The organism is Saccharothrix sp. NRRL B-16314 (assembly GCF_000716595.1).
Classification (GTDB): Bacteria; Actinomycetota; Actinomycetes; order Mycobacteriales; family Pseudonocardiaceae; genus Actinosynnema.
Genome location: NZ_JNXC01000012.1, coordinates 1 through 57671, shown reverse-complemented (window position 1 = coordinate 57671; position 57671 = coordinate 1). Strand labels below are relative to the sequence as shown.

General features: G+C 71.1%; 49 protein-coding genes and 2 tRNA genes. 26 read left to right on the top strand and 25 right to left on the bottom strand.

The genetic code is table 11. The features are described 5' to 3' along the window. Nucleotides 1-78 precede the first annotated feature (78 nt). Both OQ02_RS18965 and OQ02_RS18960 read right to left on the bottom strand, forming a co-directional pair. Complete coding sequence (locus tag OQ02_RS18965) at nucleotides 79-705, bottom strand: response regulator (RefSeq protein ID WP_197043404.1); 627 nt, start codon at nucleotides 703-705, stop codon at nucleotides 79-81. A gap of 5 nt (nucleotides 706-710) precedes the next feature. Further along, nucleotides 711-1916: a sensor histidine kinase gene (locus OQ02_RS18960; RefSeq protein WP_033439812.1), complete on the bottom strand. Its 1206-nt coding sequence runs from the start codon at nucleotides 1914-1916 to the stop codon at nucleotides 711-713. A gap of 183 nt (nucleotides 1917-2099) precedes the next feature. Between OQ02_RS18960 and OQ02_RS18955 the strand changes: the two genes are divergently transcribed. Both OQ02_RS18955 and OQ02_RS18950 read left to right on the top strand, forming a co-directional pair. Continuing rightward, nucleotides 2100-3191 (top strand): ABC transporter permease, encoded by a 1092-nt coding sequence (locus OQ02_RS18955; protein WP_033439983.1) that lies wholly within the window; start codon nucleotides 2100-2102, stop codon nucleotides 3189-3191. Between the two features lie 31 nt (nucleotides 3192-3222). Then, nucleotides 3223-3903: an ABC transporter ATP-binding protein gene (locus OQ02_RS18950; protein WP_033439811.1), complete on the top strand. Its 681-nt coding sequence runs from the start codon at nucleotides 3223-3225 to the stop codon at nucleotides 3901-3903. Nucleotides 3904-3922: 19 nt separating this feature from the next. Here OQ02_RS18950 and OQ02_RS18945 read toward each other — a convergent pair whose 3' ends face one another. Together OQ02_RS18945 and OQ02_RS18940 are read right to left on the bottom strand one after the other, a co-directional pair. Next, complete coding sequence (locus OQ02_RS18945; protein ID WP_033439810.1) at nucleotides 3923-4330, bottom strand: VOC family protein; 408 nt, start codon at nucleotides 4328-4330, stop codon at nucleotides 3923-3925. Nucleotides 4331-4429: 99 nt separating this feature from the next. Beyond that, nucleotides 4430-5242: a GntR family transcriptional regulator gene (locus tag OQ02_RS18940; RefSeq protein WP_033439809.1), complete on the bottom strand. Its 813-nt coding sequence runs from the start codon at nucleotides 5240-5242 to the stop codon at nucleotides 4430-4432. A gap of 181 nt (nucleotides 5243-5423) precedes the next feature. Between OQ02_RS18940 and OQ02_RS18935 the strand changes: the two genes are divergently transcribed. The 5 genes from OQ02_RS18935 to OQ02_RS18915 are packed head-to-tail and all read left to right on the top strand — an operon-like array spanning nucleotide 5424 to nucleotide 11343. Then, nucleotides 5424-6668 (top strand): extracellular solute-binding protein, encoded by a 1245-nt coding sequence (locus OQ02_RS18935; RefSeq protein WP_033439808.1) that lies wholly within the window; start codon nucleotides 5424-5426, stop codon nucleotides 6666-6668. Between the two features lie 2 nt (nucleotides 6669-6670). Beyond that, on the top strand, nucleotides 6671-7624 hold the full coding sequence (locus OQ02_RS18930; RefSeq protein WP_033439807.1) for a carbohydrate ABC transporter permease: 954 nt from the start codon (nucleotides 6671-6673) through the stop codon (nucleotides 7622-7624). After that, nucleotides 7621-8442, top strand: coding sequence for a carbohydrate ABC transporter permease (locus tag OQ02_RS18925; protein ID WP_033439806.1), 822 nt, complete (start codon nucleotides 7621-7623; stop codon nucleotides 8440-8442). The genes OQ02_RS18930 and OQ02_RS18925 overlap by 4 nt, the downstream gene beginning before the upstream one ends. Nucleotides 8443-8460: 18 nt before the next feature. After that, nucleotides 8461-9945, top strand: coding sequence for a beta-N-acetylhexosaminidase (locus tag OQ02_RS18920; protein WP_197043396.1), 1485 nt, complete (start codon nucleotides 8461-8463; stop codon nucleotides 9943-9945). Nucleotides 9946-9960: 15 nt separating this feature from the next. Then, on the top strand, nucleotides 9961-11343 hold the full coding sequence (locus tag OQ02_RS18915) for a cellulose binding domain-containing protein (RefSeq protein WP_033439805.1): 1383 nt from the start codon (nucleotides 9961-9963) through the stop codon (nucleotides 11341-11343). A 57-nt stretch (nucleotides 11344-11400) separates the two neighbouring features. On the opposite strand, the gene OQ02_RS18910 is transcribed toward OQ02_RS18915, so the two are convergent. Continuing rightward, a complete protein-coding gene (locus tag OQ02_RS18910) occupies nucleotides 11401-12303 on the bottom strand; it encodes an NmrA family NAD(P)-binding protein (RefSeq protein ID WP_033439804.1) in 903 nt (300 codons plus the stop codon). Nucleotides 12304-12429: 126 nt separating this feature from the next. Between OQ02_RS18910 and OQ02_RS18905 the strand changes: the two genes are divergently transcribed. From OQ02_RS18905 to OQ02_RS18885, 6 genes are all read left to right on the top strand, one after another. Next, nucleotides 12430-12999 (top strand): TetR/AcrR family transcriptional regulator, encoded by a 570-nt coding sequence (locus tag OQ02_RS18905; protein WP_051772511.1) that lies wholly within the window; start codon nucleotides 12430-12432, stop codon nucleotides 12997-12999. 59 nt (nucleotides 13000-13058) lie between these two features. After that, nucleotides 13059-14321 (top strand): MFS transporter, encoded by a 1263-nt coding sequence (locus tag OQ02_RS18900; RefSeq protein WP_033439803.1) that lies wholly within the window; start codon nucleotides 13059-13061, stop codon nucleotides 14319-14321. 5 nt (nucleotides 14322-14326) lie between these two features. Next, nucleotides 14327-15727, top strand: a complete 1401-nt coding sequence (locus tag OQ02_RS18895) for a pyridoxal phosphate-dependent decarboxylase family protein (protein ID WP_033439980.1) — start codon at nucleotides 14327-14329, stop codon at nucleotides 15725-15727. 37 nt (nucleotides 15728-15764) lie between these two features. Further along, nucleotides 15765-15890: a hypothetical protein gene (locus OQ02_RS46720; protein ID WP_269321627.1), complete on the top strand. Its 126-nt coding sequence runs from the start codon at nucleotides 15765-15767 to the stop codon at nucleotides 15888-15890. A gap of 202 nt (nucleotides 15891-16092) precedes the next feature. Beyond that, nucleotides 16093-16971, top strand: a complete 879-nt coding sequence (locus OQ02_RS18890) for a bile acid:sodium symporter family protein (RefSeq protein WP_033439979.1) — start codon at nucleotides 16093-16095, stop codon at nucleotides 16969-16971. Between the two features lie 263 nt (nucleotides 16972-17234). Further along, entirely contained in the window at nucleotides 17235-19220 is a 1986-nt protein-coding gene (locus OQ02_RS18885) for a PQQ-dependent sugar dehydrogenase (protein ID WP_231500105.1), read from the top strand. Between the two features lie 10 nt (nucleotides 19221-19230). Here the strand turns inward: OQ02_RS18885 and OQ02_RS18880 are convergent, their stop codons facing one another. Beyond that, complete coding sequence (locus OQ02_RS18880) at nucleotides 19231-19413, bottom strand: hypothetical protein (RefSeq protein WP_156077136.1); 183 nt, start codon at nucleotides 19411-19413, stop codon at nucleotides 19231-19233. A 138-nt stretch (nucleotides 19414-19551) separates the two neighbouring features. Then, nucleotides 19552-21810 carry a catalase gene (locus tag OQ02_RS18875; RefSeq protein ID WP_033439800.1) on the bottom strand — a complete coding sequence of 753 codons (2259 nt, stop codon included), beginning with the start codon at nucleotides 21808-21810 and terminating at the stop codon, nucleotides 19552-19554. Nucleotides 21811-22111: 301 nt separating this feature from the next. On the opposite strand from OQ02_RS18875, the gene OQ02_RS18870 reads away from it, so the two are divergent. Beyond that, entirely contained in the window at nucleotides 22112-23326 is a 1215-nt protein-coding gene (locus OQ02_RS18870; protein WP_051772510.1) for an MFS transporter, read from the top strand. A 45-nt stretch (nucleotides 23327-23371) separates the two neighbouring features. Here the strand turns inward: OQ02_RS18870 and OQ02_RS18865 are convergent, their stop codons facing one another. After that, nucleotides 23372-24586 carry a MalY/PatB family protein gene (locus tag OQ02_RS18865; protein ID WP_033439799.1) on the bottom strand — a complete coding sequence of 405 codons (1215 nt, stop codon included), beginning with the start codon at nucleotides 24584-24586 and terminating at the stop codon, nucleotides 23372-23374. A 234-nt stretch (nucleotides 24587-24820) separates the two neighbouring features. Here OQ02_RS18865 and OQ02_RS18860 point away from each other — a divergent pair, with 234 nt between their 5' ends. Beyond that, nucleotides 24821-25528, top strand: coding sequence for a hypothetical protein (locus tag OQ02_RS18860; RefSeq protein ID WP_033439798.1), 708 nt, complete (start codon nucleotides 24821-24823; stop codon nucleotides 25526-25528). A 171-nt stretch (nucleotides 25529-25699) separates the two neighbouring features. Here OQ02_RS18860 and OQ02_RS18855 read toward each other — a convergent pair whose 3' ends face one another. From OQ02_RS18855 to OQ02_RS18835, 5 genes are all read right to left on the bottom strand, one after another. Next, nucleotides 25700-26353, bottom strand: a complete 654-nt coding sequence (locus OQ02_RS18855) for an HAD-IA family hydrolase (RefSeq protein WP_051772509.1) — start codon at nucleotides 26351-26353, stop codon at nucleotides 25700-25702. A gap of 167 nt (nucleotides 26354-26520) precedes the next feature. Further along, on the bottom strand, nucleotides 26521-26901 hold the full coding sequence (locus OQ02_RS44850) for an STAS domain-containing protein (RefSeq protein ID WP_051772508.1): 381 nt from the start codon (nucleotides 26899-26901) through the stop codon (nucleotides 26521-26523). A gap of 160 nt (nucleotides 26902-27061) precedes the next feature. Continuing rightward, complete coding sequence (locus OQ02_RS18845; protein WP_033439797.1) at nucleotides 27062-27568, bottom strand: SRPBCC family protein; 507 nt, start codon at nucleotides 27566-27568, stop codon at nucleotides 27062-27064. After that, nucleotides 27565-27939, bottom strand: coding sequence for a metalloregulator ArsR/SmtB family transcription factor (locus OQ02_RS18840; RefSeq protein WP_033439796.1), 375 nt, complete (start codon nucleotides 27937-27939; stop codon nucleotides 27565-27567). Before OQ02_RS18840 ends, OQ02_RS18845 begins: the two co-directional genes overlap by 4 nt. 22 nt (nucleotides 27940-27961) lie before the next feature. Continuing rightward, entirely contained in the window at nucleotides 27962-29071 is a 1110-nt protein-coding gene (locus OQ02_RS18835) for a M20 family metallopeptidase (protein ID WP_033439795.1), read from the bottom strand. Nucleotides 29072-29134: 63 nt separating this feature from the next. On the opposite strand from OQ02_RS18835, the gene OQ02_RS18830 reads away from it, so the two are divergent. From OQ02_RS18830 to OQ02_RS18820, 3 genes are all read left to right on the top strand, one after another. Beyond that, nucleotides 29135-29476 carry a hypothetical protein gene (locus tag OQ02_RS18830; protein WP_051772550.1) on the top strand — a complete coding sequence of 114 codons (342 nt, stop codon included), beginning with the start codon at nucleotides 29135-29137 and terminating at the stop codon, nucleotides 29474-29476. Further along, nucleotides 29473-29709, top strand: a complete 237-nt coding sequence (locus tag OQ02_RS18825) for a DUF6343 family protein (RefSeq protein WP_156077135.1) — start codon at nucleotides 29473-29475, stop codon at nucleotides 29707-29709. Before OQ02_RS18830 ends, OQ02_RS18825 begins: the two co-directional genes overlap by 4 nt. Before the next feature lie 126 nt (nucleotides 29710-29835). Beyond that, on the top strand, nucleotides 29836-30831 hold the full coding sequence (locus OQ02_RS18820; protein WP_156077134.1) for a hypothetical protein: 996 nt from the start codon (nucleotides 29836-29838) through the stop codon (nucleotides 30829-30831). Nucleotides 30832-30892: 61 nt separating this feature from the next. Here OQ02_RS18820 and OQ02_RS18815 read toward each other — a convergent pair whose 3' ends face one another. Then, a complete protein-coding gene (locus tag OQ02_RS18815) occupies nucleotides 30893-34168 on the bottom strand; it encodes a hypothetical protein (RefSeq protein ID WP_051772506.1) in 3276 nt (1091 codons plus the stop codon). 315 nt (nucleotides 34169-34483) lie between these two features. On the opposite strand from OQ02_RS18815, the gene OQ02_RS18810 reads away from it, so the two are divergent. The 5 genes from OQ02_RS18810 to OQ02_RS18795 all read left to right on the top strand — a co-directional run bounded on the left by OQ02_RS18810 (nucleotide 34484) and on the right by OQ02_RS18795 (nucleotide 38047). After that, nucleotides 34484-34557: transfer RNA gene (locus tag OQ02_RS18810), tRNA-Arg, on the top strand. 93 nt (nucleotides 34558-34650) lie between these two features. Next, nucleotides 34651-34724, top strand: a tRNA-Cys gene (locus OQ02_RS43870). A 231-nt stretch (nucleotides 34725-34955) separates the two neighbouring features. After that, nucleotides 34956-35987, top strand: coding sequence for a pectate lyase family protein (locus OQ02_RS18805; RefSeq protein WP_033439793.1), 1032 nt, complete (start codon nucleotides 34956-34958; stop codon nucleotides 35985-35987). A gap of 13 nt (nucleotides 35988-36000) precedes the next feature. Further along, nucleotides 36001-36990, top strand: a complete 990-nt coding sequence (locus tag OQ02_RS18800; RefSeq protein ID WP_033439792.1) for a pectate lyase family protein — start codon at nucleotides 36001-36003, stop codon at nucleotides 36988-36990. 25 nt (nucleotides 36991-37015) lie between these two features. Then, complete coding sequence (locus tag OQ02_RS18795) at nucleotides 37016-38047, top strand: pectate lyase family protein (protein WP_081915750.1); 1032 nt, start codon at nucleotides 37016-37018, stop codon at nucleotides 38045-38047. Between the two features lie 61 nt (nucleotides 38048-38108). On the opposite strand, the gene OQ02_RS18790 is transcribed toward OQ02_RS18795, so the two are convergent. Both OQ02_RS18790 and OQ02_RS18785 read right to left on the bottom strand, forming a co-directional pair. Further along, nucleotides 38109-38780, bottom strand: coding sequence for a lytic polysaccharide monooxygenase auxiliary activity family 9 protein (locus OQ02_RS18790; RefSeq protein ID WP_442973648.1), 672 nt, complete (start codon nucleotides 38778-38780; stop codon nucleotides 38109-38111). Nucleotides 38781-39786: 1006 nt separating this feature from the next. Then, nucleotides 39787-41007 carry an SGNH/GDSL hydrolase family protein gene (locus tag OQ02_RS18785; protein ID WP_033439791.1) on the bottom strand — a complete coding sequence of 407 codons (1221 nt, stop codon included), beginning with the start codon at nucleotides 41005-41007 and terminating at the stop codon, nucleotides 39787-39789. A 282-nt stretch (nucleotides 41008-41289) separates the two neighbouring features. Here OQ02_RS18785 and OQ02_RS18780 point away from each other — a divergent pair, with 282 nt between their 5' ends. After that, the gene (locus tag OQ02_RS18780; protein ID WP_033439790.1) at nucleotides 41290-42459 is read left to right on the top strand and encodes an endo-1,4-beta-xylanase; all 1170 of its coding nucleotides are present in this window, start codon (nucleotides 41290-41292) and stop codon (nucleotides 42457-42459) included. A gap of 369 nt (nucleotides 42460-42828) precedes the next feature. Here OQ02_RS18780 and OQ02_RS18775 read toward each other — a convergent pair whose 3' ends face one another. The 5 genes from OQ02_RS18775 to wrbA form a co-directional block, all read right to left on the bottom strand. Next, nucleotides 42829-43431, bottom strand: a complete 603-nt coding sequence (locus OQ02_RS18775) for a hypothetical protein (protein ID WP_033439789.1) — start codon at nucleotides 43429-43431, stop codon at nucleotides 42829-42831. Then, nucleotides 43428-45050: a VWA domain-containing protein gene (locus OQ02_RS18770; protein WP_033439788.1), complete on the bottom strand. Its 1623-nt coding sequence runs from the start codon at nucleotides 45048-45050 to the stop codon at nucleotides 43428-43430. The genes OQ02_RS18775 and OQ02_RS18770 overlap by 4 nt, the downstream gene beginning before the upstream one ends. Continuing rightward, nucleotides 45047-46198, bottom strand: a complete 1152-nt coding sequence (locus OQ02_RS18765) for a toxic anion resistance protein (RefSeq protein WP_033439787.1) — start codon at nucleotides 46196-46198, stop codon at nucleotides 45047-45049. Before OQ02_RS18765 ends, OQ02_RS18770 begins: the two co-directional genes overlap by 4 nt. Next, a complete protein-coding gene (locus OQ02_RS18760) occupies nucleotides 46198-47274 on the bottom strand; it encodes a hypothetical protein (RefSeq protein WP_033439786.1) in 1077 nt (358 codons plus the stop codon). The genes OQ02_RS18765 and OQ02_RS18760 overlap by 1 nt, the downstream gene beginning before the upstream one ends. A gap of 262 nt (nucleotides 47275-47536) precedes the next feature. Then, nucleotides 47537-48199 (bottom strand): NAD(P)H:quinone oxidoreductase, encoded by a 663-nt coding sequence (gene wrbA, locus OQ02_RS18755; protein WP_231500104.1) that lies wholly within the window; start codon nucleotides 48197-48199, stop codon nucleotides 47537-47539. A gap of 48 nt (nucleotides 48200-48247) precedes the next feature. Here wrbA and OQ02_RS18750 point away from each other — a divergent pair, with 48 nt between their 5' ends. Continuing rightward, nucleotides 48248-48715 carry a MarR family winged helix-turn-helix transcriptional regulator gene (locus tag OQ02_RS18750; protein ID WP_033439785.1) on the top strand — a complete coding sequence of 156 codons (468 nt, stop codon included), beginning with the start codon at nucleotides 48248-48250 and terminating at the stop codon, nucleotides 48713-48715. Nucleotides 48716-48753: 38 nt separating this feature from the next. On the opposite strand, the gene OQ02_RS18745 is transcribed toward OQ02_RS18750, so the two are convergent. From OQ02_RS18745 to OQ02_RS18735, 3 genes are all read right to left on the bottom strand, one after another. After that, nucleotides 48754-51513 (bottom strand): discoidin domain-containing protein, encoded by a 2760-nt coding sequence (locus tag OQ02_RS18745; protein ID WP_033439784.1) that lies wholly within the window; start codon nucleotides 51511-51513, stop codon nucleotides 48754-48756. Between the two features lie 278 nt (nucleotides 51514-51791). Beyond that, nucleotides 51792-52250 (bottom strand): pyridoxamine 5'-phosphate oxidase family protein, encoded by a 459-nt coding sequence (locus OQ02_RS18740; protein WP_033439783.1) that lies wholly within the window; start codon nucleotides 52248-52250, stop codon nucleotides 51792-51794. A gap of 4 nt (nucleotides 52251-52254) precedes the next feature. Next, nucleotides 52255-54300: a diguanylate cyclase gene (locus tag OQ02_RS18735; RefSeq protein ID WP_231500103.1), complete on the bottom strand. Its 2046-nt coding sequence runs from the start codon at nucleotides 54298-54300 to the stop codon at nucleotides 52255-52257. 298 nt (nucleotides 54301-54598) lie between these two features. Here OQ02_RS18735 and OQ02_RS18730 point away from each other — a divergent pair, with 298 nt between their 5' ends. Beyond that, nucleotides 54599-55255 carry a transcriptional regulator gene (locus OQ02_RS18730; RefSeq protein ID WP_033439782.1) on the top strand — a complete coding sequence of 219 codons (657 nt, stop codon included), beginning with the start codon at nucleotides 54599-54601 and terminating at the stop codon, nucleotides 55253-55255. A 119-nt stretch (nucleotides 55256-55374) separates the two neighbouring features. Here the strand turns inward: OQ02_RS18730 and OQ02_RS41070 are convergent, their stop codons facing one another. Next, nucleotides 55375-57513 (bottom strand): putative bifunctional diguanylate cyclase/phosphodiesterase, encoded by a 2139-nt coding sequence (locus OQ02_RS41070; RefSeq protein ID WP_051772505.1) that lies wholly within the window; start codon nucleotides 57511-57513, stop codon nucleotides 55375-55377. Between the last annotated feature and the right edge of the window lie 158 nt (nucleotides 57514-57671).

The following is a 57671-nucleotide window of genomic DNA, read 5'->3' as shown; positions in this document are numbered from 1 at the left end:
CAACTCGCCCAACCGGTTCACCACCACGTTCCGCCCGTCACATGCCGATGGTACGAGTGCGGCGCACCGGGGCGCGCACTACCGTCGGCGGAGCAGCCCCCGGTCGTGCGCGGTCGCGACCGCGGCGGTGCGGGAGTCGACCCCGAGCTTGCCGTAGACGTGCACCAGGTGGGACTTGACGGTGGCCTGGCTGAGGAAGAGCCGGCTCGCGATCTCGGCGTTCGACAGACCGTCCGCGACCAGGCCGAGCACCTCGATCTCCCGGGCCGACAGCGTCGAGCCCGGTGTGCGCATCCGGTCCATCAGGCGGTGGGCGACCCCCGGCGCCAGCGCGGCCCCACCCGCCGCCGCGGTGCGGACGGCCGCGGCCAACTCCTCCGGCGCGGCGTCCTTGAGCAGGTAGCCGGTGGCACCCGCCTCGATCGCGGCGACGATGTCGGCGTCGGTCCCGTAGGTGGTGAGCACGAGGACCCTCGGCGGGTCCGGCGCGGCCGTGATCGCCGCCGTGGCCTCGACGCCGTGCATCCCGGGACCGAACTGGAGGTCCATCAACACCACGTCGACGTCGAGTTCGGCCGCGAGCCGCACGGCCTGTTCGGCGGTGGCCGCCTCGGCGACCACCGCGAAGTCCGCTTCGGTGTCCAGCACCGCGCGCAGCCCGGCGCGGACGACCGGGTGGTCGTCCGCGAGCAGCAGTCGGATCATCGTGGTCATGTCGGGGCTGGACCGTTCCGCTCGACGTGGTCGAACCCGGCCGCCACGGCGGTGCCGCCGCCCGGCGCGGACTCCACGCTGAGCGTGCCGCCGAGCGCCCGCACCCGCGCGCGCATCGCCGCCAGCCCGAACCCGCCACCGACACCGCCGGCGGGCGGGAGCGCGGCCGGGTCGAAGCCGATCCCGTCGTCCACGACGTCCAGCGCCACACCGGTGTCCATGTAGGACAGCGTGACCTCTGCCCGGGTCGCGTGGGCGTGCTGGACGGTGTTGGCCAGCGCCGACTGCGCGATCCGCAGCAACGCCACCTCGTCGGGCACCGGCAACGCCTCCTGCTCTCCGTCGAGGTGGAAGTGGACCGCCAACCCGGAGGTGTCCGCGGTGGTGGCGCACAGCCGTTCCAACGCCGCGGGCAACGATCCGCGGTCGAGGTCCGGCGGGGTCAGCGCGTGCACGAACCGGCGGGCTTCGGCGAGGTTGCGCTGGGTCTCCTCCCGCGCGCGCCGGACGTGGCCGGCCGCCGTCTCGGCACGTCCGGGCAATGCCCGCTCCGCGGCACGCAGCAACAACTGGATGCTGGACAGCCCCTGGGCCAGGGTGTCGTGGATCTCGCGCGCCAGGCGTTCCCGCTCGGCGAGCACCCCGGCCGAGTGCTCGGCCTCGGCCAGATCGGCCCGGACCACGGTGAGCTGCTCGATCAGCCGACGCCGCTGCTCGCTCTCGGCGTACAGCGCCTGGTAGCCGAGCACGGTCGCGACTGCCACCGCGGCGCCCAGTGCCGGTCCGATGACGGCCGCGACCGTGAGGGCGTGCTGGTGCCAGGCGAAACCGGCGACGGCGAGCACCGTGGTGACCCCGACCGCCGGGAGGCCCCACCTGGTCGGCAGCAGGTGCAGCTGGAGGAAGAACAGGGGGAACGCGACCCAGATCCCGTCCGGCGTCAACGCCAGCAGCACCAGCCACACGCCGGTCAGCAGCGCCAGCCACACCGCGGCGGCCTTCGTCGACCGTGCCACGGCGGGTAGCACCACACCGGCCGCGTAGACGGCGGCCAGCAGCACGGCGACGGCGACGACCCCACCGGCTCGCGGCAGCCCGGAGGCGACCGCGCGCACCGCGGCCGGCACCAGCAGGGCCGCGATCAGCAGGTGCAGGCACACGCGCAGCACACGCGGCGGCCAGGTCAAGGTGTGCGGTTCCACAACGGCTCCAGGTTACCGACCGTGACGGCGGTGGCATCAATCGAAAGGTTGACTCCGGCTCCGCACTTCGACTCCGCCGAAGCGCTCTCCGGTGCGATGACCCGGCCCGTGCGTCCGTCCAGAGTGGAGATCGCGCCGGGAAGAGGTCCCGGCCGGACGTCCGAGGAATGGCAGGCCGACACCGTGTTCGTCGCGTGGAGGGATCTCCGGTTCGCCAAGGGCCGATTCGCCCTGATGGGAACCGTCGTGGTGCTGATGACGCTGTTGGTCGGGCTGCTGTCCGGCCTCACCGCGGGCCTGGCCCGGGACAGCACGTCGGCCATCACCGGGCTGCCGGCCGACCGGCTGGCCTTCGCCGCGCCGGTCGAGGGGCGGTCACCGTCGTTCACGGACTCCGTCGTGGACGCGGCGCAGTGGCGGGAGTGGGCTCGGGTGCCCGGTGTCACCGCCGCCGAGCCGCTCGGCGTCACCACCACCCGGGCCACCAGCGGCGAGGGCGACACCGCCGCGGTCTCGGCCTTCGGCGTGCGGTCCGGCTCCCCCCTGGCCCCGGAGAGCGGGAAGCTCGCGACGGGGCAGGTCGTGCTGTCCATCGGCGCCGCAGAGGACCTGCGGGTCGAGCCGGGCGACACCCTCACCCTCGCCGACGTCCGGCTGACGGTGGCGGCGGTCTCCGGCGACGCCGCCTACAGCCACACCCCCGTGGTGTGGACCAGCCTGGACGACTGGCAGCGCCTCGTGCCCGGCGGCGGTGCCGGCGACGTCGAGCACGCCACGGTGATCGCGCTGAGCACCTCCGACGACGAGGGTGTCGACGTCGCCGCGGCGGACGCCGGGCTGCGCACCAAGACCGTCGACCTCGCCGACGCGTTGCCCGCCATCGGCTCGTTCACCTCCGAGAACGGCTCGCTGGAGCTGATGCGCGGGTTCCTGTTCGCGATCTCGGCGCTCGTCATCGGCGCGTTCTTCACCGTGTGGACCGTCCAGCGCTCCGGTGACATCGCGGTGCTCAAGGCGCTCGGCGCCACCACGGCCTACCTGATGCGCGACGCGCTCGGCCAAGCCCTGGTGCTGCTGACCGGCGGCACGGCTATCGGGGCCGGACTCGCCGCGGCCGTCGGCGCCGCCGCCGCGGACGCCGTGCCGTTCGTGCTCGACACGTCCACGGTGCTCGTGCCGGCCCTGGTGACGATCGCCCTCGGCGCGGCGGGCGCGGCGCTGGCGGTGCGGCGCATCACCGCGGTCGACCCGCTCTCCGCCCTGTCCACCCGCTGACCTCACGACCACTCACTCCGGGATTGCGCACATGAGCCTTCGACTGACCGACATCGTCCTCACCTACCCCGACGGCGACACCCGGCTCACCGCCGTCGACCACGCCGACCTCCACGTGCCCGCCGGCACCGTCACCGCCCTCGTCGGGCCGTCCGGTTCCGGCAAGTCGAGCCTGCTCGCGGTCGCCGCCGCCCTGGTCACGCCCGACTCCGGCGAGGTCGTCGTCGACGGCACGACCGTGACGGGGATGAGCCGCGCGCAGATGACGACGCTGCGGCGGAAGAAGATCGGCATCGTCTTCCAGCAGCCCAACCTGATCTCCTCGCTCACCGCGTCCGAGCAGCTGGAGGTGATGGCGCACCTCGACGGCCGGTCACCGCGCACGGCGCGCAGGCTCGCCCGCGAACTGCTCGCCTCCGTCGGGCTGGCCGAGCTGGCCGGCCGCCGGCCCCACCAGTGCTCCGGCGGTCAGCGGCAGCGGCTCAACATCGCGCGGGCGCTGATGAACGACCCGGCCGTGCTGCTGGTGGACGAACCCACGAGCGCCCTCGACCAGGAGCGTGGCACGGCGGTGATCGAACTGCTGACCACGCTCACCCGCCGCCGCGGTACCGCGACGGTGCTGGTCACGCACGACCGGGCGCACCTCGACGACGTGGACGACGTCGCCGAGATCGTGGACGGGCGGCTGACCGCATCGGTCGGCCGCTGAGGCGCCCGCGCGCTCCGGGTCAGGTACCGCTGATGTTGACCATCCAGGCGATGCCGAACTTGTCCTGGCAGGCGCCGAACTCGTCGCCCCAGACCTGCTTCTCCAGCGGCATGGCGACGGTGCCGCCGTCGCACAGCTTCTCCCAGTAGCCGCGCAGCTCGTCCGCGTCGTCGCCGCTGAGGCTGATGGTGATGTTGTCGCCGGGGTTGTGCGGCATGCCGGGCGGGGTGTCGGCGCCCATCAGGGTGTAGCCGTTCGGCGCTTCGAGCATGCCGTGCATGATCTTCTGCGCCTCGGGCGCGTCACCCGCGCCGTACTCGCCGAACGTGTTCAGCACGAGGTTCCCGCCGAAGACCGATTCGTAGAACTCCATCGCCTCACGGGCGTTTCCCGCGAAGCTGATGTACGGGTTGAGTCGCGAGGTCACCTGGTCCTCCTCGGGGTCGGGTCGGCGCGCCCATCGTGGCAGCAGACGCACGGCGCCGCAGGGCGACCACGCCCGCGTGCCGGCACGGGCGGCGGCCCGTCACTGGACGTCGCCCGTGGTGGCCGAGCGGACCGTGCCGGAGGACAGGTCGCCGGGCGGGATGCCGGGGTGGTGGCCGGCCCGCGCTCCGGGCGCGGGCGCGGTCGGCGCGAGCGACAGCCGGGACACGATCCGGTAGCGGTCGCCCCGGTACAGCGAGTGCACGTACTCGACCGGGCGGCCGGTGGTGTCGTTGGTCAACCGCTCGAACAGCAGCGCGGGCGCGAACACCGGCACGCCGAGCAGCGTGGACTCGGCGTCGTTGGTGACGGTCGGCTCGATGGACTGCACCGCGTCGCTGACGTGCACGCCGTGGTCCGCGAGCCGGTCGTAGAAGTTGCCCGACTCCATGTCCTCGACGGTGAGGCCGGGTGCGACGGCGACCGGGACGTGCAGGTACTCGATCGCCATCGGCGCGCCGTCGACCAGGCGCAGCCGGGCGATGTAGGTGATCTCGGCCGCCGGTGACACGCGCAGCCTGCGGCCGACCCGCGCGCCGGCCGGGATGCGGGCGTGCTCCAACACCCGGCTGGTCCACGCGCCGTCCGCCTGAGGCACCGTCATCGCGCGGTCGCCGGACACCAGCTCCTGGGTGATCTTGGCGGGCGCGACGAACGTGCCGCGGCCGTGCTGGCGGATCAGCAGGCCGGTGTTGACCAGTTCGTCGACCGCCGAGCGCAGCGTCGGCCGGGAGACGGCGAGCTGCCGGCACAGCGTCCGCTCGGCCGGGATGAGCGCGCCGGGCGGCTGCGTCTCGATGAGTTCGAGCAGGTAGTCGCGCACCCGTTCGCGTTTGAGGATCGGTTCGGCCATGCCGCCTCGCTTCGTCTTGCCGGTCGCCGGTCAGTATGTCAGACCACTGGTCAGGTCGACTTCCTCGAAGATCGAGAGCGCTCTCATGGCTGTGAACTGGGTGTTGACTGCCACATTGGTCTATGCCATCTTCGGACAGGCTCCACCTGGGTTTACCAATTGGTCAGCTGAGAGGTGAGACGTGCCGAACCGCCCCGTCGCCTTGGTCCTCGCGTCGTTGCTCGTCCTGTCCGCCTGCGGTTCCGACCCGGGCGCGTCGGGCGGCCGGCAGGACATCACCGTCTGGCTGATGAAGGACTCGGCCACCGACGACTTCGTCAGCCGCTTCGAGTCCGAGTTCGAGCGCGACCACCCGGAACTCGACCTGAAGATCCAGATCCAGGAGTGGAACGGCATCACGCAGAAGGTGACCAGTGCGCTGGCCAGCACCGATCCGCCGGACGTGATCGAGGTCGGCAACACGCAGGTCGCCCAGTACGCGGCCAGCGACGGCGTCACCGACCTGTCCGGCAAGGTCGGCGAGCTGGGCGGTGACGACTGGGTCCCCGGCCTCGCCGAGCCGGGCGCGGTGGGCGGCAAGCAGTTCGGCATCCCCTTCTACGCGGCCAACCGGGTCGTCATCTACCGCAAGGACCTGTTCGAGGCGGCCGGCGTGACACCGCCGAAGACGCGGGACGAGTGGCTGGCCGCCACCGACAAGCTGGACGAGGGCGACACGCAGGGCATCTACCTGCCCGGCCAGAACTGGTACGTGCTGTCGGGGTTCGTCTGGGACGAGGGCGGCGACCTCGCCCGGCAGGACGGCGAGAAGTGGTCCGGCTCGTTGAACACGCCGGAAGCGTTGGCGGGCGCGGACTTCTACCAGCGGCTCCAGGCGCTGGGTGACGGCCCCAAGGACTCCGACGAGGCGAAGCCGCAGCAGACGGACGTGGTCGCGGGCGGCGAGGTCGCGCAGTTCATCGCGGTGCCGGGCGCGGCGAAGCTGGTCGCCAAGGCCAACCCGGAACTGGCCGACAAGTTGGGGTTCTTCCCCATCCCGGGCAAGACCGCGGCCACGCCGGGCGCGGTGTTCACCGGCGGCTCCGACCTGATCATCCCGCTCGCCTCCACCCGCCAGGACGGCGCGTACGCCGTGGTCAAGGCGTTGGCCGGGGAGAAGTGGCAGGTCGAGCTGGCCAAGGCGATGAACTACGTGCCGAACCGGACGTCGCTGGCGAGCGCGGTCGGCGACGACCCCGGCGCGGCGGCCATGGCGGCGGGCGCGGTCAACGGGCACGCCACGCCGAACTCGCCGAAGTGGGCGGCGGTCGAGGCGCGCAACCCGATCAAGGAGTTCCTGACGTCGGTGCTGACCGGCGCCGATCCCGCGACGGCCGCGGCCGAGGCGGACAAGGTGATCACCCAGGCGCTCAACTCGGGCGCGTAGCGATGTCGACGACGCTGTCGCGGGCGGTGCGGCACCGCCCGCCGCCGACCCCTCCCCCACCGCGCCGACGACGCACCTCGTGGTGGCCCTACCTGCTGATCGCGCCGACGGTGCTGGCGACGGCGTTCCTCCTGCTGTACCCGTTGGCGCGCAACGTCGTCATGTCCGTGCAGGAGTTCGGCCTGCCGCAGCTGGTGCGCGGCGACGCGCGGTTCGTCGGCTTGGCCAACTACGCGCGGGTGCTGGGCGATCCGGAGTTCTGGGCGGTGGTGCGGCGGACTCTGGTGTTCGCCGCCGTCAACGTCGTGCTGATCATGGTGCTGTCCACGCTGGTCGCGTTGCTGCTCGTGCGGCTCGGCCGGTGGACGCGACTGCTGGTGATGTCCGGGCTCGTGCTGGTGTGGGCCACGCCGGTGATCGCGGCGACCACGGTGTTCCAGTGGCTGTTCCAGTCCCGGCTCGGGGTGGTCAACTGGGCGCTGGTGTCGCTCGGGTTCGAGGACTACCGCGGCTACACGTGGTTCGCCGACGGTCCGGCCACCTTCGCCATCCTGGTCACGTTGATCGTGTGGCAGTCCGTGCCGTTCGCGGCGCTGTCGCTGTACGCGGCCATGGTGACGGTCCCGTCCGAGCTGTACGAGGCGGCGCGGATCGACGGCGCGGGCGCGTGGCGGGTGTTCGCGTCCATCACGTTCCCGATCCTGCGGTCCATGTTCGGGTTGATCACCTGCCTGGAGGTGATCTGGGTGGCCAAGTGCTTCGTGCAGATCTGGGTCGTCTCCCAGGGCGGGCCGGGGCAGGCCACCACGACGTTGCCGGTGTACGCGTTCCAGGTCGCGCAGTCGTTGCAGCGCTACGACCTGGGCGCGGCGGTGTCGATGCTCATGGTGCTGCTGCTCGTGCTGGCGCTGTTGGCGTACTTCCGCCAGATGTACCGGCAGGAGGAGGTCTCGTGACCGGCCGGGTGCTGCGCGGTGTCGCGGCGGTCGTCGTGTTCGTGGTGTCGGTGTTCCCGGTGTACTGGATGGTGCTGACCGCGTTCAAGCCGACGCGCGACATCCAGGCCGAGACGCCGACGTTCCTCCCGCTGTCGCTGACGTTCGAGCACTTCGGCACGGCGGTGTCGGCGCAGGGGTTCTGGTCGTTCTGGCGCAACAGCATCGTGGTCGCGGGCGGCTCGGTGCTGTTGGCGTTGCTGGTCGCGCTGCTGGCGGCGTTCGCGGTGGCGCGGCTGCGGTGGAAGGGGCGGCGCGGGTTCATCCTGATGGTGTTCGTGGCGCAGATGACGCCCTGGGAGGCGCTGCTCATCCCGATCTACGTGATCGCGCGGGACACCGGGATGCTCGACACGCTCTGGATGCTCACGCTGGTCTACTTCATGATCACGCTGCCGTTCACCGTCGTGACGCTGCGCGGTTTCCTCGCCGCCGTGCCGGTCGACATCGAGGAGGCCGCGCTGGTGGACGGGTGCTCGCGGGCGCAGGCGTTCCGGCGGGTGGTGTTCCCGCTGCTCGCGCCGGGCCTGCTGGCGACCTCGCTGTTCGGGTTCATCACCGCGTGGAACGAGTTCGCCTTCGCCAACGTGCTGATCATCAAGAACCAGGACGACCGCACGCTGCCGGTGTGGCTGTCCTCGTTCAGCAACACGTTCGGCACCGACTGGGGCGCGACCATGGCCGCCTCGACGCTGTTCATGCTGCCCGTGCTGGTGGTGTTCCTCGTGCTCCAGGGCCGGGTCACCACCGGGATCGTCGGCGGCGCGGTCAAGGGCTGAGAGGCATCGGGGGTACTGGTGATCGTTCCACGGCCGACTCGGCTGATCCGCAGGCACGGCCGGTTCGCGTTCGACCGCGACACGGCGATCCGGGCCACGCCCGGCGCCCAGGGCGCGGCGCGGCTGCTGCGCGCGCTGCTGCGGCCGGCCACCGGGTTGCCGCTGCCGCTGCACGAAGACGGACGTGTGGTGTTCGCACTGGACGAACGGCTGGTCGGGCTCGGCGACGAGGGCTACGCGCTGACCGTGAACGAGCACGCCGTCGTGCTGCGAGCCGCTACCCGGCATGGGTTGGCGCACGGCGTGCAGACCATCCGGCAACTCCTGTCGCCGATGGCCCTGGGATCGCGGCCGGTGTCCGGTGTGGACTGGTCACTGCCCGGCGTGGACGTCCGCGACGCACCGCAGTTCCCGTGGCGCGGTGTGCTCCTGGACGTCGCGCGGCACTTCCAGCCGGTCGCGGTGCTGCGCCGGTTCGTCGACCTGATGGCCGTGCACAAGCTGAACGTCCTGCACCTGCACCTGACCGACGACCAGGGCTGGCGGATGCCGGTGCCGGGCCACCCGCTGCTGACGTCGGTCGGCGGGTGGCGTGCCGAGACGATGGGCGACGGCGTGCCGCACGGCGGTGCGTACACCCGCGCGGAGCTGGCCGGGCTGGTGTCCTACGCCGACGAGCGCGGTGTCCGGATCGTGCCGGAGATCGAGATGCCCGGACACGCCCGCGCAGCCCTGGCCGCCTACCCGCACCTGGGCAACTTCCCCCGGCGCCGGCTGCCGGTGTGGACCCGGTGGGGCATCAGCGACGCGGTGTTCGGCGTGGACGACGCCGTGCTGGAGTTCTGCCGTGACGTGCTGGACGAGGTGGTGGACGTGTTCCCCGGACCGCACGTGCACCTGGGCGGCGACGAGTGCCCCACCGCGGAGTGGGAGTCCAGCCCCGGCGCGCTGCGGCGGGCCCGCCGCGAGGGGCTGACCGGGCCGCACGACCTGCACGGCTGGTTCCTGCGCGCGATGGCCGACCACGTCGTCGGGCACGGACGGGTGCCGGTGTCGTGGGAGCCGATCGGCGACCCGCGCGCGGTGGTGATGCCGTGGCGCGACGCGGCGGACGCGCGGTCGGCGCTGGACCTCGGGCACGACGTGGTGATGGCGCCGCACCGCTCGACCTACCTGGACTACCCGCAGTCCGACGACCCCGACGAGCCCGCCGGGCAGCCCGGCCTGGTGGTGACCGCGCGGGACGTCTACGAGCTGCCGCTGCCGGCCGGGGTGCTCGGCGCGCAGTGCTCGTTGTGGACGGAGTACGTGCCGACCGCGCAGCACCTGGAACGGCTCGCCTACCCGCGGCTGGCCGCGTTGGCCGACCGGCTGTGGGCCGAGCACCCCTCCTGGACCGACTTCACCGAACGGATGCGCGCGCACACCGGCCGCCTGAGCGCGCTGTCCGTGCCCTTGCCGCGAAAGGAGGACGACGCCCGCTCCCCTGTCCCACCCTGCTGACTTGAGGAGAACACAGTGTCCGCACGCATGATCGCGGCGATCGGAGCCGCAGCGGTGTCCGTCGCCGCGCTGGTGGCCGCACCGATGGCGTTCGCCGCCGACGTGGTCACCGCCCAGTACCGGACCAGCGCGTCCGGTGCGACGACCGACCAGGTCGAACCGTGGTTCAAGCTGGTCAACTCCGGCGGCACGACCGTGCCGCTGACCGAGCTGAAGGTCCGCTACTACTTCAAGAGCGACGCGCCCGACGCCGGCTACCGCTTCGCGTGCTCGTGGGCGGTGCGCGGCTGCGGCAACGTCACCGGCACGTTCGGCACCCTCACCGGCGGTCCGGCCGACCGGTACCTGGAGGTCGGGTTCACCTCGGGCGCGGGCTCGCTCGGGCCCGGCGCCGACACCGGTGACCTGCAACTGCGGTTCTACCGGTCGAACTGGGGGCCGATCACCCAGTCCGACGACTACTCGTTCCGCGCGGCCACCACCTACTCGGCGTGGTCGCGGGTGACCGTGCACCGGGCGGGCGCCCTGCTCTGGGGCACACCGCCCGGCGGCACCAGCCCGACCACGACCACCACCACGACGAACCCGCCGAACCCGAACGGCCCGGCGTTGTTCGACGACTTCAACTACGCGAGCTCCGGTGACTCACGCATCTCGCAACGCGGGTGGACCGTCCGCTCGGGCGGCGGTGGACCCGGCGTGCCGGGCGCGGTGTGGGACCCGGCGCTGGTGACGTTCCCGACCGTGGACGGCCAGAAGTCGATGCGGCTGGAGTCCTCCAACAACGGGTCGTCCGCGCGGCAGACCGAGCTGTACCACCAGCGGAAGTTCTTCGAGGGCACGTACGCGGCGCGGGTGAAGTTCTCCGACGCGCCGGTCTTCGGGCCCGACGGCGACCACGTGGTGCAGACGTTCTTCACCATCACACCGCTCAACAGCAACATGGACCCGAACTACGGCGAGCTGGACTTCGAGTACCTGCCCAACGGCGGGTGGGGCGAGCCCGCCAACATCCTGTACGAGACGACCTGGGAGACGTACCAGAACGAGCCGTGGATCGCCGACAACATCCACACCGAGCAGCGGCAGAGCTACGCCGGGTGGCACGACCTGGTGATCCAGGTGTCCGGTGGACGGGTGAAGTACTTCGTGGACGGCGCGCAGGTGGCCGACCACGGTGACAAGTACTACCCGGAGACGCCGATGTCGCTCAACTTCAACCTGTGGTTCATCTCGGGCGGGCTGGTCGGCACGCCCGGCGACCGCGCGTACCAGCAGCACGTGGACTACGTGTACTTCGCCAAGGACCAGGTGCTCAGCCCGGCCCAGGTGCAGTCCCGGGTGAGCGGCTACCGCACGTCCGGCGTCGACCACGTCGACACGGTGCCCGCGAGCTAGTTCTCGAACCGCTGCGGCGTCGAAGAGTCGGTCGACGCCGCAGCGGTTCCTTCGCGATCAGGCCGTGAAGTGCCCGCGGTGGCGGTGCAGGAACGCCCGCAGCGAGGTGGCCGGCCGACCGGTGATCCGCTCGACCGTGTCGAACGTGGCCGCCGCCTCCGGCAGCGAACCCTCGCCGGTCCGTTCGAAGACGTTGCGCACGCAGTCCATGTAGACCGGGTCCGCGCCCGCCGCCGTCACCGCCGCCAGGAACTCCCCCGGCTCCTTCGGCTCGTACCGCCACGCCCGTCCGGTCAGGTCCGTGAGCACGTCCGCGATACCGCCGATCGTGGCGACCTCGGCGCCCAGGCCGTAGCTCTGCCCGTCGTGCTGCTCCGGCGACCGCAGGACGGTGGCCGCGACCGCCGCGATGTCGTCGGTGTCCACCCAACTGGTCGGCGCGTCGCCGATGTAGTGGGTGAGCACGGCCGACTGCGGGTCGCTCATCACCGGCATCAGCAGGTTCTGCATGAACGCGGTCGGGTGGAGGTTCGTGCGCCCGAGCCCGGACTGCGCCAGGTACGCCTCGACCAGCTGGTGCCAGCCGTAGTGGACGACCGTGGTGTCCGGTGCGGCGTGCACCCCGAGGTGCACGACGTGGTCGACGCCCGCGAGCCGGGCCGCGTCGATCGCGGCCTTCGCCTGGCTCAGCATCCGCACGTCATAGCCGGAGGCGAGGAAGACGCGTCGCACGTCCCGCAGAGCCGTCACGATGTGGCCCAGCCCGTGCCGCTCGGCCGAGTCCAGGTCGATGTGGCGCGTCTCGATCCCCCGTTCCGCGAACGCCGCCGCGGCCTCGGGTCGGCGGACCGCGGCGATCAGCCTCAGTTCGCCGCCGCGGTGCGCGTCCAGCAGCTGGTCCACCACGGCGCCGCCGGTCCTGCCGGTCGCGCCGAGCACGAGCACGCTTGGTGCCGACATTCGTCCGTTCCCCCTCTTCGTTAGCGGACCAATCAGTCCCGGACCGATCGGTCCGCCGATCTTGCCTGGGGTGGCGCGGTCACGTCAAGGCAGACGGACCGATTGGTCCGCTACGCTGCCCGGGTGATGGCACGCCAACCGGCACCCGGCACCCGGGACCGCATCCTCGACACGGCGGCCCGGCTCTTCACCGAGCACGGGGTGCGCGCGGTGGGGATGCAGCGGATCGTCGACGAGTGCGGCTGCGGGAAGAACCTGCTGTACCGGGAGTTCCCGAGCAAGGACGCGCTCGTCGTCGCCCACCTCGCCCGGATTCGCGCGCTCTGGTCGGAGCAGGTCGAGCAGGTGACCGCGCCGCTCGTCGGTGACCCGGCGGCGCAGCTGGTGGCGATCACGCGGTTGGCCGCCGGCCAGGTCGGCGAGGTCGACTACCGGGGTTGCGCGTTCCGCAACTGCTTCACCGAGTTCCCGGACCACGAGGTGGGCCGGTTCGCCGCAGACCACTTGGCGGACGTGCGCGCGCACATCGGTGACCTGACCCGGCAGACCGGCCACCCGGAGCCGGAACTGCTGGCCGAGCGGATCTGGCTCGTCATCGAGGGGATGTACGCGACGGCGGCGCATCCGGGCGGTGAGCGGGCGGGCGAGGTCGGTGTCGCGCTGGTCGCCGAGCTGACCGGCACCGCCGCCCACTGACCGGGAGTCCGAAGTGGCCCTCGCGCAGGCGGGGGGCGAAATGCGAAACTCTTCCGCCTATGCGGCGGATCACGGGCGGTGTTCGGGTCGGGTACGCGACCGGGTCCTTCGTGACGGGCGCGTTCGGCACGGTGCCCGGACTGCTCCTGCTGCCGTACCTGACCGACAGCCTGGCCGTGCCCGCCGCCGTCGCCGGACTGCTGGTCCTCGCACCGAAGGCGTGGGACGTGGTGTTCAACCCGGTGGCCGGTCGGATCAGCGACCGGGCCGGCGTGCGGCGGCCGTTCCTGCTGTGGGGCGGGCTCGCCACCTCGATCCTGTTCGCGCTGCTGTTCGCCGGGCCGTTCACCGGAGCCGGCGCGGCGGTGTACGTGGCGCTGGTGTTCCTGGCCTGCGCGACGGCGTACGCGTTCTTCCAGGTGCCCTACGTGGCGATGGCCGCGGAGATCACCGACGACTACGACGAGCGCACCCGGCTGATGGCGTGGCGGATGGCGTTCCTGGCGTTGGCGATCCTGGTCAGCGGTGCGGGCGCGCCGGCGGTGCGGGACCTGGTCGGGTACCCGGGGATGGGTGTGGCGGTCGCGGCGCTGATGGTCGTCGGCACGCTGGCGACGTTCGCGGGCACGCGCGGTGTGCCCGCGTCACGCCGGGTGGCGGCGGCGGCCGGTGTCGGCGAGCTGTCGGCGGCGGTTCGCGGGTCGCGGGCCTTCCGGCTGCTGCTGATCGTGTTCGTCGTGCAGGCCGTGGGGCTGGGCACGATGTTGGCGGGCGTCGACTACTTCGCCCGGCTGGTGCTGGGCGAGCAGGGGTTGCAGACCGCGCTGTTCGCCGGGTTCGTCGGTCCCGCGCTGCTGGTCATGCCGTTGTGGCAACGGGTCGGCCGTCGGCACGGCAAGCGGGCCGGGCTGGTGGCGGCTTCAGTGCTGTTCGCGGTCGCGGTGGCCGGGCTGACCGCGTCACGGGTGCTGCCCGTGGCGGCGGTCCTGGTGTTGATGGCGGTGATCGGCGTGGGCTACGCGGGGATGCAGGTGTTCCCGCTGGCCATGCTGCCGGACGTAATCACCGCGGAGGAGCGGCGGACCGGCGCGGCGCGAGCGGGTCTGTTCTCCGGCGTGTGGACGGCCGGCGAGACGTTGGGGCTGGCGCTCGGTCCGGGCGTGTACGGGCTGGTCCTGGCCTTGGGCGGGTACGTCGCGAGCACCGACGGCTCGGCCGTGCAGTCCTCCGGCGCGGTGACGGCCGCGCTGCTCGGTTTCACCGTCATCCCGGCCGTGCTGGCGTTGGCGGCCCTTCCCCTGCTGCGTGAGGAGACCCGGTGACCGACGTGTCCGCCGAAGGCGTCCTGGCCGAACTGCGCGCGTTGCGCGCCGGTGACCTGCCCACGCACGGCGGTCGGACGCTGGCTTACGTGTACGACAGCGCGCTGCCGGGGCTGGACGAGCTGGCCGCGTCCGCGCACGCGCTGGCAGCGTCGGTGAACGGCCTCGACCCGACCGCGTTCCCGAGCCTGCTGGCGCTGGAGAACGACGTGGTGCGCACGGCCGCCCGGCTGTTGGGCGGCGGCGACGGGACAGTCGGCGCGGTCACGTCCGGCGGGACCGAGTCATGCCTGCTCGCGGTGGTCGCGGCACGGGACGCGCGACCGGACGTCGAACGGCCCTCGATTGTCGTGCCGGAGACCGCGCACGCGGCGTTCCACAAGGCGGGGCACTACTTCGGGGTGCGGGTGGTGGCCGTGCCGGTGGACCCAATGACGTTCCGGGCCGATCCGGCGGCGATGGCGGCGGCGATCGACTCGTCCACGGTCCTGGTGGTGGCCAGCGCACCGTCGTACGCGCACGGCGTGGTCGATCCGATCGCGGACATCGCTGCTGCTGCGGCGGCACGCGGAGTGCGTTTCCACGTCGACGCGTGCATCGGCGGGTGGGTGTTGCCGCACGCGTCCGACGTTCCGTCGTTCGACTTCTCGGTGCCGGGCGTCACCAGCATCTCCGTGGACCTGCACAAGTACGCGTACTGCCCCAAGGGGACGTCGGTGCTGCTGCACGCGTCGGCCGACCTGCGCCGGTCGCAGTACTTCGCGTCGGCCGCGTGGCCCGGTTACACGATGGTGAACTCGACCACCCAGTCCACTCGATCAGGTGGACCGTTGGCGGCGGCCTGGGCGGTGCTGCGGCACATCGGCGACGACGGGTACCGGTCGTTGGCGTTGCGGGCGTTGGAGAGCACGCGGGTCTTGCGCGACGGCATCGCGGAGATCGACGGGTTGCGGGTGCTGGGCACGCCTTCGTCGACCTTGCTGGCGGTGGCGGCGTCGCAGGACGACTTCGACGTGTTCACCGTCGCCGACGAGATGAAGGCGCGGAACTGGTACGTGCAACCGCAGTTCGCCTACCGCTCCTCCCCCGCGAACCTGCACCTGACCGTGACGGCGGCGAACTCCGGCCACGAGGCGGAGTTGTTGGCCGACCTGCGGGCGTCGGTGAAGGCCGCGGTGGCGGCCGGACCGGTCGCGGTGGCGCCGGAGGTCCTGGAGTTCATCGGCGGGTTGGAGCCCGACTCGCTCACCCCGGAGGAGTTCGGCGGGTTGCTCGCGGCGGCGGGGATGACCGGCGACGCCGGCCTGCCCGTACGGATGGCGACGGTGAACACCCTGCTCGCCGCGGCGCGTCCGGCGCTGCGGGAGCGGCTGCTGGTGGAGTTCCTGGGGTCGCTGTACTCGTGACCGGCGGGGGCGTGACGGCTACGTGACCATCGTCGGCATGCACCTCGATCTGAGCGGGAAGACGGCGCTGAACGGGCGCAAGTCCGAGGCGGTGGACGCGGCAGTGCGCGCGGACGGCGACTACGTCGACAACCCCCGTGAGTCCTACGTTCAGAACGCGTGAGTCCTACGTTCAGAACCACCGTGTCCTACGTTCGCGTACCCCGAATTCAACGCTCAGAACGCGGACGGCGCGCGGACGCGGGCGCGGCCTTTGATCACCGAATGCCATCGAACCGGTGTCGGCCCTCCCATTCCGCCCCGTTCCGGGGGACGATGCGGCTCCTCCCGATGCCGGGCTCGACGCAGAAACGCAGGTGGTCGCCGTGGACTCCGCCCTGACGAGCGTCGGCCTGCCGGTCGCGCTGGCCGTGGTCATGTTCGGGCTCGGGCTGTCGTTGACGGTCGCCGACTTCGCCCGGATCGCACGGGAGCCACGAGCGGTGGCGGTCGCACTGGCGACGCAGCTCGTCCTGCTGCCGGTGGTGTGCTTCGGGCTGGTCGTGCTGCTGGGCCTGAACCCGGTGCTGGCCGTCGGCATGATGCTGCTTGCCGCGTCGCCCGGCGGGACCACGGCGAACCTGTTCAGCCACCTGTTCCGCGGTGACGTCGCGCTGAACATCACGCTGACCGCGGTGAACTCGGTGCTCGCGGTGGCGACGCTGCCGCTGGTGGTCAACTTCGCGCTGACCCACTTCGAGCCGGCGGCCGAGGGCGCGGTGGGGTTGGAGTTCGGCAAGGTCGCGCAGGTGTTCGCGATCGTGCTGGTGCCGGTGGTGCTGGGCATGCTGGTGCGCCGCTGGTCGACCGCGTTCGCGGACCGGGCGGACAAGCCGGTGCGGATCTTCTCGGCGGTGGTGCTGGTGGCCGTCATCGCGGGCACGATCATCGCCGAACGGGAGAACATCGGCGGCTACCTCGCCGACATCGGGCTGGTGACGGTGCTGTTCTGCGCGTGCAGCCTGACGGCGGGCTACCTGATCCCCCGGCTGGCGAAGGTCGGCCGGCGGCAGGCGATCGCCTCGGCGTTCGAGGTCGGCATCCACAACAGCACGTTGGCGATCACGGTCGCGGTGACCGTGCTGGGCAGCGAGCAGCTCGCCGTGCCCGCGGCCGTGTACGGAGTGGTGATGTTCCCGCTCGCCGCCGTGGCCGGGTACCTCCTCACCCGGGTGAAAGCCGAGCAGGACACCGTGACCGGCTGAGTCGCCGTAGTCGACCTCAGGTGGGAAAATTATCCGGGCATGCACCCTGCGTAATCCTTACGTGCTAACACGAAAGTGTCACGAAGAGAGCAGACCGGACCATGCGACCATTCCGACGGGAACCACTTCCCCACCGATCCGGACGCATGGCCGCCGCGGCCCTCGTGGTTGCCTCCTCAATGGTGGCGCTCACGCCTACCGCGACCGCCGTGCCAGTCCCGACCGCAGTGCCACTACCGACCGCCTTGCCACACCCGGCAGGCGTGCCGCTCCCGACAGCGGTGCCGATCGGGTTCAGGGACGCCCTCGCGATCGGCGGCCTCAGCAGCCCCACCGCGACGGCGTTCGCACCGGACGGCCGGGTGTTCATCGCCGAGAAGAGCGGCATCGTCAAGGTGTTCGACTCCCTCGCCGACCCCACCGCCACCGTGTTCGCCGACCTGCGCACGCAGACCCACGACTTCTGGGACCGCGGCCTGCTGGGCTTGGCGGTGGACCCGCGCTTCCCGGCCCGCCCGTACGTCTACGCCCACTACACGCACGACGCCGTGCCCGGCGGTACAGCGCCCCGATGGGGTGACACGTGCCCGACCCCACCAGGCGCGACCGACCAGGGCTGCGTGGTCACCAGCCGGCTCTCCAAGCTGACCATGGGCGGGGGCGGCACGGCCACGGCCGAGCAGCCGCTGATCACCGACTGGTGCCAGCAGTTCCCCAGCCACTCCGCGGGCGCCCTCTCGTTCGGGCCGGACGGAGCGCTCTACGCCAGCGGCGGTGACGGCGCGAGCTACAACTTCGCCGACTACGGCCAAGTGGGGAACCCGTGCGCGGACCCGCCCTCGCCCGGCACGTCGCTGACCACGCCCACCGCGCGCGGCGGCGCTCTTCGGTCACAGTCACTCCGCCGCCCGGCCGGTGAACCGGCGTCCCTCGACGGCACGATCATCCGCGTCGACCCGGACAGCGGCGCGGGCCTGCCCGACAACCCGTTCGCCGCTAGCACCGACGCCAACGCACGGCGGGTGACGGCGTACGGGATGCGCAACCCGTTCCGGTTCGCGTTCCGGCCGGACACCACCGAGCTGTGGGCGGCTGACGTCGGCTGGACCAACTGGGAGGAGATCGACCGCATCGCCGACACGCGGGACGCGACCGCGGAGAACTTCGGCTGGCCCTGCATCGAAGGACCGGCTCCGCAGAGCGGCTACGACGACGCCGGTCTGAACCTGTGCGAATCGCTGTACGCCGGCGGCGGTCAGACCGCGCCCTACTACGCGTACGACCACTCGGCGAAGGTCGTGGCGAACGATCCGTGCCCCACCGGCGGGTCGTCCATCTCCGGCATCGCGTTCGAGTCGTCCAGCGACTACCCGTCCGCTTACGAGGGCGCGTTGTTCTTCGCGGACAGCTCGCGCGGCTGCATCTGGGCGATGCGCACCACCGGCGGGCGGCCCGACCCTGCCAAGCTGGTGCCCTTCGTGACCGGTGCGAATGTTCCGGTGCATGTCGTCATGGGACCTGGCGGCGACCTGTTCTACCTCGCCTTCAGCACGGGCGAGCTGCGCCGGGTGAGCTACCAGGGCAACGCCGGAGCCGCGCCGGCCGCCGTCGTCACAGCGTCCGGTGGCTCGATCTCGGCGGCCTCGACCCGCGTCGGCACACAGGTCGCGGAGGACCCGGTTCCGGTGATCGACGACCCGACGGCCGCGCTGCGCTGGGTCGTCGGCCAGCGGGTGCCGTTCAGCGGGCACGCCACCGACCCGCAGGACGGTCCGCTGCCCGCGTCCGCGCTGAGCTGGCGGCTGGGCATCCAGCACTGCGCGACCGAGGGCTCGTGCCACGAACACGTGGTGGAGAACTACCCGGGCGTGTCGTCGGGCTCGTTCGTGGCGCCTGACCACGGGCACCCGTCGCACCTGGAGCTGACGCTGACCGCCGCGGACTCGTCGGGCCGCGCGGCGAGCACCAAGGTGCGGCTCGACCCGCTGACGGTGGACCTGACCTTCTCGTCCAGCCCGGCCGGGTTGCGGCTCAGCGTGGGCAGCACGTCGTCGACCACGCCGTTCAGCCGCACGGTGATCGTCGGGTCGGCCAACTCGGTCAGCGCGCCCAGCCCGCAGACGGATCAGCGCGGCCGGCCGTTCGAGTTCCTGGGCTGGTCGGACCGCGGGGCGCAGACGCACCAGGTGGTCGCCCCGCCGGACCCGGAAGCGTACCGGGCGACCTTCGGCCTGTGCCCGGCCTGCTGACGCTCGCGGTTCAGGCGGCGCACACCTGGCACCGGTGCGGTCCGACGGGTCTGCCCCGACCGCCCCAGCCGTCGGCGGTGGCGGCCTGCCACAGGCCCGCCCACTCGGGACTCGGGTCCGGGTAGGTGCGACCGCAGTGGTCGCAGATCAGCACGAGGGTCGAGGCGTCGCGGTCCCCGGGAATGGCGGTCACTATGGGCTTTCTCGGCAGAGGGCTCGGGACGGTGGCGCCGGCCGCGTCCCCGTCGGCCGGCGCCTGGTCGTTCACCCGCTGCATTCTGGCCGGTCCCCCGCCTCCGGCGATCCGTTTGGACCAGTGGGGACCTTACGATCACCTTGCGATCGTGGTGGGGAACCTGTCCCACACGCGGTGGGTGCCGAGGAGTTCCCGGACCTGCCGGAACACGCCGGCCGGTGTGTCGCCGACCACGACGCCGAGGTCGTCCGGCGGCACCCGGGCCTCCAGCAGCGCGGTCGGGCCGTCACCCCACGCGCCGATCGCCTTGGCGTGCCGGTAGCACTCCTCGATCATCAGCACCACGCGCGGGTCGACGGCGGCGTTGTCGTCACGGCTCGGCAGCGCGTCCCGGGCGGGCGGCGGCGCGGCGGCCAGCAGCAGGGCGTCGAACTCGACCGAGCGGGCGGTGAAGAACGTCCGCTGCGCTTCCAGCCCGTCCTCCAACTGCCCGCCGCGGGCGGCGATGACCAGCGGCGTGATGCCGGCGGCGGTGATCGCCTGGCGCAGTTCGTGCAGCCCGGCGAAGCTCGCCGGGTTCTCCGCGTCGACCACGATGCCGATGGTCCGGCCGTCGGTCGGCCACACCTGCCCGATCTGCGACAGGGCGGGGCTCGGCGTCACCTCGCCGACCGGTTCCGCGGCTCGCGGCGCGGGCAGGCCGAGACCGGCGGCCACCTGCGCGCACAGTTCGGCGTCGACGTTGGCCAGCACCCGCAGCGCGCGCTCCCGGATCGCCTGCTCGTAGCACTTGCCCAGCTCGAACGTGAACGCCCGCACCACGTGGTCGCGCTCCACGGGGCTCAGGCTGCGGTAGAACAGGCGAGGCTGGGTGAAGTGGTCGGCGAACGACGCGGGAGCCTCGCGCCGCCTGACCGACTGGGCCACCGGCTGGGCGACCTCGACGTACGCGCCGACGTCGGCACCTGCCATGAACGGGCAGCCGCCGTCCAGCGTGTTCGGCTTGTACGGCGCGACACCACTCTGCACCGCGTGCTGGTGGAACCCGTCGCGCAGCATGTCGTTGACCGGCGCGTGCGGCCGGTTGATCGGGATCTGCGCGAAGTTCGGTCCACCCAATCGGGTGATCTGGGTGTCGAGGTAGGAGAACAGGCGGGCGTGCAGCAGCGGGTCGTCGGTGACGTCGATGCCCGGCGGCAGGTGGCCGACGTGGAACGCGACCTGCTCGGTCTCGGCGAAGAAGTTCGTCGGGTTGCGGTTGAGCGTGAGCATGCCGATCGGCTGCACCGGCGCCAGCTCCTCGGGCACGATCTTGGTGGGGTCGAGCAGGTCGACGCCCTCGAACGTCTGCTCCGGCGTGTCCGGGAAGACCTGGATGCCCAGCTCCCACTGCGGGAACGCGCCGGACTCGATGGCGTCGGCCAGGTCGCGGCGGTGGAAGTCCGGGTCGATGCCGTTGATGAGCTGCGCCTCCTCCCACACCAGGGAGTGCACGCCCAGCTTGGGCTTCCAGTGGAACTTGGCCAGCGTGGTGCCGCCCTCGGCGTCGACCAGGCGGAACGTGTGGACGCCGAAGCCCTCCATCATCCGGAAGGAGCGCGGGATGCCCCGGTCGGACAGGTGCCAGAACAGGTGGTGGGTGGCTTCGGTGTGCAGGGACACGAAGTCCCAGAACGTGTCGTGCGCGCTCTGCGCCTGCGGGATCTCGCGGTCAGGGTGCGGTTTGACGGCGTGGATGACGTCGGGGAACTTGATGCCGTCCTGGATGAAGAACACCGGGATGTTGTTGCCCACCAGGTCGAACGTGCCCTCCGCGGTGTAGAACTTCGTGGCGAAACCGCGGGTGTCGCGCACCGTGTCCGCCGAACCGCGCGAGCCCACGACCGTGGAGAACCGGGTGAAGACCGGGGTGGACACGCCTTCGGCCAGGAAACCCGCTTTGCACACCTGCGTTGCGGTGCCGTAGCCGACGAACACGCCGTGTGCCGCCGCACCTCTCGCGTGGACCACCCGTTCGGGGATTCTTTCGTGGTCGAAGTGGGTGATCTTCTCCCGCAGGTGGTGGTCCTGGAGCAGCGTCGGGCCGCGTTCACCGGCTTTGAGCGAGTGGTCGGTGTCGTACAGGCGTGCGCCCTGGGCGGTGGTGAGGTATTCGGCCTGCTGGCCACGGGTGTCCGCGGCGGCCCCGGTTTCCGCGCCGGTGGCGGTCCGCGTCGCCGGGGACGCCTGGTCGGGTTTGCGGGGCAGCGGGCCCTGCGGCCGTTTCGGCGGTTCCACCGGTGGCGGTGCGGCGGCGGGTTTGCCCGGGGCAGGCGGCGTGACCAGGTCGGCGACCTTCTCGACCGCCTTCTCCAGGGCTTCCTTCACGACCTTGGCGGGCTTGATCGGGTCCACGGGCGCCTCCTCGTCGGCAGTCCCACGCCGACTACCCGTGTTCGGGCGGCCTACACGCGGTGACGCCCGCGCAGGCCGCAGGTCTCACCGAGGTGCCGACGCGAGGAGTCCGCGTCGCCGTGGCTGAGCAGCAGGAACCGCCGGCGGTCGTGGATTCGACGAGGCCCGCACGGTACGACGGGCCAGCGTCTCCCGCGGAACCCGATGAACCCCGATGAACCCAAGCCCGGCATTCATGTTGGATACAGCGTGCGACCGGCGCGAGCACCCGCGCCCGTGACGCCGGCCGGAAGGAGATCGGGTGAACGAGTCCTCGCCCTCGGCGCTCGGGACGCCCCGTCTCCAGCTCAGCCTGATCGCGGCCGTCCAGGTGCTGGGCCTGGCGACCTGGTTCTCGGCCTCGGCGGTCGTGCCGTCACTGCAAGCGGAATGGCGGATCAGCCTCACCGCGGCCGTGTGGCTGACCGTCTCGACGCAGCTCGGGTTCGTCGTCGGTGCGGTCGCCTCCGCCGCCCTGAACCTCGCCGACCGGATGCCGGCTCACGCCCTGCTCGCCCTCAGCGCCACCGGTGCGGCGGGGTTCACCCTCGCGTTCGCCTGGCTCGCCGACGGCCTCGCCCTCGCGGTGCCGCTGCGCTTCGCAACAGGCGTCTTCCTCGCAGGCGTGTACCCGGTCGGCATGAAGCTCATGGCGTCGTGGGCCCCTCGCGAGAGCCGCGGACGTTCGCTGGGCGTGCTGATCGGCGCACTCACGCTCGGATCGGCCCTGCCGCACATCATCGGCACGATCGACTGGAACTGGCGCCTCCTCATGACCGCCGCGGCGTCGACGACCGTCATCGCGGCGCTGCTGTCCGCGACCCTCGTGCGAAGCGGCCCGTACCTCACCAAGGCCGCGTTCATCCCCGACCCCGCGTACGTCGTGAAGATGTTCCGCGAACGACGGCCGAGGCTCATCAACTTCGGCTACCTCGGGCACATGTGGGAGCTGTACGCCCTCTGGACCTGGCTGCCGCTGTTCGGCGCCATCGCGGTGCGCGAGAGCAACCTCGGCGGCCGGACGACGAGCATCGCGACGTTCCTGGCGATCGGTGTCGCGGGGGTCGCCGGATGCCTCATCGGCGGGTGGGCCGCCGACCGGCTCGGACGATCCCGGACCGCCACCGCCGCGCTCGCCGTCAGCGGGACGTGCTGCCTGCTCTCGCCGTTGGCCTTCGTGGCCGGCCCCGCCGTTCTATTCGTCTTCGCGATGGTGTGGGGTGCGTCGGTGATCGCCGACTCCGGCGTGTTCTCCACGATGCTCAGTGAAGTCGTCGACGGGCCGCACGCAGGGACCGCGCTGACCGCCCAAACCGCCTCGGGCTTCCTGCTGACGACCGTCAGCATCCAGATCGTCCCGGTCCTCGCCTCCCTGGTCACCTGGCAGTTCGCGCTCGTCGTGCTCGCCGCCGGACCGATCGCGGGGGTCGCCGCGCTGTCCCGCTACAAGACAGCGGGCGCCCCGGGAACTGCGTAGGCGGGCGCGCAGCGCTGTGCGGGTCCGCCATGACCTCTCGAAGGATCACCCCCGCACCTTGCCCATCCTGGTGATGGCCTCCGTGAGGACGGCCTGCGACGTGGCGAAGTTCAACCGGACGTGACCGGCTCCGCCGGAGCCGAAGACGTGCCCGGAGCTGAGCGCCACGCGCGCCTGGTCGAGGAACGCACGCGCCGGACCGGCGAGCTCGGTGACGATGCCGGGGCCGTCCTCGCCACCGGGTTCGTCCAGCCCGAGCAAGCGGCAGTCGAGCCAGGCCAGGTACGTGCCTTCCGGCGGCGTGCAGCGGACGAGGGGCAGGTGCTCGGCCACGAGCTGCCCGAGCAGGTCGCGGTTCGCGGAGAGACCGGCCAGGAGCGCGTCGAGCCACGCCTCGCCCTCGTTGAACGCGGCGGTGTGCGCGAGCACGCCGAGGTGGCTGGGGCCGTGGCTGACCTCCTCGGGCATCCGTGCGAGGTCGTCCGCTGCCGCCGAGCCGGCGATCACGAGCGCCGCCTTCAGCCCGGCGAGGTTCCACGCCTTCGAAGCCGACGTCACCGCGAAGGCGTCCTCCGCGCCGTCGACGCTGAGGTACGGGGTGAAGCCCGCTCCGGCGAGGATCAGCGGAGCGTGGATCTCGTCCGAGACGACCCGGACGCCGTGCTCTCGCGCGAGCGCGGCGACGCCCGCCAACTCGCCCGGAGTGTGCACCGCGCCGGTCGGGTTGTGCGGGTTGCTCACCAGGTAGGCCACGCGCTCACCCACCTTGCGGGCCGACGCGAACGCCGTGCCGAGGGCTTCCAGGTCGATCCGCCCCGTCGCACCGAGCCGCGCCTCGACGACGTGGCGGTCGGCGTGCGTGACGAACGCGTAGAACGGCGGGTAGACCGGGGCGTTGACGACCACCGCATCGCCGGGCCGGGTGATCAGCTTGAGGACTTCGACGATGCCGAGCATCACGTCCGGTGCGATCGCCGTGCGCTCGACGTCCAGACCGTCCCAGCTCCAACGACGCCTCGCGAACCCGGCTACCGACTCTGCGTAGGCGCGATCCACCGCCGGGTAGCCGGTGTCACCGCGTGCGACCGCCAGGTTCAGCGCGTCGGCGACCGGTTCGGCGAGCGGTACGTCCATCTCGGCCACCCACAGCGGCAGCACGTCCGGGGGATGCGCGCGCCACTTCATGCTCGTGCGTTGACGCAGCTGCTCGACCGTCAACCGTTCGAGCGGGTTGGAGACACTTGGGTTCGGGTGCGCCATGGTCGTGTTCCCCCTCCGTCGCCTCGACCTTCCCATGCGATCTCCCGTAGGAGCCACGTTGGATTCATCTTGCATCCGAGAAGACTGCGGTCCGCCCACGTCCCGGCGCAGGAGGTACCTGATCGTCTCGCCGCGTGGTCACCCGGTCGCCGCCGGCATCAGACCCTGGTCTGACGCTCCATTCCGGACCGTAGGCCGATCCCAAACCGACCCCCACCCACCAAAGTCATCCCCATGACACCCCACTGCACCTTCCCCGGCCGCCGGCTCACCGCGACCGCGATGGTCTTCGGCCCGGTGCTGCTCCTGGTCGCGGTCCTGCTGCGGTGGCCCTTCCACTACTTCTTCCCCCAGCAGTTGGCCGCCGTCGCCACCCATCCCACCCTGATGACCACCGCGCACACCGCGTTCATCGCCGGGACCGTGCTGCTGGCCCCCGCCGTAGTGGGGTTGACGCACCGAATCGCGAGAACCCGGCCGCTCCTCGCGGCCTGGGGTGCCGGCCTGGTGCTCGTCGGCCTCTTCGAGCGCGTGTTCCACAGCGGAATCGACCAGGCCGCGCACGGTCTGGTGCAACACCGGGGCGTGGAGTCAGCCACCGAGCTGGTCAGCGAGTCGTACCAGAACGTGCACCTGTTCAGCTTCCTGTCGTTCACGATCCTGTCCGGCTGGCTGGTGCTGGCGTTCGCCGCTTACCGAACCGGCGAATTCGGGCCGGTGCGCGCCCTGGGCTTAGCCGCGATGTGCCTACTTCCGTTGGGGGTCCTGAAGGGCACCGAGGTCGCGTCGGTGATCGCCGTCGTCGGCTTATGCGTGGCGTTCGTGCCGGACGGAGTGCGGTCGGCGTTGAGCGGTCCGAGACCAAGCGGCCGATCGGTCCTGATCACCTTCGCCGGCGGCCTCGCGCTGGGCGCATTGGCCTACGTCAGCACACTGGGCTAGGCACCTGTCCTCACACTCTCTTTCCGTGATGAGACACAGGCTGTAAGTGCGCTTTCACTCCGGTCAGTGGCCGGTGGGCCGGCCGAGTCGCCGCGCCTTGGCGAGCAATTGTCAAGAGTTGTGGATCACGCTCTGGCTGGCGGGCAGTTGAGGTTTCGGCACCGTTCGGTCTCAGTGGCCCGGTTTCAGGAACTCCTGGATCCGGGCCAGGGTGTCCGTGGTGCTTGTGTGCACGTGGCCAGACATGCCGAGTGACCTTGCGGCGGCGACGTGTCCGGGGGTGTCGTCGATGAAGAGGGCATCAGCGGGACGGGCGTCGACACTTCGGAGAGCTGCCGCGTAGATGCGGGGGTCGGGCTTCGCGAACCCGATTTCGCAGGACAAGACGACGGCGTCCACCATGTCCAGAAGCCCGGCGGTCGCCATCCTGCCACGCATATGTGGCCAGGCGTTGCTGACGACGGCGATCTTCGCCAAGCCGCGGAGGCGACGCAGGCGCTCCAGGAGGGCACTGTCCCAAGTCTCCCTGGACGCGAGATCATCCCGGATATCGTGGATCAGGTCCGGGCCGAGGCCGAGCCGGTCTCGAACGATGTTCCACCAGGACTCTTCGCTGGTCCGACCGATGAGCACGTGGTCGTCATTTTCGCCGAACAGGGCGTTGAGGAAGCCCTGCGGAGGAATTCCGAGTCGGGTGCCCCACTCGACGGCTGCAGCGGTGAGGTGATCAGGGACCAGGACACCGCCGATGTCGATCAGGATCGCCGGACGATTGGAGGGGACGTGCTCGGCCGGCTCCTCCTGCTGGACGTCATGGAGGTTCATGGGACCTGGGCTCCCGCGGCGAGGTGCCGCCGGTTCCGCACGAGGTGAGGCGTTCAGGGTCGACCTTCCGGGTTCGGCGAGCGGTTGGCACACGGGGCAGCCATGCAGTGCACCAAGCTGCGGGCGCCAGCCAACCCGACCGCGCCGTGGGCGCGTCACCTGAGAGGTCAGTGGACTCCGCTGGCGTGTGTCACGGCCTGCAGGCTGACTGGCTTGAGCGCTCGCGGTGTGCGGATGGCCAACGCTTCCGCCAGCGTGCGGCACGGCCGCAGTTCGCGGTCCAGGCCGCTGATCTCGAAAGGCCGCAGAACGTGGCGGTGGCACGCGACCACGCGCAGCGCCACGCCCGCCGCCTTGGCCGCCACGTGGCCGTGGTGCAGTTCGTTCAGGCCCGCGGCGGCGAAGAACTCGACCTCGGTCAGGTCGACCACCACCGGGGCCGGAGGGGTGGCCAGCGCCAACCCGACTGCGATCTCCCAGTGCAGTTCGCAGACGGTCAACGCGTCCACCTCGCCGGCCACCCGTACGACGACGGCGTAGCCGTGCACTTGCCGCTCTACCCTGAAGGGGTGTTCGAATCGCTCTGCAATCACTGCCCGCAGCCTCCTCGAGGTCGAAGAAGCAGTGGCTGCCGGCTCAACCCGCTGCGACTCGAACGGTACCCGCCTCCTCGGGAATCCGCAGTTCACGACCTTGCAGCCGCCCCGCTCATAACTCGACGGCGGTGGCCAAAGAGTCGAAGTGGGCCTTCTGTGACGGGTAGTAGTCGTCGAAGGACGGCAGGGGTTTCCCGGCACGGGACGCGAGCAGCATGTCCAGGTAGTACTCCCACCCGGGACCGACCTCGCCGATGCCTTCCTCGGTGTCCAGGTGGTGCACCAAACGCAGCTCGGTGACTCCGTCCACTTCGGACAGCAGCAGCTCCATCCGCCACGAGCCGGCCTCGTCGGCCATGGACAGCGCCAGCCGCCGGGGCGGGTCGCACGCCTCGATGCTCACTTCGGCCCACGGTTCCCCCTCCTCGAACACCATCTGCACCTTCACCGTCCGGCCAGGCCGACCGTCGCCCTCCCAGGGGCCGAACCACCGGGCGGTGCGCTCCGGCTCGGTCAGGCTCGCCCAGACATCGTCGGCGAGCGCGCGGAACGTCCTGGTGAGCACCAGGTCGCTGCCGGTGTCGGTGCGGAACAGCCGACCGGTGGGGATGGGGGTCATGCCGTGTTCTCCTTCGGTTCAGGGGGTCGGCGTTCCCGCCGGGTGCGGTAGACCTCGGTTTCGAGGGCGTCGAGGTGGTGCTCCCAGCCCGAAGGCCGGTCCTCCGGCCGGTCGGACTGCTCGAACAAGGCGAGCCACTGCGCCAACGGCGTCAGGCGGGAGGCGTCGAGCGCGTAGAACCGCTGCCGGCCCACCGTCTCGTCGCGCACCAGCCCGCTCTCCCGCAGCACGCGCAGGTGCCTGCTCACCGCGGGCCGGCTGATCGCGAACCGCTCGGCGATGGTCCCGGCCGACAGCCGCGCTCCGTCACGCAGCATCTCCAGGATCTCCCGCCGCACCGGGTCGGCGATCGCAGCCGCCACCTCGTCCACACCGGGAAGCGTAACCACTGGGTTACAGGTTGGCAATGCCCTCGCGTTCGGCGATCCCCTCCAGGAACGCGGTCAGCGCGCGCCGGTACGGCTCGACGGTGGTCAGGTCCGCGTACTCGTCCTCCCCGTGCTGCCCGTCCCCGCCGACGCCGAAGATCACCGCGTCGATCCCCCGCTCGAAGTAGAACCGCGAGTCGGCCGCCCCGTGCTTGCGCAGCAGCTCACCCGAGTAGCCCTGGGCACGCGCGGCGCGTTGCAGTGCGAGCACGTCGTCGCCGTCCGGATCGGCCCGGTGCGGCGGTTCGGCGTGGTCGACCGACGCCGTGACACCGGGCGGGCAGAGGGCGGTGAGGTGGGCGGCGATCTCGTCGCGCGTGCGGCCGGTGAAGTCGGTGTCCTGCGGCGGGAAGCGGATGTCCAGCCACGCGGTCGCGTCGGCGGGCACCTGGTTGAGCGCCTGGTTCCCGGACGAGACGCGGGCGACGTTGACCGTGGTCCGCCACGCCTCCCCCGTCACCGGCGGGTACGCCGCGAGCACGCCGTCCACCGCCCGCATCAGCTTGAGCAGCGCGTTGTCGCCCAGCCACGGGTACGCGCCGTGCGCGGCACGTCCGACCGCGTGCAGCCGTGCGGCGATCAGGCCTTTCGACTCGGTCACGACCCGCAGCCCGCTGTGCTCCCCGATCACCACGAACGACCCGGTCACGCCCTGCTCCAACTGGTGCAGGGTGCCGTGGCGCCCACCGACCTCCTCGTCGGTGACGAGCTGGAGCCCGATCGGGTACGGCAGCCGCGCAGCCGTGTCGCGGAACACGAAGGCCAGCACCAGCGCGGACAGCTTCATGTCTTGCGTGCCGCGACCGATCAGCCGGTCGCCGCGACGACGCGGCCGGAACTGGTCGTCGGTGCCCGGCACCACGTCCAGGTGGGCGTTGAAGATCACCCGGAAGTGCGGTCGACGACCACCCCGGTAGACGAGTGCGCTCGGCTTGCCGCCCGCCTCGAACCGTTCCACGGTGAAGCCCGGTCCGACGGCGTCCAGCACGAGGTCCAACGCCCGGCGCAGCTCGTCGGGCCGGTCGGCGGTCGAGCGGATGGCGAGCAGCCGCTCGACCAGGTGCCCTTGGTCCATCCCGCCATCGTGCCCGCACCGGACCGCACGTGTGGCCGGGCGGGAACTGGATACCCCGTGACCATGGACGTGGAGCCGAACCGCCCGTCGAACGAGGACCTGCGCCGGTTCGCCCTTGACCGGCTGGCCGAGGACGAGGAACGGCTGGAACAGGGGCACGCGCCGCTCCTGGACGAGGCCGAGCGCCGCGGCCGGCTGCGGATACTGCGGTCCGACGACGGCCGCGAGCTGCTGCTCGTGCCCGGCTCGGCGCACGCGCAGGACGAGCGGGTGGCCGTGCCGTTCGAGGAGAAGGCGCGGTGGCTGCGCGAGGAGGTCGAGCGCACGGACGACCGGTCGGTCCTGGAAATGGTCGCCGCCGCCTACGACACGCACCACGGCTGGCAGGAGGAGTGGCGCACGTGACCCTGCCCCGCCAACCGGACGACGACCTGCCACCACCGGCACCGCCGCGCAGCGCGTTGACCCTGAGGCTGTGGCTGGCCGGGTTCGGCGTCGTCTTCAACGCGGTGGCGGCGTGGCTGTGCGTGCGGGCGGGCTTGACGTGGCTCGCAGTGCTGCTCGTGGTGATCGTGGTCGTGCTGATCGTCGACTTCGCCTGGGTCGTGCACCGCAAGCGCCGCGGCGACCCGGGTTGACACCGGCAGGTCCCCCGTCGCACCCGGCGATCATGTGCTGACCGACCGTTTCGGATTGTTCCCGGACCGACCGCGAAAGGTAGCGTTCCGCGCGCCGCACCTGGCCGTCACCGTGGGGGATCCGCAATGTCGTCGCGAACAACGCTGCCCGTCGTCGCCTTGGGCGGTCTGTTGCTCTTGGGCGGCTGTGCCGGGGCGTTGACGCCTCCCGAGAAGTCCACGCCGTCGTCCACGTCCGCCACCACGATCTCGGCGGACCCGGCGGCGCTCGGCGAGTTCACCGCCATCCCCCGCACCAACATCCTCCTGCGCGTGCCGGACGGCATGGTGGTCGACGAGAAGCTCTCCGGTCTCGGCGAGCCGGGCACCCGCAACACGATCGTCGTGACGAACATGCCGGTGGGCGACGAGACGCCCCAGGACGCGATGAACCAGATGATCGACGGCTTCACCGGCCCGAAGGCCGCCGCGGTGGGACTGGAACTGGGCGAGGTCCGGCGGCTGACGATCGCCGGCCGCCCGGCCGTCGTGACGGCCGGTGTCCAGCGCCAGTCCGGCCAGACCTACGTCAAGGCGATCGCCGTGCTGGCCTCGGACGACGTCGTCGTGATGATCAGCGGCACGGCGGAGGAGAACGGGTCGCTCTCCGCCGACGACATGCTGGGGGTGCTGACCAGCGCCCGGTGGAGCGCCGAGACCGCCGGCGGCGACCGGGGCTTCGACCTCACTCCGGCCGCCGGGTACGAGACCAAGGACGCCGTGGGCGGGGCGATCCTGTTCACCCTCGGCGGAGCGTCCGGCACGGGTGCGCCCAAGCTGCTCGCCGCGCCGTCCCTGGGACAGGCCGAGGTCGCCGAAGACCGCCGCCGCTCGTTCGCCGTCACGCGGTTCGAGGGCCTGCCGGCCAAGCCGTCGGTGGAGTCGACCACCGCGGTGGAGATCGACGGTCTGCCCGGCTTCGAGCTGACCGGCCGCGGCAGCCGCGCCGGTGAGACCGCGTACGCCGCGATCCTGTTCACCGACGACGGCTACTTCGTCATCGCCGGCGACTTCGACCCCGCCGCCCACCCCGACCAGCTCCCGGCGTTCCAGGAGATGGCGCGCTCGCTGGTGGTGTTCTGACCCGCGGTGCCGTGACGGCCGCGTGCACGCGTCCCGGTGGTCGACCCCGGCGAAGCGGTGTTCACTCCCGACTGGTGAACACCGCGCACGCGGCCTCACGCATGTCCGGGTCGTCGTGCCGACGAAGCCCGCGCAGCAGCTCACGCCACGCCTCGGGCCACCCAGCGTGATCACCGGCCGGGATCGCGATCCCCAGCGCCAACGCCGCCGCACCTGAACCGACCAGCGCGTTCGCCACGTCGAGCAACCGCGACGGGGACGAACGCCGCATGACGTCCGGGAGCACGGCGATCAGCTCCTCGGTGGCCTGCCACGCCAACGCCGGCCGCACCGCCAGGCGGGCCACCTCACCCAACCCGTCGAGGTCCGCGCCTTCCTCCTCCCACGGGACGGCGACCACGGCGAGGGTCACCGCCCACGACCGGTAACCGGCCGCGACGAAGTCGGGGATCAACGCCCGCGCCGCCGCACGCGAGTGCTCCGAGCTCCGGGTGCCGGACAGCTCGCCGACGAGCGCGGCGATCCGTTGCCGCGCGGGCAGGTCCCGGTCCTCCACCGCGTCGAACTCGCCGTCCGCGGCGACCAGCGCGGCGACCGCGTCACGCAGCGGCGTCACGTCGGCCGTGGTGGCGGACAGTCGCACCAACGCCGTCAGCGCGGGCCGCCACGTGGCCGTGCCGACGAGGTCGACCACGCGCTCGACCAGCGCGTCCGCGCCACCGCTCGACCAGCGGATCCAGTGCTGCGACGCGGTCAGCCCCAGCCGCGCCGTGTCCGGGTCGGCCGAGCCCGCGATCATCCCGACCAGCTCCGCGTACCGGGCCCGGTGCCGGCGCGCCACCACGTCCGGCCCCAGTTCGAGCACCGCCCCCGCGACCGCCGGCTCGTCCGCGACGGCACGGCCCAGCAGGTCCCACGCGGCTTCGTCGTCCAGGAACCAGCGGGTCGCGGACACCAACGCGCGCCGCACGTCCCGGTGGGCGTTCTCCCACGCCCCCGTCAACGCCACGACCGCACCCGGCGTGCGGTGCTGCGCGATCAGCCGCGCGGCCTCCTTGCGGGCTGTCACCTTCTGCCCTTGCAGCACGGGTGCGAGCAGCGCGCCGAGCCGTTCGGGCGTGGTGAACCGGGCGCAGCGGCTCAACGCGTACACGGCGACCCGCGCACGGTCGGTGCCGACGTGGGCGAGGAGGTCCGGCAGCACGTCACCGGGTTCGTCGGTCCACGCCAACGCGGCCAGCGCCGCCTCCACCACCTGCACTTCACGGTCCTCGAGGACCCTGCGCAGCACGTCGGCCGTGCCCGGCACCCGCCCGAGCGAACGCGCGGCGGACGCCCGTTCGAACACGTGGCTGCTGCGGGACGTGCAGATCGCCGTCAGCTCGTCGGCGAACGCCGTGACCTGGCGCGGCAGCCACCGGTCGAAGCAGCCCGAGAACGGCGGCACGTACCGCACGCCGCGCTTGAGGAACCGGCCGTGCAGCGACCGGCCGATCACCCGGTCCAGCAAGTCCGTGCGGCGCAACGAGATCGCCTGCTGCACCGCGTGCAACGTGATGGTGGACCGGTCGTCGGCGAACACGCGTTCCACCCGCTCGTCCCGCTGTGCCGACGGCGCCAGCCACAGCTCCACCGCGCGCCGCACCACGCCGTCGTCCTTGGCCGACCGCGCCTGGCCGAGCAGCTCCTGCAACGGAGCCATGTGCCACGCCCGCCGGCGGAGGCCACTGGCGAGGGCGAGCAGCACCTCGAACCGGCCACGCCGGGCGTCCGTGGTGATCCGCGGTCGCAGCGCCTCGAACACCTGGTGCTCGGCACCGCGCGGCAGCCGGTCCAACCCGTTCAGGTTGATCCACGCCATGTGCCTGCCGAGGTGCTCCAACCCGGTCAGCCCGGCCTCGACCAGCTCGGGACGCCGGGACATGGCGCCCTCGTGGATCAACGCGTCGGCCAGGCCGCGCACCGCGTGCTGGGTCTGCCACGAGCAGTCGCGGGCCTGGGCCGCGTCCACCATCAGCTTGACGAGCGCGTCGGCCTCGTCTGGGCGGAACAGCCACCCCGGGATCGCGCCGAGCGCGGTGATCGCGACGGACCGCACCGGGTCCTGCTCGTTGGCGAGCCTGGTCAGGCCCGCGATCACACCGCCGACGACCTCCGGGTCGCGGGTGGCGGCGGCAGCGGCCAGGTACAGCGGGTACGCCTCGGCGCGTTCGTCGGCGGTCGCGCGGCGGGTCGCGGCGAGCAGGGTGTCACGGGCGTCCGCCCAGGCCAGCCGTGCGGTGACGGCCAGTCGGCGCGACGGGTCGTCCGCGACCTGGCGCAGGGCCAGCAGCCGGCGGGCGACGGCGGGCCGTGCGGCGGACGGCAGTTCGTCCACGGCGTCGAGCGGCGCGTCCGGTCGGTCGCCGAACGCGCCGGTGAACACCGCCGCCCGTCGTGACGGCGCGATGGCGTGCAGGAGCCGGGCCGGGGACGGGCCGTCGGGCACACGGGCGAGGGCGATCAGCTGCTCGTCACCGGTCACGGCCAGCGCCCGCCACAGGGACTGCCGCGCGGGCAGTTGCCCGGTGCGGCGCGGGTCTGCCAGCATCCGCGCGACCCGCTCGGGGGCGTGCCGGGCCAGGCTGCCGATCACCCGGTGGATCTGCCACGGCAGCGGCACGTGCGGCACGAGTCGTTCGAGCAGGTCCAGCACCCGGTCCGGTTCGCTGACCGCGGCGCCCGCCACGGCGCCACCGAACCGCCGCCACACGTCCGGCCACCACACCGGGGCGACCGCCGCCAGCTCCGCGGTCACGAAGTCGAGCAGGACCGCCGGGTGGCTGCGACCCAGCGCACCCCAGTTGGTGATCGCGTGCTCCAGGTCGGGCAGCGCCGCGGCGACGACGGCCGACGAACACACCGGCAGCAGGCTCGCGGCCTCGTGGGCGCCGAACGTCTCGCGCACCACCGGCAGCAGCCGCTCGGCCAGCGCACCGCGCTGACGGCGGCGAACCGTGCCGTAGAGGACCTGGCGCAACGCGGTCGGCAGGTGCGGCAGCCGGGCGAGGAACACCTCGGCGGGCAGGTCCAACCGGATCGCCGCGCCGATCGCCTGGCGGACCACCGAAGTCTGCTCCGCGGACAGGCACTGCTCGATGTACTCGCGGTGGCGCGCCACGTACGCCAGGTGCAACGCCACCCGCCGTTCGAACTCGCCCCGGCCGTGGAGGTCGCGCAGCAACGCGTCCAGCTCCGGGGTGCCGGTCAGCTCGCGCGCCCTCTGGGCGAGCAGGCGTTGACGGGCTCCGTACGGGAGCAGGTCGATGGCCTTCAACAGGTGTCGGGCGGTGGTCACGCCGGGATTCTGTCCAACCCCCGGGACGCCCGCCACCGGATTCGAAGAAGTTGTCCTAAATGGTTTGACCGCGACCTCCGCCGATGTGCACCATGGTCGCACACCGAGCCGGGGAGGGACCATGACGAACACCTGTCGACGCTGTCCCGGCAGTCCGGGCTCCCCCGCCGTGACCTGTTGAAAGGTCCGGTCAAGGGAGCCGCCCGTCGGGAAACCGACCAGGGCGGCTTTCTTTTTCAGCGCACCCCGTAAACGAGTCGAGCGCGGGCCGCCGGCAATTATCGGCACCCGCGCGAGAATCGCCCGCACGACCACGCCCCCATAGCTCAGCAGGACAGAGCACGCCGCTACGAACGGCGAGGCCCCAGGTTCGACTCCTGGTGGGGGCGCCGCTGGAACCGGCACCACCGCTGCTCACCGGAAACGACCGGGCGGGTGGCGGTCGGTGGTTCCAGACCAGCAACGCCCCGCAGGGGGCGCCCGACCCACGTCACGACGGTCGTGAGGCGGCCTGCAAAGCCGTCGATTCCGGGTTCGACTCCCGGGTGGGTCTCCACCTCGCAAGAATGCCGCGCACCGAATTCCCGGTCGCCCGGAATGGACCTTCCGCCGCCCTTGTGCGCCACATATGTGAACCGGTTCGGCGAATAGCGCGGCCACATATGTGAACCTCGGGCCCAGCCTGCCATCGGCCGTTGACACGCCCGAAACTTGCGCTACGGTGCGAAAGGGAAGGCGCTTTCCCGATAACCCCTGCACTCACCCTCATACGGGAGAGGAATTCCCCATGCCCACACCTGTCGGGAACAGGCGCGCCCTGCCGAAAGTCGTCACCGCCGCCGCCGTGCTCGCCACGACCCTGGTCGTGCTCCCCGCCGCCACGCCCGCGCTGGCAGCGACCACCGCGGACGGGTTCGCCTCGGTCACCGCCCTCGGTCAGCAAGGCACCACCGGCGGAGCGGGCGGCGCCGTCGTCACCGCCACCACCACCGCGCAGTTCCTGGACTACATCGCCCGCCCCGAACCACTGGTCGTGCAGGTCAAGGGCACGATCACCCTGCCGACCGGCACCACGGACGGCATGCACCGGGTCGCCTCGGACAAGACCGTCATCGGCCTCGGCACCGACGCCCGCCTCACCGGCGGCGGCCTCACCATCGGCCTGCCGGTCGACGACCGCGTCACCACTCCCCCGGCGAACGCCGTGCACAACATCATCATCCGCAACCTCGCGCTGACCGGCGCCACCGACGACCTGATCAACGTCCAGATGTTCAGCCACCACATCTGGATCGACCACAACGACTTCTCCAACGGCGACGACGGCGCGGTCGACATCAAACGCGGCTCGGATTTCGTCACCGTCTCCTGGAACAGGTTCCACGACCACGACAAGACGCTGCTCCTCGGCCACGACGACGACAACGGCGCGCAGGACATCGGCCGGTTGCGCGTGACCTACCACCACAACTACTTCGACGGCTCCGACCAGCGCAACCCGCGCGTCCGGTTCGGCGAGTCGGTGCACGTCTACAACAACTACTACCGCGACAACAGCTACGGCGTCGCCTCGGCCATGAACGCGGGCGTGGTGCTGGAGGGCAACTACTTCTTCAGCGTGAACAACCCCGGCCGGGTCGACTTCAGCGGCGACCTCGGCCGGATGGTCTCCCGCGACAACATCCTCGTGGAGTGCAACCACGAGGTCGAGGTGCGCGGCTCCGTCGTCGAGCCCCGCACGTACTACGCCTACGCCCTCGACCGGGCCGCCGACGTCCCCGCGATCGTGCCCGCCGGTGCGGGCACCGGTCGCGTCTAGAGGAGGAACCACCATGAGCGACATCAGCAGGCGCGGCCTCCTCGCGGGCGCCGCCGCCACCGCACTCACCGCCGTGACCGCGCGTGTGGCCAACGCGAGCCCGGCTCGCACGAACCCCGTGTGGGCCGAGCCGTTCCAGACCGCCGACGGGTTCGCCGGGACCGACACGCTCGGTCAGAACGGCACCACGGGCGGCGTGGGCGGACCGGTGGTCACCGTCCGGGACACCGAGACGTTCCTCGACTACTGCGACCGCAACGAGCCCTACGTCATCCAGGTCGACGGGATCATGACGTTCAGCAGCAAACAGGGCCTGCGCTCGAACAAGACCGTCATCGGCCTGCCCGGCGCCGAGATCCGCGGCGGCGGCCTGGACATGTACCGCAGGCAGAACGTCATCATCCGCAACCTCAAGTTCAGCGGAGCGGACGACGACGCCCTCAGCGTCCAGCAGTCCTCGCACCACATCTGGATCGACCACTGCGACTTCAGCGGCGGACAGGACGGGCTCATCGACATCGTCCGCGGCGCGGACTTCATCACCGTCTCGTGGAACCACTTCCACGACCACAGCAAGACCGCGCTGCTCGGCCACTCCGACTCCAACGCGAGCCAGGACACCGGCAAGCTGCGCGTCACGTTCCACCACAACTACTTCGACGGCACCGCCCAACGCCACCCGAGGGTCCGGTTCGGCGAGCCGATCCACGTCTACAACAACTACTTCCGCGACAACGCCCTGTACGGCGTCGCGTCCACGATGAACGCCGGCGTCCTGGTCGAGGCGAACTACTTCGAGAACGTCCCGCACCCCGTCTACTCCGGCTACGACGCGAGCGGCCCCGGCCGGGTGGTGCAGCGCAACAACATCTTCGTCAACTCGGGCACCCCGGAAACCCTCGGGACCGTCGTCGAACCCCGCACCTACTACGCCTACACCCCGGACAACCCCTCCACCCTGCCGAGCACCGTCCCCGGCGGCGTCGCCGTAGGCCGGATCTGAGCCCGCACAGCCAGGAGGACACCCCATGAGCCCCATCAACCGACGACGCCTGCTCACCGGCACGGCCCTCGCCGCCGTCGCGGCCACCGCCCCGCGCGCCGCCTGGGCCGACCCTCACAGCAGAAGCGCACAGAGCACAGACACCCAGGAGGCCGGTGTCCGGGACATCGTCATCCAGAACGCCGCGGACGGGTTCGCCGGGGTCAACGCCCTGGGCCAGAACGGCACCACCGGCGGCGCGGGCGGCCAGGCCGTCACCGTCACCACCGCCGCCGCCCTCGCCGACTACGTGGGCCGCAAGGAGCCGTACGTCATCTCGGTGTCCGGCCGCATCCAGGTCGACGACATGCTGACCGTGGTCGCGAACAAGACCATCATCGGCATCGGCTCCACCTCCGAGATCACCGGCGGCGGCCTGCAACTCGGCTCCACCACCCGCCCGGGCAACAACGTGATCATCCGCAACCTGAGGTTCACCGACGCCTCGGACGACTCGATCAGCGTCACGAACTCGGCCCACCACGTGTGGATCGACCACTGCGACCTGTCCCGCGGCTACGACGGCCTGCTCGACGTCAAGCGCCAGTCCGACTACGTCACGGTGTCCTGGAACCACTTCCACGACCACAGCAAGACCGCGCTGCTCGGCCACTCCGACACCTACACCCTGGACCGGGGCAAGCTGCGGGTCACCTACCACCACAACTTCTTCGACGGCACGGCCCAGCGCCACCCGCGCGTCCGATTCGCCGAGCCGGTGCACGTCTACAACAACTACTACGGTGGCACCTCGCTGTACGGCGTCGCGTCCACAATGGACGCCGGAGTCGTCGTCGAGGGCAACTACTTCGAGAACGTGGCGCACCCGATCCTGTCCGGCTACGACAAGAGCGGACCCGGACGAGTGGTGGAGCGCAACAACGTCTACGTCAACTCGGGCACCCCGGAAACCCTCGGGACCGTCGTCGAACCCCGCACCTACTACGCCTACGCGCTCGACTCCCCCGCCGACGTGAAGGCGCTGGTCACTCAAGGCGCGGGCGTCGGTCGGATCTGAGCCGGACACAGCGGAACCCCGGCCCCCGGTCACGCCGGGAGCCGGGATCCGCACCACCGGACTACTGGAAGACCACGTCGCTGCAGAAGTAGTAGGACTGGTCCGAGTGACTGGCCTGCCAGATCACGTAGACGATGTGGCGGCCGGTCCGGCTGCCCGCGTTCACCGCGACCTGGTACTGGCCCGCCGGCGCGTAACGGCCGGTGGACGCGACCAGCTGGAGGTTGTTCCAGCCCAACGACTGCGTCGTCGAGTCGAAGCCCTGGTTCGTCACGTACACCCGCAGGTAGTCCGCGCCGTGCCGGGCCTGATCAGTGACGGTCAGGGTGAACTGCCGCGACTTGGTCGCGGCCTTCCACTGGCCGGGGTTGTCCAGCGCCGCGTACCTCATGCCACCGGTACGGCCACCGCTGCACAGCTGGCCGTTGGGGATCACACCCTGGTGGTTGCCCGCCACGCCCTCGCGGTAGAGGCCGTTCCAGTTCCACATCGCGTTGGTGTCGGCCTGCCAGGCCTGCCAGCACATCGGGTCCTGCTGGGCCATCGTGGGGTTCTGGAAATCACTGCCCCACCGCTGCCAGCAACCGTAGTTGCGCGACGGCGGATCGGTGGTCGACCCGTGCGCGTCGGCGACACCGGTCAGCACGCTCGCCAGGAGTCCGGCGACGACCGCGAAGGTCGCGAAGACCCTGACGAGCAGGTTCTTGTTCGCAGGGACGGATATGAGCGCCACTCTTCCTCCTCGTTGAGGATGTCCATGTTGGGGATGACCATGGGTGGGCTGGGAGCGCTCCCAAATCGCACTGTAACCATCCGCACACGGAATTGGGAAGTGTTGGCGGACAACGACTTCCCATTCGACACGCGTTCGACCACCGTTCGACGGAATCGCGTATGCGGCGCGGTGGTCCCACATCCGGGTATGGAGCGGGCGTGGACGTGACGCTGATTCTGCGGGCTCGAAGCTTGGGTAGTCGGGATTTGTGGGGGACACGCCGTGGCCGACCACGATCCGGCTCGGCGGCGCGCAGGGAGGAGCAAGTCAACGATCGCGTGACTGTTGAGCCGGCGTCTCGACCTGCCGCTGCATCCGGTGGACATGTGGGCCTACGACCACCCGGAGCGACTGCCTGCGGCGAGCACTCCACTTGACGAGGAACTCGTTCAAGGCCTCGAGCATGCCGCGTCCGCGTTCGTCGCCACCTCACACGCGCGTCTGCCACTCATCATCGCGGACGTGCGCGCCCGAGCCAACGGGACTCGTGCCGGTGCTGGTTGAGGATCCGCAGCGAGGCCACCGCCGCAGGTCGCCCGGTTGTCGAGGTGCCCAGGGACCCGGGCTGGTCGGCGACGTACGATGCCGCTCGGCGCGCCGGCGCCACCTGAAGAACAACGCGACCGCCCCGGCGTACGCCTCGGTGGTCGACTCGGCCTGATCCCGGCCGAACCTCAACTCCCGCAGGAACCGGTCAGCGACCGGAACCGGCTCCATCTCGTCATCGAGGACCGTCCACTAGCGGATGCCGGCCGGCATCCGCACCGGGAACGCACGCACGTGCACCTCTGCTCCTCGTTGTCGGGCAACGAAGAGCAGAGGTACACGCCCACAGAACGAGCATTGCGCGCGAACGAGAGTGCGGTGCGGAGTTCGTTGTCGTGCCCGATCCGCACGGAACCGGATTCGTCGTCAGCGGCACCGGTGCATTGCGAACGCCCACGCCCGCAGGCCGGAACCCGCGCTACAGCACGGACAGGTCGACCGCCTCGGCCATCGCCCGGTACCCGGCGTCGTTCGGGTGCAGCCGGTCACCGCTGTCGTACGCGGGCAGCAACGCGTCCTGGTCCGCCGGGTCGGCCAACGCACGGTCGAAGTCGACCACCGCGTCGAACTCCCCCGACGTGCGGATCCACGCGTTCACCTCGTCCCGCACCGCCTCACCCGCGTCGCTGTAGTACTCCGCGCCCTTGAACGGCAGCAGCGTGCCACCCACGATCCGCACACCTCCCGCACGCGCCTTGCCGATCAGCTCCCGGTACCCGGCGATCAACTGGGCAGCGGTCACCTCCGGGTTCGGCGTGGTGCACTCGAACGTGAAGCGCGGGAACCCGATGTCGTTGATGCCCTCCAACAGCAGCACCGTGCGCACGTCCGACTGCCCCAACGCGTCCCGCTCGAACCGGGACAGCGCCTTCTCCCCGAAGCACGACGAGTCGTTCAGCACCCGGTTGCCGCCGATACCCGCGTTCACCACGCCCAACCGCCCGCCGAGCCGTTCCGCCAACTCGTCCGGGTAGCGGTTGTCCGCGTCCACAGTGGACCCCGAGCCGTCGGTGATGGAATCGCCGAACGCCACCACGACCTCCCGCCGGGGCGTGAAGTCGACCACCTCCACCCCGGCGAGGTAGAACCACGACGACGACGTCTCGGTGAACGCGTCCGGCACCACGTCCGCCCGGTGGTCCCCGGACGCACGCCAACTCGTCGCGCCGGCGAACGCGTGACTCGTCGCGGGACCGGTCGCCCCGGCCAGGTACAGCGTCACCGTGACCCGGCTCAGCGGCGGCACCGGCAACGGCGCCGGATCACCGACCACCTCACCGCCGACCGGCACGGTCACCGTCCGCCCGCCCCCGAACGTCACGTGCCGAACCGTGCCCGGCCGCACGGCCGCACCGACCTCGGTGCGCGCGACCGTCGCACCCGTCACCACCAACGGCGACGTGCCGTACGCGTTGGACAGCCTGATGCGCACCGCCGCGCCGCCCTCGCTGATCCGCACGACCTGGCGGACGGAGTGGTTGTCGAACCCACCCGGGCCCCAGCTCGGTCCGAACACGTCCGTCGGCGCCTGCGGCGAGGCCGCCCACGTCGCGCCCCACCCCAAGCCCGATCCCGCCGCCGTGCCCGGGACCAGCGCGATCCCCAGGACGGCCACCAGCAGTACCGCCGACTTCCTCATGTGTGCGACCCCCGTGCCACGTAGTCGATCAACCCCCGACGCCTCCCACCGTAGTCGAACGTACGTTCCCCATGTGGGTGAACCGGTGACACTTTCGGCGGCATGCACTCAGCGGCGCGGAACCAGCGCGGACGCGGCGCCGACGAGTTGGCCGGCACGTCGCGAACAGGTCTTGACGATCGCGCGGCCCTCGACTTAGTGTCCGGCATCTCGAAAATTACCGGGTCACAATCGAAACTTTCGAAAGCCGCCGTCGCAGTCGTCCGAGAAAGCGAAGTCCCCATGAAGTCGATCCGCCTCGCCACCGCCGCGCTTGCCGCGATCGCGTTGACCTCGCCGTTGGCCCTGGTGGCAGCCGCAGCCGACGCACCAACGAGTGGTGACCTCTCGGCAGGGCACGCCAAGAAGGACACCCTCCGCTGGGTCGCTCCCAAGGGTTTCTACATCGGCACCGCCGCAGCCGGCGGTGGGCACCACGAGTCGCAGCCCTACCCCGACCCCTTCACCAAGGACCTGGAGTACCGCAAGGTGCTCGCGGCCGAGTTCAGCTCGGTGGCCGCCGAGAACCAGATGAAGTGGGAGTACATCCACCCGGAGCAGGGCCGCTACAACTTCGGCATGGCCGACTCCATCGTCGACTTCGCCCGGAAGAACCGCCAGGCGGTCCGCGGGCACACGCTGTTGTGGCACAGCCAGAACCCGCAGTGGGTGGAGCAGGGCGACTTCACGCCCGACGAGCTCCGCGCGATCCTGCGCGACCACATCACCACGGTCGTGGGTCGCTACAAGGGCGACATCCAGCAGTGGGACGTGTCCAACGAGATCTTCGACGACTCGGGCAAGCTGCGGACCACGGACAACATCTGGATCCGCGAGCTCGGCCCCGGCATCATCGCGGACGCGTTCCGCTGGGCGCACGAGGCCGACCCCAAGGCGAAGCTGTTCTTCAACGACTACAACGTCGAAGGCGTCAACGCCAAGAGCAACGCCTACTACGCGCTGGTCCAGGAGCTGCTCGCGCAGGGCGTTCCGGTGCACGGGTTCTCCGCCCAGTCGCACCTCAGCACCCGGTACGGCTTCCCCGGTGACCTGGAGACGAACCTGAACCGGTTCGCCGACCTCGGCCTGGAGACCGCCATCACCGAGTTGGACGTGCGGATGGACCTGCCGGCCGACGGCGTGCCCACCGCCGAGATGCTGGCGAAGCAGGCCGACTACTACCAGCGGACGCTGTCGGCGTGCCTCAACGTGGAGGGCTGCAACTCCTTCACGATCTGGGGCTTCACCGACAAGTACTCCTGGGTGCCGGTGTTCTTCTCCGGTGAGGGTGCGGCGACCGTGATGTGGAACGACTTCTCCCGCAAGCCCGCGTACCACGCCCTCCAGTGCACGCTGGCCAAGGAAGCCGTCGAGCGCGGCGAGAAGCACCCGCACCTCCCGAACTGCGCGTAGTCGATCCGGTCTACCCGCGGCCAGTCCTCGGCCCCCGTCTGAGCTTCAGTGCTCGGGCGGGGGCCGATTCCATTGCCGCGACCACTCGTGAGGATTGATTTTACTCAACACTGAAGCAATAGTGGATATCGCCCCACTGGTCCTGCAGTCCCGATCGGGTGAGGTCGTCAGGCAGAGGAGCCGAGCGGCAGTGACGCACGCCACTCGCCGTCGGGAACACCGGACACCCCGGAGCCGTTGGAAGCTTCGGTCGGTGCGGTCCGTGTCCCCGGGCCTCACCTAGCGCCGTCGCGGAATACCGTCAGGCTGGAGCCGCGCCGAGCCACTCGCCGAGAGGCGACCGCCGCGCCGACCCCTTTACCCCCGCGGTCAGGAAGGCTCGCCCGCGTCCCGTTCCCGCAGGTACCGGGTGTGGTCCGCCTGCCGGTTCACGTCCGCCGCGTACACCCGCTCGGCCAGCCGGTGCGCCTCCGCCTCCAGCAGCCCCAGCTGGGTCACCAGCTCGTCACCCGGGCTCGGCTCCCCACCCGCGCGTTGCTTCACCGCGAACCACCACGGCAGGTTCAGGTACGTCTGCACGGACAGCGGCAGATCGGTGCGCGCCAACCGGACCACGGTGTGGCGCAGGTCCGGGCCGACCGCCAGGGAGGCGGGTCGGGCGAGGATGTCGCCGAGCACCGCCGCGATCCGGCCGACGGCCGCCACCGCCGGTTCCGGCACCCTGGACGCCTGCGCGCCCACCTCGCGCACCAGGCCGTCCAGTTCCGAGCGCAGCTGCCCGGCCTCGGTGACGGCGTCCACCGGCACCAGCCGGACCTTCTCGGACGGCGCCAGCAACGCGCCCACCGCGTACAGCCCCGCCACCACCAACGGCCACAGGCCACCGACCGCACCGGTCAGGTGCAGCAGCACGCCGACGAGACCGCCGACGCAGCCGACGAGGTTCTTGGTCGAGCCCAGGTAGCGGATCATTGGTAGCCGCGGATCTCCTGGAACACCTCGCCGAGCTCGCCGTTGCGGGCGTCGAACACCTTGCCACCGGTCATCGCGGCCACGATGCCCAACTCCGCGCTGCTGCCCTCACCGAACAGCACCGTGAACACCGGCACCTGCCGCACCTGCTCGGGCACCGAGCGGTACGACGCCTGGAACTCGGCCAGGCCCGAGCCGTTCGCGTTCTCGCCGTCGGTCATCAGCACGATCGACGTGAACCGGTCCGGGTCGGCCGCGACCAGTGGTCCCATCACCTCGTACGCCCGGGAGAGGCTGTCGTAGATGGCCGTGCCGCCGCCTTCACGCAGCCCTTCCGCGAACGCCTTGATCTCCGCCAGCCCCGCCTGCGGATCACCCTCGGGCAGGGCGAACGTGCGCGGTGCCGCGGGAGCCGTGTTGAACGGCAGCATGGTGACCTCTTCCCGGCTGCGGAACCGGCGGAAGCGGCCGGTGAGCGAGTCGTCCGCCCCGGTCAGGCTGACCAGCGCGGACCGCAGCGACGCGATCCGGTCCCCCGCCATCGAACCCGACGTGTCCAGCACGTACAGCGTGCGCGACGGTCGGCGGATCTCGTTGAAGTAGGCCGAGAGCAGCGCGTCGAACGAGTCGCGCGCGGCCGGGAACGGCAGCTCCACCAGGTCGCGCACCGCGAACGCGGCGGCCGGCTCCACACCCGGCACGACCGGCCGACGGTGCGTGGTTTCCATGATCTTGCGCTGCACGTCCGCCGTGCGCAGGTGGTCGGTGAGCCGCTGGTGGGCGTCACGCGCGTCGTCACCGGCGTCCGCGAGCAGGGTCAGCGGGTAGTCCGCGGTGACCACGCCGTCGCTCGGGTAGACCACGGTCAGCGGTTCGGGCAGGTTGCCGGCGGCGTTCATGGACAGCAGCACGGACTCGTAGTTGATCAACCCGTCGACCTGCGCGCCGGGGTCCTGCCCGGTGGCCCGGCGCTGGTAGGCCTCGGACAGCCAGCCCGACGACCCGGCGGACAGCGACTGCGCGCCGAAGAAGCTCTTGAGCTGCGGCGTCACCGCCACGATCTGGCCCGCGTCCACCGCGTTCCCCGCACCCGCCAACGCGGACGCCACGCCGACCAGCGCGGAGAAGCCGGAGTTCGACGCGGACGGGTCGGTCATGCCGTAGCTGAACGCCTTGCGCCCGGCCTGCTCGGCGATCTCGCCCCAGCCGACCCGCTCGCCAGCCCACCCCAACCGCTTCGCCGACGACGTCGACAGGCCGAGCACCACCGGCGAGCTCATGACCTTGACCTGGTTGCCGAGTCGTTTCGCGGCGTCCGGGATGCCCGCCGGGTAGCGGTTGGAGGAGAACCACACGGCGTCGTACTTACCGTCGACCTCGCCGTTCGCCAACGCCTCGGCACCCTCCAGCGTGCCGGTGAAGGTGAACTTCACCTCGATGCCGGTGGCCTTGGCGGCCTCGTCCAGCACCGGCTGCATGTCGGTCAGCTCGCTGCCCGCCAGCACCCGCAGCACACCCGGTTCCGCCGGGCCGACCGGCGTGGCCGGGTCCGGTTCGCCGGTGCACCCGGTGAGCAGCGTGGCGAGCACGAGCCCGGTCACCACGAGCGCAGTCCTCATCGGTCCCCCTCGACCGCCGTCGCGTCGTGCGAGCGGCGCAGATGCTCTTCGGCGCGGCGGATCTCCCCCGACAGGGACTCGACGGTCACCGCCATCGTGCGCACGGCGTCCGCCCGGTAGCCGTCGACCGCGTCGATCGCCGCGTAGATCCGGTCGAACGACGCGCGGATCGTGCCCACCGCGACCGCCGGGTCGCTGCCCGCACGACGGATCTCCGCGCCCTGCAACTCCAAAAGGTCGCTGTTAGCCCGGATCAGGCCGTCCGTGGTGGCCTGCAACGCGGCGACCTCGTCCAGCACGTCCCGCTGGCTCGCCAGGGCGCCGCTCACGAGGAGCGCGATTCGCAACGCGGCCACGGTGGTCGTCACCGCGCGTTCGACGCCGCGGATCAGCTCGTCGTTGTTGCGGCGCACCAGGTCCAGCGCCAGGTAGCCCTGCGCGCCCACCGCGAGCTGGGTCAGCAGGTCCTGGTGGCGCTGCCGGATCGGGTGCTGCACGTCCACGCGCAACGCCCGCGCCCGCCCCGGGTCGGTCAGGTCGAAGACGTCGGCCTGCCGGTCGATCGCCGCGTCCACCGCCTCGGCGAACGCGGCGGCCTCGGACAACCTGCCCATGGCCCGCCACAACCGCTCCCGCTCGCCTTTGATGGCGGCGTTGTCCCGGCGCAGCACGTCCTGGCGGTTCCGCAGGTCGACCACCAGCGCGTTCACCGGCTCACCGGCCGCGCGGTAGCGGTCGAGGGCCTTCTTGGCGGCGTTCGCGACGGGGAAGACCTTCAGCAGCTTGCGGCCGGTGATCGGCAGTGTGGCCGGGTCGAGTTCCGCGACCGTGCGGCGCAGGTCGGAGAGGGACGTGGTGACCCGCACCTGCGGCGAGTCGTCGCGCAGGGCGCGGGCCGAGCGGTCCAGCATCGCGCCGGCCACGCCCGCCGCGGCACGCATGTCCGCTTCGCCGACCGCGAGCACTTCGTCCAGCACGGTGGTGAACTCCGGTGACCGGACGTCCAGCGCTTGCAGGCGTTCCGCGAACCGCCCGGCCCTCCGGTCGACGTCCTCGCGCACGTCGTCGCCGAGCGCGATCAGCCCGGCCGCGCGTTCCACCGGGATCGGCGTGACCGGCTCCGGCGGGGTGAGGGTGAAGTCGTCCATCACGTCCCGACCGCGTCGAGCAGGCGTTCCAGCGTCTCGAACGACGGCGGCTCGACCGCGTCCACCAGGTCGGCGGGCGCCTTGTCCCCCACCACTTCCGCGAACAGCCGCGGGTCGTTCGTGCGGAAGCCGAACGTGGCGGCGAGCCTGCCCAGCTCGGGGTCGGTGCTCAGCAGCCTGCCCACCTGGTCGCCCTTGTCCGACAGCGGGATCAGCGTGTGCTTCGAGTAGACCGTCGGCGCGAGGTAGAGCAGGCGCATGTCCGGGCGGATCGATCCGTCGGCGCGCAGCACGCGGTCGAGGTACTGGGACTCGTAGATCAGCGCCAGCGGCGTCTTGCCCATGCCGGCCGCGAGGTAGTCCTCGAACGGGCCCTCGGTGCTGTTCTGCGTGTAGCCCTGGTCGCGGAAGAGCCGGGCGACGTCGGGCAGGACCGCCGCCTCCTGCTCCGGCGTGCCGACGACGGTGTTGCCGTTGGCCACGAACGACACGATCGACAGGTACATCGCGGCGGAGTTCGACTCGGCCGGGTTCGTCGTGGTGATGAGGACGTTCTTCCGGGCCGGGTAGGCGGTGTTGCCGGGCAGCTGGTCCCAGCGCGTGCCGGCCTCGGTCAGCTCCAGGTACTCGGCCACGTCGAGCACCAGGTAGTCACCCGGTCCCTTGACCACCACACCGGCCGCCTGGAGCAGCTGGACGATCGGCTCGAACGTGGCCACGGCCATCGGCGACTGGAACGGCGTGTGCGCGGCGGTCGTCTTGCGGTCGCGCTGGATCTTCTGCGCGGCGGGCGAGGACGACGGGAACGCGAACTCGTACCTGCCGAGGTCGACGGAGGTGGCGAGCTGCCGGGAACCGGCCGTGTCCACCTCGACCTGCAGGCCCTGCGCGGCGAACGCGTCGATCACGCGCCGGTCGCTGAAGAAGGCCAGCTTCTCCGACCCGATGACGCCGCGCACGACGGTCAGGTCGCCCGCTTCGCCGCCCTCGGCGTCGTCCGGACGACCCCACACGACCACCGCGACGACGGCGGCCAACAACACCACGGCCAAGCCGATGGACAACCGGCGTTTCACTGGACCCGCTCACCCCCGTGTTCGGCCCTGATCATCTCTTCCGCTCGACACGTTTGACGCGGGAACGGCGGATCAGCGGACGAACGATTGGTGAACGGGAAGCGTCGATTTCGCCGCGTAGGCCGCGATGGGCCTCTCGGCGCGATCTCACCGAGCCCTGTCTACTTCGGGGGACCTGAACCGTGTGCCGGTGCGCGAGCAGGTCGCACACCGGCACACATGAACCCGTCGCCCACGGAGGGGCGAACGTTGGGGACGTACGTCAGGCGCCGGCGATCGCGCGGGCGAAGCGGACCACTCGCTCGGCCTGCACACGGGCCGCGGCGCGCACCGTGTCGTCGATGGCCACCGTGCCGCCGCCGTCGTGGTGCGAGGTGCCGTACGGGTTGCCGTCGGCGAACTTGTCCGGGTGCGTGTAGCCGGGCGCGACCACGATGCCGCCGAAGTGGTGGAACGTGTTGCTCAACGCGAGCAGCGTCGACTCGTGGCCGCCGTGCAGCGTCGCCGTCGACGTGAACCCGCTGTAGACCTTGTCCGCCAGCAACCCCTGCTGCCACGCGCCACCGAGCGTGTCGAGGAACTGCTTGAGCTGCGACGACACGTTGCCGAACCGGGTCGGCGTGCCCATGATCACGGCGTCGGCCCAGATCAGGTCGTCGGCCTCGGCCACCGGGACGTCGGCGGTCGAAGCGGCGTGGGCCGCCCAGCCGGGGTTGGCGTCGATCGCGGACTGCGGCGCGAGTTCGGCGACCTTGCGCAACCGGACCTCGGCGCCGGCCTTCTCCGCCGTGTCGGCCATCTCCTGGGCGATGTGGGCGATGTTGCCGGTGGACGAGTAGTAGACGATCGCGACTTTGACGGGACTGTCCACGGTGGACTCCTCCTGCTGCTTGATCACGATCCAGACGTTATAGTCATAGCCCATGATAGTCAAATATGGTGACTATCACCTGGGGTGACCGAAGGAGCGGCGATGCGTCGAGGCGAGCGCAAACTGACCGACCCCGACCTTGGCGTGCTCACCAGCCGGCTGCTGTTCGCCGTGCAGGAGGAGCTGTACGACACCCTGGCCTGCCAGGGGTTCCCCGACCTGCGCCCACTCCACGGCGCGGTGCTCGCCTACCTCGACCCCGAGGGCACCCGCGCCACCGACATCGCCCGCCGCTCCGGCCAGCACAAGCAGGTCGTCGGCAAGGTGCTGGACGAGCTGGAGGCGCTCGGCTACGTCACCCGCCACCCCGACCCGGACGACCGGCGGGCGAAGCTGATCGTGCCGACCGAACGCGGGCTCGACCAGATGGAGCAGGCCGACGCGATCATGGCCGCCATCGAACAGCGGCACGCCGAACGCGTCGGCTGCGACGCGTTCGGCGGGTTCAAGCGGCTGTTCGGGCGGATCACGGAGGACCAGCGGGCCTGGCGGAGCGATCCGCCCGCGTGAAGGGTCAGCCGACGTGAAGGGTCAGCCAGCGTGATGGTTCAGCTCGCGTAAGCCTCGAACTCGGCCAGCTGAGCGGCCGGCCACCCGGTGTTGCCGGTGAACGTCAACCGCAGGTAGCGGTGGTTGGCCGACACCGGGACGCTCACCTGGTTGCCCGACGCCGGGTCGAACCGGTACCCGGCCGACGCGACGACCTGGCTGTACGTGCCGCCGTCGACGCTCCCGGACACGCTCAACGTCTGCGTGCGCGCCTCCCACGCCGCCACCGGCGGCAGCTTCAGCACGATCCGGTTCACCGAGATCCTGCTGCCGAGGTCCACCGTGAACGACTGCGGGAACGCGTTGTTCGGGCTCTCCCAGTACGTGTTCACGTCACCGTCCACCGCGTTCGACGCCGGGAAACCTCCGTTGGCCACGGCCTGGGCGGGCTTGCCACGCGCCACGTTCCCGGTCGGAGGAGGACTGGTGGTGGTCGTCGTCGTGGTCGGCGGGCCGCTGTACGCCTCGAGTTCGGCCAACTGCCCGGCGGGCCACCCCGTGTTGCCGGTGAACGTCAACCGCAGGTAGCGGTGGCTGCCGGACACGGGGATGCCCACCTGGTTGCCCGACGCCGGGTCGAACCGGTACCCGGTGGACGCGACGACCTGGCTGTACGTGTTGCCGTCCGCGCTGCCGGACACGCTCAACGTCTGCGTGCGCGCCTCCCACGTGGCAGGTGGCGGCAGCTTCAGCACCAGCCGACCGATGCTCTCGGACCGTCCCAAGTCGACCGTCAGCGACTGCGGGAACTGGTTGTTCGCGCTCTCCCAGTACGTGTTGGCGTCACCGTCGACCGCGCTGGACGCCGGGAACCCGCCGTTGGCGCTGGTGGCCGTGGCCGCCTTGCCCTGGGCCAGGTTCCCGCCGGGCGGCACCGTGGTCGTGGTCGTGGTCGTGGTGGTGGTGGTGGTCGGCGGGTTCGTCGGGTCGCCGTAGATCGGGTCCGGCCACGGGCCGCAGTACGACGGACCGTCCCAACCGGAGTTCCCGGCGCCCCTGGTGATCTGGAACCCGTTCTCGCCCAGGCAGCTGTAGATGCCGGCCCGACCGAGGCCGGTGGCGGTGACGTTGCTGAACGACGCCGCGCCCGGCGACTGGAGCTGGATGCCGAACGTGCCCGCGCCGTTGATCCGCACACCGTCGAAGTGGACGTTCGTGATCGTGCCGCTGATGAACTGGATCGCCTCGTAGTTGCTGTCGACCAGGTCCGTGTCGGTGACGTCGATCCGGCCGTTCATCGCGCCGTCACGGGCGTCGAACCACAGCGCGCCCACGCCGAACTGCCAGTTCGAGTCGAGCACACCGGCGCGGAGGGTCGTGTTGCGGGACAACGTGGTCGTGCCGGCCAACGGGACGGACGAGAACCGGTTGCCGACGTGGATGCCGCCGCCCTGGTCCTGCGTGTCGGCGACGACGTTCTCGGTGGCGGTGTTGTCCCGGCCCCCGTAGATCGCGATGCCGTTGGCCTTCATCGGCACGATCACGGTGTTCCGGCGGATGGTGTTGCCGTGGTCGGCCTGGTGCTCCGACCAGAACGCGATGCCGTCGTCGCTGATGTTGCGGAACAGGTTGTGCTCGATCAGCACGTTGCTGATGCCGCGGTGCAGGTTCATGCCGTCGGCGAGCTGGTCGACCACCTTGTTGTTCCTGATGGTGAGGCCGTCGAACGGGCCGTCCAGCCACAGGCCGACCTTGGTGTGCTGGAGGAACATGCCGGAGATCACCGAACCGCCGCCCAGCGCGCCGCCGATGGCGTTGGTCTGGTCGCAGTCGACCCGGTTGGAGACCTCGCCGATGATCGCGAAGTCGTGCAGGCCGACGCGGGTGCTGACGCCGCCGTTGCCGCCCTGGCCGCAGCTCGACGGCTCACCGAGGCCGTAGAAGCCGACCCGGTCGCCGGCGACCACGCTGTGCCAGTGGCCCGCGCCGCGAACGGTCACCTGGTCGACGGTGACGTGCTTGGTGACGGTGAACCGCCCGGCCGGGATCCACACCTCGCGGCCGGACGCCCTGGCAGCGGCGATCGCGGCGTCGAAGGCCGCGTTGTCGTTCGTGCCGTCGTTCGGGGTGGCGCCGTGGTCGGTGACGGAGACCGAGTTCGCGGGTCGCGTGGCAGGGGGCGCGACGAGTTCGAAGTCGGCGAGGTCGATCGTGTACGACGGCGCGGTGTCGCCCGCGTCGACCTGGAGCTTCACCTTGGCGCCCGCGGGGAGCGTGCTCGGGAACAGGGCGCGGGTGGAGTCGTAGAGGTGGTGCGGCTTGCCCTGGTTCGGGTCGTTCGCGTACGGGTAGCCGCCGTAGCGCCAGGCGTACTTCGACGTGAGCGTGAGGCTCCCGGTCCTGGTCCCGTTGAGGTACAAGGAGAGCGGCGCGGTGATGCCCGCGCCGCCGTTGCCGTCCGGGACGCTGTACCGGATGTCGATCGAGTTGGCCGGTTCGGTGAGGGTGAACTCGACGTACCTGCCCTGACCGGACAGCGTGACGGCTCGGCGGCCGGACGCCTCGCCCTCCAGCGTGCCCTGGCGGCGGCCGGGGCCGATCTTCGTGCCGTTGGTGGCGGCGGATTCGGCTTCGTGTTCGACGAAGGGCACGTCGGCGCCCCGGCCGGGGATGTCGAACGGCGAGATGGCGGCAGCCGCGGCGACTTGGGCGGACACCTCGCCCGGTGCGGCGGCGACGGCTAGCGCGGCTACCAGGGAGGTGGCCACCGCCGCCGCGCCCAGCGCCAACGGGCGCCGGTGGGTGGGGTCGACTCGCATGGGTTCAGCCCTTCGTTGGACGGGACCTCGTTCTGCGGGCAGGGATGTCACGCGGTGTGGCGTGGCGCACACCTTAAGCAGCCCGATCGAGTGACCGCAAGATGTCTACGACATACCGCAAAATCCCGACGACCCACGGCGTCGGGCGTGTGCAGCGGTTTCAGCCGTTCGACAGGAGGCTTGTCCAGCGTGTTCGCCACTTCGCGCTCAGGAAGCGGCACGGCGACGGAGGCTTTGCTTGCAGAAGACTTACGAGCACTTGCGTTCGCTTGCGAACGTCAGTAAGTGCCGCTCAGCTTGCGGTGGTCCCACGACACGACCGAGGTCGGCGCGAACCGCAGCCCGACCCGCTTCACCGCTTGCGCCGCGACCAGGGCGTCGATCTCCGGCCCGCTGTGCCCGGAGTACCGCGCCGCCACCGCCGCGCCGATCCGGGCCACCTCCGCGCGCTCCTCCACCAGCCGCACGTCGCACTCCATCGTCACGCCGCGCAGCTGGTCGTAGGTCTCCCCCGCCTCCAGCTGCACCGTGGCCTCCGGCTTGCGCCGCAGGTTCGCCACCTTCTGCGACGCCCGGTACGTCCAGCCGACGAGCTCGCCGTCCTCCACCACGAACCACAGCGGCACGAGGTGCGGCCTCCCGTTCGGGCCGATCGTGGCCACCGTGACCACTCGCTGCTCCTCGAGGAACGCGCGCACCTCGTCCGTCGTCATCGTGATCGAAGCCCGGCGCGACATGGCGTCAGGATAGGCGGCTGTCCTCCCGGGACAGCGCCGAGCCCGCGCCGGCAGCCGCGGTCAGGTCCCCGACGACCCGCTTCTCCAGCAACTCCAGGAACACGTCCACCAGCTCCGGGTCGAACCGGGCGCCACGACCCGACGTCAGCTCGCGCACCGCCTGTTCGTGCGTCAACGCCCGTCGGTGCGGCCGGTCGGCGCGCATCGCCGCCCACGAGTCGCACACGGACAGGATGCGCGCCTCGACGCGGATGCGGTCCCTGGTCAGCCCGGCCGGGTAGCCGGCGCCGTCCCACCGCTCGTGGTGCTGGCGGATCACCTCCGCCACCTCGCCGTGGTCGGGCAGCACGCCGACCATCCGGGCGCCGCTGTCCGGGTGCTCGTGCAGGAGGTGCCACTGCTGGTCGGTGAGCGGACCGGACTCGGTGAGCAGGTCGTCCGGCAGCACGATCATGCCGACATCCAGCAGGCGTCCGGCGCGGTGCGCGGTGCGGATCTCCCCCGGGTCGCGCTTCAGGTGTTCGGCCATGGTCCGCGCCCACTCCGCGATCGCCAGGCTGCGCCCGGGACTCGCGACGCGCAGGTCGACCAGGTCCGCGACCTGGTTCAGGTAGTCCACCGCGACGTCCTCCCGGTGTTCGGTGAGCGATGTGCCACCGGCGACCGCGCGATCCCGACCAAGATCCTTGGCGAGGTACAGCGCGCGGTCCGCCGCCGACACCAACGCGGACGCCGTGCCGTACTGCGGCGCGAACGCGGCGGTGCCGGCCGAGAGCGTAACCGTCACCGAACGCCGCCCGCTCACGGCGATGGGGTGGTGCGAAACACCGTGCCGCAACCGTTCCGCGAGCCGGTGCAGGTTCTCCGCGTCCACACCGGTCGCGATCAGCGCGAACTCCTCCCCGCCGTACCGGGCCAGGACGCGGTCCGCGCCGGCGACCGCGCGCAGCCTCGTCGCCACTTCGACCAGCACCCGGTCGCCGGCCGGGTGCCCGAACCGGTCGTTGATCGACTTGAACCGGTCGACGTCGAGGATCACCACGCCCAGCGGGCAGCCGGTGCGCTTGGCCCGCGCCACCTCGTCCGCCAGCTGCGCCTCGAAGTACCGACGGCTGCGCAGCCGGGTGAGGCTGTCGGTGATGGCGAGGCTGCGCTGGTCCACGGCGAGGCCCGCGAGCCGGGTCGCGGTCAACGCGAACAGCACCGCGCAGCCCGCCGCGATCACCGGCACGTCCCGGCGCACGCCCTGGGCGTGCTGCACGAGCAGCACCACCGGTCCGATCAGCGCGCCGGCCGACAGGATCGCCAACCGCGGCCAGCTCAGCCGCAGCGCGGGCACGTCGACGGCCTGCGCCATCCGCCCCATCGACGGGTGCAGCGCGCACGCGCCGAGCGCCAGGTTCCCGGTCAGCCAGACCGCGTCCAGGAAGTTGCCGGCCTCGTAGCTGTGCGCGAGGCGTTGCAGCACGTACACCGTGTCCGCCGTGAGGATCGCGGTCAGCCACAGGACGAGCAGGACGAACGACCCCTCACGGCGACCGCCGTCGAACAGCAGCCGCAGCGACACCAGCAGCAGCACCAGGTCCATCAGCGGGTAGGCCAGCGAGGCCATCTCCACCAGCAGCGGCGTGCCGAGGCGGGTCTGCGGGCCGATCACGAACACCCACGACAGCAGGCCCGCGACGACGGTCAGCGAGACCGCGTCGAGCAGGCCGGGCAGGTCCCGGTCCGAGCGGCGCTGCCGGATCAGCATGATCAGGCCGACCACGACGAGCGGGTAGTGGCCGATGTAGAAGGCGTCCGCGAGGGACGGGTAGCTCGTCTCGTTCAGCACGTAGTGCGAGACGTAGAAGGTGGTGTCGGCCAGGACGTACACGAACTGGCTCAACCCCAGCACGACCCACGGCGAGCGCGGCTCGGGCAGGTTCCGCCGCACGCCCCACCACACGGCGATGACCGCGGACAGGCTCACCGCGCAGTAGACGAGGACCCGGAGCGGGATCGTCCCGACGAAGATCGGCAGGGCATAGTAGACGCCGATCGATAACAAGCCGAATACCAGGTAACCGATCCAGACCTGGTGCGACTTTTCGATCGGGATTCCGCGGTTTTCGACCGAGGTGGTTCCGGCGACGCGCAATCCCGGCTCTCCTTACTGCGGCAGGCTGACGTCCGACAAGGCGGGAGTCATGAGACCGGAAAGGGGGGTCGGCGTCAATCCCTGTTGCCGAGTCTTCACCACCAAGAAGTTCGTGTGCGTGCATATGCACGGGTTGAGGGCTCGATAGGGTGCCCATTGATCATGCCGCGGTCGGCGGTGACGTGCGGTGGTCGGACGAGGGAGAGCGATGACGAAGGACGCGAAAGCGCTGCTGGCACGGGTGCGCGAGGAGCTGAAGGGCGAGGGAGGGACGAACCGGCTGGTACCGTTGATCGCCCGTGGTGAAGCGCCGTTGGCGGCGTTGAAGGCGTTGGCGGCCGAGGAGCACCGCATCGTCCAGAGCGATTGGCGAGCCTTCCTCACCTTGGCCGCGCAGTCCACCGAACCGGCGCAACGCGAGTTCTTCGCGGCGGTCGCGGGAGGCGAGGGCCTCGCGCTGGCCAAGCTGGGGGATTTCGCCGCCGCGTGCGGCCTGAGCCCGGATGACGTGGCCGCGTACCGGCCGTTGCCGGGATGCCAGGCGTACCCGTCGTACGTGGCCAGGCTGACGTTGGACGGCAATCCGCACCACGCCCTGCTCGCGATTCTGGCGAACTTCGCGGAATGGGGCGGGTATTGCGCGACGATCGCGGCGGCGCTGCGCGAGCACTATGGTTTCGACGACGCGGGGTGCGCGTTCTTCGACTTCTTCGCCGTGCCCGCGCCCGAGTTGGACGCCCTGGGCCTGCGCGCCCTGGACCAGGTCCTGGCCACCGGGTGGAAGCCGGAGGGCGCCATGCCCGCCGCCCGCCTCCTGCACTCGTTCGAGCTGATGTTCTGGAACACCCTCGCCGACCTGGGCTGACGTCGGGCGGACGTGCTCGTCCGGCACCGCCGTCGCGCCGTGCGGGTGAGCACGTCCGCGTCCTGAGCGTTGAACTCGGGGGACGCGAACGTAGGACTCACGGGTTCTGAACGTAGGACTCACGCGATTGAGGTATGGGGCTCCCAGTTCTCGGGCAGGTCGGGGCGGCCGAAGAGGTAGCCCTGGGCGTAGGCGCAGCCGGCGTTGCGGAGCCAGTCGGCCTGCGCCTGGGTCTCGATGCCCTCCGCGACCGTGTCGGCGCCCAGGACCTCCGCCAGGTCGATGATGCAGCGCACGACGCCGGCGGTGCGTCCGGTCTCCGCGAGGGCGCCGGTGAACGACTTGTCGATCTTCACCACGTCGAACGGGTACCGCTGGAGGTAGCTCAGCGACGAGTACCCGGTGCCGAAGTCGTCCAACGCGACCCGCACCCCCGTCTCGCGCACGTCCATCAGCCCGCGCATCGCCGCGCCGTCGGCCCACACCGACTCGGTCACCTCGATGGTCAACCGCTCCGGCGGCAGGCCGGTGGTCTTCAGCACCCGGTCCAACGACGGCAGGAACGCGGGGGCGGACAGCTGCCGGGTGGACACGTTCACCGTCACGCCCAGAGCACGCCCCTGCTCACGCCACCGCATCGCCTGGTCGCACGCGCCCGCCAGCACCTTGCTCCCCAGCGGCACGATGAGGCCGGTCTCCTCGGCCAACCCGATGAACTCGCCGGGCCCGAGCAGCCCGTACCCCGGCCGCTGCCACCGCACCAACGCCTCCGCACTGGCCACCGCCGACGTCGCCAGGTCCACGATCGGCTGGTAGTGCAGCACCAGCTGCCCGTCGGACACGGCCGTGCGCAGATCGGCCTTGTCGCGCTGCCGGGCCAGCACCCGCTCACCCATCTCCGGCCGGAACAGCCTGATCCGCCCGCCGCCCTCGCGCTTCGCCACGTACATGGCCGTGTCCGCGTCGCGCAGCAGCTCCGTCGTGCCCGCGCCGGGTGACGACACCGCGATGCCGACACTCGCCCGCATCACCGTCTCGTGCCCGAGCCCGGTCAACGGCCGCGCCAGCTCGGACAGGATGCGGGTGGCCAACCGCGCCGAGTCGCGCACGTCGTGCCCCGGCGCGAGCACCGCGAACTCGTCGCCACCGAGCCGGGCCGCGGTCGCCACCGGTCCGATGGCCCGGCTGATCCGCTCGGCCGCCGACACCAGGTACCAGTCGCCCGCCTCGTGCCCCTCGGCGTCGTTGACCTCCTTGAACCCGTCCAGGTCCAGCACCAGCAGGCCGACGGCCTCACCACCGCGCAGCGCCTCGTCCACCAGGTGCAGGAAGTGCGTGCGCCCGGCGAGCCCGGTCAGCTCGTCCCGCTCGGCGCGGGTGCGCAGCGCGTCCTCCCACTCCCGCCGCTTGCTCACGTCCAGCGCGGTGACCACGGTGTGCTGCTCGGAGACGTGCTCGACCGGCACCGCGTGCACCGCCAGCACACCGGTCGTGCCGTCGGCACGGGTGACGCCGACCTCCACCGGGTCGTCGGCGGAACGGCAGCCGTCGCCGCAGCGCGAGATGTCCGGACCGTGCGGGCACGGCACGCGCCCCGGTGCGCCGGCGTCCCACTCCAGCAGCTGACGCGCCCGCTCGTTGTGCAGCTGCGGCGCACCGGAGGCGTCGAGCAGCACGAGCCCGACCGGGCTGGCCAGCACCACCGCCTCGACGGTGCGGTGCGCGTCCTCCAGCAGCCGGGCCGAGCGCGCCGTCTCGTGCAGCGCCAGCGTCCCGACCGCCAGGCCGACCAGCGGCATCACGACGGACACGACGAGCGGGCCGGTCACCGTGGCCGGCGTGACCACGACCCACACCCCGAACCCGGACAGGTACCCGAGCAGCGCGGGCATCGCCTTGAGCGGGTAGCGCTCGGCGTGACCGCGCAGCGCGCGCCGCATCGTCACCGCGAACAGGAAGCCGATCACCGGGTGAGGGCTGGGCAGCAGGAACACCGCGCCGTGCGCGACCACGCCTTCCACCAGCGCCACGACCCAGCCGTCGCGGTCCGGGCGCAGCCACCACGACGCGAGCACGACGGGCACCAGCAGGACCAGCACCAGGCGGGCGGGTCCTTCGCCCACGAAGAACAGCTGAAGGGTGAACGCGACGCCGGCGAGCCAGGCCCACGCCTCGGTCAACCGGGCGATCCGGTGCAGCCTGGTCTGCGCCGGCGACGACAGCGACTCGTCCACCACGCTGCGGGTTGGACGCGCCACGCCCTGTTACCCCCAAGTCAAGCGGCGATCGACTGAACATCCCACACGGAAGATCGAACTATCCATACCGGTGTTCACAGTCGGCAACCGCCATTCGGGTGAGTCCACTGTGGACGAGCCTGGGGCTGTCTCTTATACACATCTCCGAGCCCACGAGA

Bases quoted from the DNA above. Each gene is read 5' to 3' on its own strand.
- OQ02_RS18965 (WP_197043404.1), bottom strand. From the start codon at position 705: ATGATCCGACTGCTGCTCGCGGACGACCACCCGGTCGTCCGCGCCGGG.
- OQ02_RS18950 (WP_033439811.1), top strand. From the start codon at position 3,223: ATGAGCCTTCGACTGACCGACATCGTCCTCACCTACCCCGACGGCGAC.
- OQ02_RS18940 (WP_033439809.1), bottom strand. From the start codon at position 5,242: ATGGCCGAACCGATCCTCAAACGCGAACGGGTGCGCGACTACCTGCTC.
- OQ02_RS18930 (WP_033439807.1), top strand. From the start codon at position 6,671: ATGTCGACGACGCTGTCGCGGGCGGTGCGGCACCGCCCGCCGCCGACC.
- OQ02_RS18910 (WP_033439804.1), bottom strand. From the start codon at position 12,303: ATGTCGGCACCAAGCGTGCTCGTGCTCGGCGCGACCGGCAGGACCGGC.
- OQ02_RS18905 (WP_051772511.1), top strand. From the start codon at position 12,430: ATGGCACGCCAACCGGCACCCGGCACCCGGGACCGCATCCTCGACACG.
- OQ02_RS18900 (WP_033439803.1), top strand. From the start codon at position 13,059: ATGCGGCGGATCACGGGCGGTGTTCGGGTCGGGTACGCGACCGGGTCC.
- OQ02_RS46720 (WP_269321627.1), top strand. From the start codon at position 15,765: ATGCACCTCGATCTGAGCGGGAAGACGGCGCTGAACGGGCGCAAGTCC.
- OQ02_RS18865 (WP_033439799.1), bottom strand. From the start codon at position 24,586: ATGGCGCACCCGAACCCAAGTGTCTCCAACCCGCTCGAACGGTTGACG.
- OQ02_RS18860 (WP_033439798.1), top strand. From the start codon at position 24,821: ATGACACCCCACTGCACCTTCCCCGGCCGCCGGCTCACCGCGACCGCG.
- OQ02_RS18855 (WP_051772509.1), bottom strand. From the start codon at position 26,353: ATGAACCTCCATGACGTCCAGCAGGAGGAGCCGGCCGAGCACGTCCCC.
- OQ02_RS18845 (WP_033439797.1), bottom strand. From the start codon at position 27,568: ATGACCCCCATCCCCACCGGTCGGCTGTTCCGCACCGACACCGGCAGC.
- OQ02_RS18835 (WP_033439795.1), bottom strand. From the start codon at position 29,071: ATGGACCAAGGGCACCTGGTCGAGCGGCTGCTCGCCATCCGCTCGACC.
- OQ02_RS18830 (WP_051772550.1), top strand. From the start codon at position 29,135: ATGGACGTGGAGCCGAACCGCCCGTCGAACGAGGACCTGCGCCGGTTC.
- OQ02_RS18820 (WP_156077134.1), top strand. From the start codon at position 29,836: ATGTCGTCGCGAACAACGCTGCCCGTCGTCGCCTTGGGCGGTCTGTTG.
- OQ02_RS18805 (WP_033439793.1), top strand. From the start codon at position 34,956: ATGCCCACACCTGTCGGGAACAGGCGCGCCCTGCCGAAAGTCGTCACC.
- OQ02_RS18800 (WP_033439792.1), top strand. From the start codon at position 36,001: ATGAGCGACATCAGCAGGCGCGGCCTCCTCGCGGGCGCCGCCGCCACC.
- OQ02_RS18795 (WP_081915750.1), top strand. From the start codon at position 37,016: ATGAGCCCCATCAACCGACGACGCCTGCTCACCGGCACGGCCCTCGCC.
- OQ02_RS18785 (WP_033439791.1), bottom strand. From the start codon at position 41,007: ATGAGGAAGTCGGCGGTACTGCTGGTGGCCGTCCTGGGGATCGCGCTG.
- OQ02_RS18780 (WP_033439790.1), top strand. From the start codon at position 41,290: ATGAAGTCGATCCGCCTCGCCACCGCCGCGCTTGCCGCGATCGCGTTG.
- OQ02_RS18775 (WP_033439789.1), bottom strand. From the start codon at position 43,431: ATGATCCGCTACCTGGGCTCGACCAAGAACCTCGTCGGCTGCGTCGGC.
- OQ02_RS18770 (WP_033439788.1), bottom strand. From the start codon at position 45,050: ATGAGGACTGCGCTCGTGGTGACCGGGCTCGTGCTCGCCACGCTGCTC.
- OQ02_RS18765 (WP_033439787.1), bottom strand. From the start codon at position 46,198: ATGGACGACTTCACCCTCACCCCGCCGGAGCCGGTCACGCCGATCCCG.
- wrbA (WP_231500104.1), bottom strand. From the start codon at position 48,199: ATGGGCTATGACTATAACGTCTGGATCGTGATCAAGCAGCAGGAGGAG.
- OQ02_RS18750 (WP_033439785.1), top strand. From the start codon at position 48,248: ATGCGTCGAGGCGAGCGCAAACTGACCGACCCCGACCTTGGCGTGCTC.
- OQ02_RS18745 (WP_033439784.1), bottom strand. From the start codon at position 51,513: ATGCGAGTCGACCCCACCCACCGGCGCCCGTTGGCGCTGGGCGCGGCG.
- OQ02_RS18740 (WP_033439783.1), bottom strand. From the start codon at position 52,250: ATGTCGCGCCGGGCTTCGATCACGATGACGACGGACGAGGTGCGCGCG.
- OQ02_RS18730 (WP_033439782.1), top strand. From the start codon at position 54,599: ATGACGAAGGACGCGAAAGCGCTGCTGGCACGGGTGCGCGAGGAGCTG.